This is a genomic window from Aquimarina sp. TRL1 (genome assembly GCF_013365535.1).
GTDB lineage: Bacteria > Bacteroidota > Bacteroidia > Flavobacteriales > Flavobacteriaceae > Aquimarina > Aquimarina hainanensis.
The window spans coordinates 4,536,487-4,594,157 of the sequence record NZ_CP053590.1 but is presented as its reverse complement, the minus strand read 5'-3'; the positions used below and the strand labels follow the sequence as shown (position 1 = coordinate 4,594,157).

Below are 57,671 nucleotides of genomic sequence, written 5' to 3'. Positions count from 1 at the left end.
GTAATGTAACCTTGACAGCTGCGGGAGTTTATCTCAAAAAGGAAATAGAATTTATTTTTAATCACATAGATTTCACAATTCGACAAACTTCATTGATTGACAAGGGAAGTGAAGGGGAGGTACGAATTGGTTTTCTTGGTTCGGCAATGCAGACAGTTATTCCCGATTTATTGGTGAAAGCAAATCATGCCTATCCAGATATACAGTTTAGCTTGGAGGAAACAACCAACCACGATCAGGTAGAAGGAATCCTAAAAGATCATCTGGATATAGGTTTTGTTCGGTTGGACAGGGTACCTGAAGGAATTGCTAAAAAAACGGTACATATGGACACTTTTTCTTTGGTGTTGCCTCAGGATCACGAATTAGATGTAGCTTCTTTTCAAAGTATTGATCAGGTAGCAGGAGAGAACTTTATTCTTTTTTCATCGGATTATAGTCCGTTGTATTACGATAAAATTATGAGTATCTGTGAGGATAAAGGATTTCATCCCAAAGTAACGCATAAATCAGTGCATGCGCAGACCATTTTTAGACTAGTAGAGAATAAATTGGGCGTGGCTATTATTCCTACTTCATTGCAACATGGTTTTGATATGAATATTAAATTCATAGAGATTCCTGCTATCAGACAACAGGCAATCCTTTCGGTAATTTGGAAAAAGGATAATAGAAATCCAGCATTAAAAATGATTCAGCCATTTTTGTAACAATGGATGTTTGTAAAGAGGAGATTTCCTTAGAGTAATGCTTTTTTGTAGGTTTCTAGACAGCGTTCTCTGGCAGTTTTATGATCTACTATTGGAGTAGGATAGCTCAGTTCTTGCAGATCTTTTACCCAGGTTTTGATGTAGCTATGTGATTTGTCAAATTTTGTGATTTGAGTAGTAGGGTTAAATATTCTGAAATACGGAGCTGCATCTACTCCCGATCCGGAAGCCCATTGCCAGTTCCCTACATTAGCTGCTAATTCATAATCGAGCAGGGTTTCTGCAAAATATGCTTCACCCCATCTCCAATCGATTAAGAGATGTTTGCAGAGAAAACTTGCTACTACCATACGCACCCGATTGTGCATATATCCCGTTTGCTGTAATTGCCTCATTCCTGCATCAACTAATGGGTATCCTGTAAGCCCTTTTTTCCATTTTTCAAATTCAATTTCATTATTTCTCCATGGTATCCGATCATATTTTGGTTTAAATGCGCTATGAGGAGTGTGTGGAAAATGCCAAAGGATTTGCATAAAAAATTCTCTCCAGATTAATTCGGACAAGAATGTTTTGTTAGGTTGTTCTATTGCTTTTTGAACTACTTCTCTTATACTGAGAACGCCAAAACGCAGATAAGGACCTAACCTGGATGTACCAGAGGCAATTGCAGGAAAATTTCTTGTCTCTTCATAATTGTTGATGCGTATCGATGAGAGGTCATACGGAGTAACGGTTTTGTCAGATACCTTGAATCCGATTTCTGTCAGTGTAGGGAACTTTTTTTTGATAGAAGCAAAATTGTTCCCTTTAATAGAAAATGGCACTAGTAACGAAGAATCGAATTTCTCTAACCATTTGTTCTTATAAGGGGTATAGACAATATAGGGAGAATTGTCTTTTTTTACGATATCCTCTTTCTCAAAAATAACCTGATCTTTATATGTATGCCAGGAAATATTTTTACTTTTCAGAAAGTTTCCTATGCAGGTATCTCTTTCTGTGGCATATGGTTCATAGTCATGATTAGTGTAGACTGCCTGAACGTCATAGTCGTTGCAAATTTGTATAAAAGCAGTTTCCGGATTAGTATGATAAAGATGTATTGATGAACTAAAGTTGTTTTCTAATGTATCCTGAATGTTTTTTAATAAGGAGTATATAAATGATATTCTTGCATCGTCTTCAGGAAGACCAGATATAATGCCAGTATCAAATATAAAGACAGGGATCACAGGAAGCCCACTTGATAATGCATGATGCAAAGCGGTATTGTCGTATAATCTCAGGTCTCTTCGAAACCAATGGATGACTACTTTTTGTTTCATTAAATTAAAGGTAATTTGTTTTTAGAAAATACTGTACAGGTATTAGTGGGTGTGTAAGGTCGACATTCCTCCGTCAACACCAATAACTTGACCTGTAATCCAACTGCTGTCATCACTTAATAAGAATTTGGAAATATTAGCGATGTCAGTAGTTTGACCAATACGTCCTAAAGGATGCCTGTCATTCATTTTTTGTTTTTTGAGGTCTGTGCTCAATAATTGATTGGCTAATGGGGTATTGGTTAGGGATGGGGCGATAACGTTTACTCTGAATTTAGGAGCGTATTCTGCGGCTAAGGCTCGTGCAAAACCTTCGATGGCTCCCTTGGCAGCAGCAACACTGGTGTGATAAGGCATTCCTAGTTTTACAGCTACCGTACTAAAAAAGATAAGACTGGCTTGCGTGGCATTTTTTAATCTGGGAAGAATAGTATGGATTACTTTAATTAAGAAGGTAAAATTAATCTGAAGGTCTTTTTCAAAAGCTTCATGTGATAACTGCTCGAAGGGTTTTAGTGTAATGCTTCCCGGGCAATACACAAATCCATCAATGGTTTCTGGTAGCAAAGAGATATCTATTTCATCTTTAGTCGCATCATAAGGGATGTGTGTTACTTCTAAATTTCCTAAATTCTCTGCTGTTCTGGAAGCGATAAAGATATTGTATTCTCTGTGTAGTTTTAATGCTATTTCAAAACCAATACCATAGCTTCCACCAATGAGGAGTATATTTTTCATTTGCTTATTTTTATCGTTTAAAAGGTTAGATAGCGGCTTTGATAGTTGTTTTAATCAAGCCGGTTTCATTATTGAATAATACGTTCACATATATGTTCGTAATGAAACGAAGTTAGTCAAATGTACCAAATAAATCAATTAGCTTTTTTCTTCGATACTTGAATATTTCTTCCAATTTTGGTTTGACAATAAAAGGATGTATACAACGCCCCAGAATTCCAAATGGTAGTTTATAATCTATGATATCCTCCATTTCTACACCTCCGGGAATTTCTTTGATAAAATGTTTGTGATGCCATAGTGCATATGGTCCGAATCGCTGCTCATCAACAAAATAATGCTGATCTACAACATGTGTGATTTCTGTTACCCAGGTGTTTTTTATTCCCAATACTGGAGTAACAATATATTGAATGATTTGTCCTGGGTACATTTTTCTATCAGCTCCGGATACAATAGTAAACCCCATATAATCAGGAGTTATTACGGATAGGTTTTTAGGATCGGATAAGAAGTTCCATGCAGCTTCTACAGAGAGGGGTAATCTCTGTTTTTGAGATAAACGATATAACTTCATCGTAGTGTATTTTTGATATGCTTTCTATTCTGGGAATAGAAATTTAGATGTTTAGATACGTTCAGGAGATACGTATTATCTCCTATGTAAAAAAATGCTTACAATCTTGAGATAAGACAGTCGGTCTTATTTAGACATGCATAAGTACATACAAATATACAACTAAATTGTTTAATTATTTTGTTTATTTGTTAAACAAACTATGAACAGTCAACGCAACAGTTGTCTGGTTTAGTCAGTTTGCACGTTCCGACAGCTAATAGTGCTCCAATACAAGGAGCGATAAAATATAACCATTGGTGTTCCCAATGTTCTGATAATAGAGCAGGGGCAAATGAACGAGCCGGATTCATAGAAGCATTGGTAACTGGTCCTGCAAAAATAGCTTCTAAGGCTACGGTTCCTCCGATAGCGATACCGGCCATAATTCCAATTTCCTTGGAACCGGTAGACACATTTATGATAACCAGCATTAGAAAATAAGTTAGTATTAATTCCATTATAAATGCTCTAAAAGGTGTAATACTCGGAATGGTACCTCCCAGAAATTCACTTTCGGGGAATAGTAATAAAAGGATTGTACTGGCCAGAATAGCACCTGTAGTTTGTGCTATGATAAAAATAGGGACTTCTCTCCATTCAAATTTTTTGGCAAAAGCGAATGCGATTGTTACAGCGGGATTGAGATGGGCTCCTGAAATCTCTCCAAATGCATAGATCATTGCCATTACAATTAATCCCCAGGTAATCCCGATACCGACATGGGTAACATCACCACCGGTAACTTCGTTGATAGTCATTGCGCCTGTACCACAGAATATTAATGCAAAGGTACCAATGAACTCGGATATGTATTTTCTTCTCATATCTAAAGATAAAATGTCAGCAAATATAACATTCCTTAATTTAAGGTTTTGTTAACTTTTAGTTCAGCCGAGACCAATTACTTACTTTTATAAAAATCATTTAATTTTAATATTTGACACGATGAAAAAAATTGTCTTATTTTTAAGCACATCACTATTTTGCTTAGGGGCTACTGCACAGGTTGAAACGCCACAACCTAGCCCGAATTCTAAGATAGAACAGGTAGTGGGATTAACAGATGTTACCGTTTCTTATTCTAGACCTAGTAAGAAAGGTCGTACTATATTCGGAGGATTGGTTCCTTATGATAAATTATGGAGAACTGGTGCTAATGCGAATACTAAAATATCGTTTAGCGATGATGTTAAAATAGGAGGGAAAGAACTAAAAAAAGGAGAGTATGCGGTTTTTACAAAACCTGGAAAAGAGAATTGGGAGGTTATATTCTATTCTGATGCTTCTAACTGGGGTACTCCTAGAAATTGGGATGATAGTAAGGTAGCACTGAAAACAACTGTTAAGGCTAGTGCATTACCAATGAGTGTGGAGACCTTCACGATTTTATTTAGTGATTTTACAATGGATAGCGCGAAACTTAATTTTGTATGGGATACTACAGAAGTAGCTTTTAAAATTGAGGTTCCTTCTAAGAAAAAAGCAATAGCAAGTATTGAGAAAGTATTAGCAGGACCTAGTGCTAATGATTACTATCAAGCAGCTGTTTTTTATAAGAATACAAAAGATTTTGCAAAAGCAAAACAATATATAGACAAAGCGGTTACTTTGAGAAAAGAGCCTGCTTTTTGGCACCTGAGACAACAATCTCTTATTTATGCTGCTAGCGGAGATAAAGCAGGAGCGATTAAAGCTGCAAAATCATCGCTAGAACTTGCTAAAAAAGCTGGAAATGATGATTATGTAAAACTAAATCAAGATTCCTTAAAAGAATGGGGGGCGAAGTAACAGATACCCTTATACATTCATAAATAGTAAACTACCTTAGGGATTATACCCTTTGGCAGTGCCAATAAAAAAAGCCGGTATGTATGCATACCGGCTTTTTTTAATAGATAAGGTTTATTTGTTGTCGTACCTGATCTAATAATTGTATCAATTGCAGACTTTTATCAAAAGACATTATTGGGCTTTCGGTTTTTCCTGCCAAAAGCATTTCTTGAGCATGTACTGCCTCAAAATTATAACCGAAGGTGGTTACAGGAAATTTTCTTGTTTCTTTTTTACCATTTTTTTCTATAGTAAAACTGGTTGGTTTGTGAAATTGTGAATGTATATGTATGGTTCCTTCTTCAAAAACAAGGATAGCTTCTGTCTTTGTTTTTTTAGTAATCGTACTATATAAACTGGCAGAAACTCCACTTTTGTATTGTAATTTAATGTGGCAATTCTCATCTACTCCGGTTGAAGTCATGTTCGCGGAAGCTTGTATGTCATCAGGGTAACCAATCATGCTTAGCGCAGCAAAAAGAGGATAAATACCAATATCGAGAAGACTACCACCTCCTAATGCTTTGTTGTAGACTCTGCTATCAGGATCAAAAGTACTGTAATATCCAAAATCAGCCGTTAAAGATCGGATTGCCCCTAATTCTTTATTGTTAATAATAGACAACAGCTCTTGATAGTGTGGTAAAAAATAGGTCCATAATGCTTCCATTAAGAACAATTTATTCTTTTGAGCAAGTGTAATCATCTCCTGAACTTGTTCTTTGTTCATCGCAAATGGTTTTTCACATAGCACTGCTTTTTTATGATGTAAACAAAGAAGTGTCTGCTCATGATGGAAAACATGAGGAGTAGCAATATAAATAATATCGATATTGTCATCCTTACACAATGCTTCGTAAGATGTGTAATAGGTTCGGGCATTGTATTGATTAGCAAAGTTTTGAGCATTTTCTGTACTCCTGCTTGCTACAGCAGTTAATTGAGCATTAGGAACTGTTTGCAAGTCTTGTGCAAATTTTCGCGCAATAGATCCACATCCTAATATGCCCCAATGTATTGTTTTATCCATTTATTCCAGCCTTTGATTTTGATGGAGTTATTGATTGAATTAGCAATGCCAGAATGAATACTAATATACAACCGAACAGATTTAACCATAAATATGGCATCCAATCATAATACCAGCCGACAATTACGATAATCTGCGTAATGATAGCAGCAGTAAATGTAGCATTGCTTTTTACATATTTGATAAAGAAAGCTAATAAGAAAATTCCAAGAACATTCCCATAAAAAATAGAACCTATAATATTGACTAATTGAATTAGATTATCAAATAAATTAGCAACACAAGCGACCAAAATTGCCAGAATACCCCATAACAAAGTAAAAAGCTTAGACATTTTTACATAATGAGCCTCCTCTCTGGGAGTTGTAACATTCCGTTTATACAGATCTATAGCTGTAGTAGAAGCCAGGGCGTTTAATTCCGAAGCTGTAGAAGACATGGCAGCAGATAATATAACCGCTAGTAATAAACCAATTAATCCCCGTGGAAGATTCGTAAGGATAAAGTGAATGAATACGTAATCTTTATCATTGGTTTCGATATCTTTATCTGCATTCTTAATGAATACTTTAGCTACTTCTCGGACAATTTTTTCTGAAGCATCTAAGTTAGCGATACGATATTTGGCAATATTTTTAGCAGAACTATTTTCCTCGGCATTATTGAAGGTGTGAATTGCTTCCTGTTTTAAAGTTTGAAAAGCAATTTGATTTTTTTCCAATTGTTGATATTCATCGCTATATGCTGATGATACAACGGCAGTTTTAGCAACAGGGTTAAAATTGAGAGGCGAAGTATTGAACTGGTAAAAAACAAATACCATCACTCCTACCAGAAGGATAAAAAATTGCATAGGGACTTTTAATAAGCCATTGAATATCAATCCCATTTGGCTTTCCCTGATTGATTTTCCAGAGAGGTATCGCTGTACCTGACTTTGATCAGTTCCAAAATAGGAGAGGGCTAAAAATGTACCTCCTATTATCCCACTCCAGAACGTATATCGATTATTAAAATCAAAAGAAAAATCCAATACTTCCATTTTGCCACTGGCTCCTGCAATTTTTAAGGCTTTGTTAAACGTGATATCTTCAGGTAAATAGCTTACAATAAGAAAAAAAGCAATAAACATTCCTGTGAATATAATTGCCATTTGTTGTTTTTGGGTGACACTAACGGCTTTTGTTCCGCCTGATACGGTATACATAATAACAAGTACTCCGATAACAATATTTAAGAGTGTTAGGTTCCATCCTAATACTGCAGATAAGATGATTGCCGGGGCAAAGATGGTAATTCCAGCTGCTAATCCTCTTTGAACAAGAAAAAGAATGGCTGTTAGTGTTCTTGTTTTTAAGTCAAATCTCCCTTCGAGAAATTCATAGGCTGTATAGACCTTCATTTTGTGATATAAAGGAATAAATATCATACAGATGACAACCATAGCTATGGGGAGTCCGAAATAAAATTGTACAAATCCCATCCCACTATGAAAGGCTTGTCCGGGTGTAGATAAGAAAGTAATCGCACTTGCCTGAGTAGCCATTACAGAAAGTCCAATAGTCCACCACTTGGCCTCACTACCTCCTTTGATATATTCTTGTACGGTAGTACTTCCTTTTGTTTTCCATGCCCCGTATAAAACGATAAATAATAATGTTCCTATAAGAACGATCCAGTCTATTGTATGCATAAATGTTTCTTTTTACTCAATAACATCGAGATGTAAATGCTTCAGGACTTGCTCCGAAACTAGCATTCATTTTCTAAATAGTGTTCGGTATGCTTGTACCGAACTGGTTTGCTAAACATTAATTTATGATAATCCCTGTGTGATCCAATAGAACAACAGGATGTATATCGCATTGGCTATCAGTACAAGTGTATAGTGTTTTTTCCAGATGAATTTTTGTTCCATATGTATATGTATTATTTTCCTAGAGAAAGTAAGTTGGCAAAAAGGCGATATGCTCCTGATACACCGGCAGGAAATTCTCTAAAGAAACTAAGTCCTGTGTATACGTAATATCCTTTCCCGTATTTAGCAACGAGCAGCGAGCCTTTTTTTTCTGTTTCTCCTTTGTCATGCATCGCAAAAATTGGCTGGTATTCTTTGGCCCATTGATTGGGGAAATACAGCCCTCGTTCCTGTACCCATCCTTCAAAGTCTTTTTGAGTGATTTTATTGGGTTGCATCAGTACCGGATGGTCTGTAGCCAAAAAAGAAACTGTGGCATTTTCATCGGTAACCCGATCCCGGGATAATGCTAATTTATAAGGACCTAATTTGTCTGTTACTTTTAATCGGTGACTCGTATTGTATTGTACGATCAGGTTTCCTCCATTTTCTACATAGCGTAATAAATGTTCTTGTTTTTGTACCAATGCTTCTATGGTATTATAAGCTCTGATTCCAATAACAATGGCATCGTATTGTGCTAGGTTATTTTTGGTAATGGTCTGTGGGTCTATTACCTGAACAGAATATCCTATTTGCTCTAAGCTTTCCGGGACAATATCTCCGGCACCTTCTATATATCCGATATGCTGCCCCTTTTTCTTAATGTCTAACCGAACAACTTTTGTCTCAGATGGGAGTACAACAGTTTGATAGGGGATATGATCGTAATCGATGGTAACGATTTCTTTATCAAATTTTTTAGTATTTATCTGTACTTCTGGGACTAAATACCCTTCGTGTTGTTCTGCAGGTGGAGTTACCGTAAAAGTGATGTTTTTTTCTTCTCCTTTTCGCTTAAAACTCAAAGGAACATTTTCAGGAGTGATCGTCCATCCTTGTGGGTGCGATAAGCGCAGTGTTCCAATAAGGTTGTTTTTACTAGCTGCAATTTTTACAGGAATTTGCTTAGAAGATCCATCTGCGAAGATGATGACTTTGTCTTTAATACTGACAGAAATTTCAGGGACAATCTCTAATGGTCGATAGACTTCACCTTTTACAGGGTCATTTCGTTTAAAGACCACTTCTTTTATAAACGGAATTTGATAAGTTCCTGTAGTTAGTATAAAGTTAGCTTGTATAATTCGTGATGTTCTTGGATTTCCGATATGATTCTGATCAGCAACTTGATACATTCCTAGTGTTCCTTTGTTTTCTAACCAGTAAGGGCTTGTATATTTTTCGGTATTGGATACAGTTCCGGTTTCTTTGTAGCTGTATTTATTATTGTCGATTAACTCTTTTTGAATAGGATGAGAAATTCCTAAAGCAGGAATGTCTATTTGCGCAAGTGTAAATGGAGCAGTACTTCTGTTAATTGCTTCGATATTAATTTCTAATTGACTTCCAGGAGTAGCGGTAGAGGTATTGGCAACTGCTTCCAGGTATATTCCTGCTGCTGCTGCGATAATATTTTTTATTTCGGTTGTTTTGACCTGTTTCCAATGCGTATCTTCTAATGACTGAATTAATTGATATGCCTTAAGTAATTGTGGAATTGATTTTTCTGGTTGTTTAAAATCGTATGTTTTTTCTACCTGATGAAGGATTGTACCAATGACTTTCCCTCCTTTAATGCGATTCCAGCTGGTATCGATTCCTTCGAATATATTTTTTGAATCCTTAGGGAATGTTCCTTTTATAAGTTCTATATATTCTAATTGGGTTCCTCTTGTTCCTGTACTACCAAACCCTTGAGATTTGTGTTGACTTCTGCTTAATGATGCAATTTCAGTATTAGATAATCCAGAGGTTGGGTAATAGATTCCTGTATCAAAGGAAATCAGGTTTGACTTATCAGCGTTTTTAAACTTTTCTCTACTTCCATAAAACCACCATGAAGTATTGAAAAACAACCGTTTAGGTTGCCAGGGTGTTACCTTGTCTAATTGTTCCGGATATTGGTCTTTTTTATTGACAATATCGAAAGCTTCTACACTTAGCATAGCAGAAGTAGTATGATGACCATGAGTAGTTCCAGGGGTTCTATGGTTAAACCGGTTAATAATTACATCGGGTTTGAATTTTCTAATTGCCCAAACAACATCTGCCAAAACTTCTTTCTTATCCCATATATCTAAGGTTTCATCAGGATGTTTGGAATAGCCAAAATCATTAGCTCTGGTGAATAACTGTTCCCCTCCATCAGTAGCTCTGGCAGCCATTAACTCTTCTGTTCTGATAACTCCTAATAATTCTCTGATTTCGGGACCAATTAAATTTTGTCCACCATCTCCTCGAGTAAGAGAGAGGTATGCGGTTCTGGCTTTTACTTTATTAGCCATATAAGAAATCAAACGGGTATTTTCATCATCAGGATGTGCTGCAACATATAATACAGAACCCAAAAAATTTAATTTTTTAATGGCTTCGTGAATTTCTACAGCATTGGGTTTTTTAGGTTGTTGGGCATATACTGATAAAGTACCTATAAGAATAGCTATAGGAAAAATAAATAATTTTCGCATCATTAGTAAGACAGATAAGTTATTGATATATCTCAAATATAAAAAGATATAATTCGTACGATTTATGTTTAAGGTTACTTTAACAAGATAGTTTTTCCTGTTTAAAGAAATTTTAAAGTAAGAGTACCTGCACAAAAGTGGTTTCAGCAGTGATCAGAATATTGATAGAATGAGATGGGTTTCTCTGCTGAAAAAAGATGTTTACTCGAGTTTAAGTAGGGAGACGATACTTCTGTCTTCCAGTAATGAATGATTAAGATTTTAGTAATGAATACTTGTTGTAAAAGATTCTATTTCGGCATGAACTTAGTATGGTCAGAAGGTTTGAATTCTTTTTTTACAGTACTTTCTTTTTTTAAGTCCGAAACAACTTCTGTGGTGGTCGTATTCTTTTTGGTAGAAGTGGTAGTTTCTTTTTTTTCAGTGTTTGTTTTCGGTTTTTTAAGATAGGTTATAACAACTAATGAAATAAGAATAAAGCTAGCGATCCCTGCATAAAGTACAGCAGCGTTCTGAATGAGAATAATAATTCCCAAAATAGAAAAAAGAGCACCCCAGTATTGCATGGGAATCCAAAATAAGGTGTGCTGATTTTTGATGGTAAATAGCTTCCCCGTTGTTTTATCTTTAATAATTTTTGCATTGTCGATATTCCATTTTTTTCCGAAATACCAACTAAAAAGAGCTGCTGAAAAAGCTGCAATGACAAATCCATAGTCATCATGCTCTTTAGGTAATATGTATAAACTTCCTACTAGTGTTAGTATAAATAATATTGCTGAAAAAATACCTCTTCCTGACCAAACAATCATATCAAATTAATTTTAAAAATTAGTATTTACTATCGCGTCTTTTAATCCGTACAAACGTTATCATGGTTGTTTGTCCTTCCAGATAGTTGTTATTAGTTCTAAACTATGCTAAAATCATGTGAGAGGTGATAAGAGTGCTATGCTAAAATAATTGATTTTATGGGGAGATCAAAATAAAAGTGTTTTTAATAATTTTTTGATTTGTGTATAGCTGTTTGCTATCTTAATTCATAAAACAATGAATGATACTTAATAGATATTATCAGGTCGTTGATTTTTTATTCCATAGGAGGGTGTAATAAAGCTGTTATTATGTATGATGTAATTATTGTTGTATTTACTGTGGTCATATAATTCATACTAATTACATACTGCATGATGTATTGAATAGTAACTTCATTAGCTTGCGGCAACTGGCGAATAAGGAATATGAGAGTCATGAAGAATAATTTTTAATTCTCCTTGACTATTTTTAGTATAGGCAAATGAGTATTCCACTTTTACATCATCTCCTCCTGCCACAGGAGTAAAATAATAATTTCCCATTGCAACAGCCATATTACCAATAATTTTGGTTCCAATATTTTCCCATCGAACAGCTGACCATGGTTTTATTGCGAATCCGTGATCTTCTGAAAAACTTTTATTTCCTCCGATAAAATAAGATAAAGCACCTTCAAAGTTTTTTCGGAATTGTTTAGCTGACACAAGAGTTGGTTTAAATAAAACTTCTCCTTCTTTATAGTTGTAAAACTCATTAATATGCTCGGTTGCAGCTGCTTGATAATCTCCATTTTCCTGAAAAACAGTACCAATTTTTACAATGCCTTCTCCCCATGCTTTTTGAGCGGCTAGAATTTCTTTTTCTGTAATAGTAGCTAGAGTCTCTGAGTTTGTCATAACATTTTTTTGATGTTCCATATTGATGTAATTAAAAATTTAATAGACTAATTGAGTTAATTGTGATTTTATATAGTGCTAATTATATTCGTTTTTGTGAGATAAAAACCACAAAACACTCTTGTTAATGCAACTAAGTTACAAAAAGACTTTGATTTCTGATAACAAAAATTACATAGCCTTTTATTTTTAATAACATGTGTATGTGCCAATATGGACTTAGTAAAGAGGGAATTTTATGAGGTCTATATTATATCTGAGCCGTTATTTTTTGAACTTCCGGCAATACCTCTTTTTCAAACCATTGATTTTTTTTAAGCCAGATATTATTGCGGGGTGAGGGGTGGGGAAGAGGTAGGTAGGTAGGTAAATACGTTCTGAAATTTTTTACGGTATCGGTGAGTGTACTTTTCTTGAGATCTTTGAGATAATAAGACTGTGCATATGTACCAATGAGTATGATTAGTTTTTTATCAGGGATAGCAGATAGTACTTTTTTATGCCATAGTGGGGCGCATTCTTTTCTTGGAGGAAGGTCTCCGGTTTTTCCTTTACCCGGGTAGCAAAACCCCATAGGGACAAGCGCAAATTTTTCTGGAGTGTAAAACGTCTCTTTATCAACAGCCAGCCATTGTCGCAATCGTTCACCACTTTTATCGTCCCACGGAATCCCTGTTTTATGTACAATACTGCCAGGAGCTTGTCCTATTATAATAATACTACTTTTAGGGTGAGCAGTAACAACCGGATTTACTCCATTTGGTAAATTAGATAAACAGTAGTTACATTTTTTTATTTCTTCTAATAGGGTATCCATACTTTTTTTAAAGAGAAATTAAGGTTTGTTGCAGGACTAACTATAATTCCTGACTGATCCTGTAATTGGTCTTTTAATATACTGATTCCTAACTAAAAAAATGATTTGATTACTGTAGATTTATTAAGAGATACTGCTATTGTCCAAACGTTTATTTTTTTCGTTGTACAAATTCGAGTGATTCCAGAGAAACATTCGTTGTAAATATACCAAACCAAATGATATAAAAACAAAGAAACATTATGACTTTTATATATGTGGGTGCTTGAGCTAACACTCAAGATTACTAGTTTTTTCCGTTCGAGGCAAGCCCAGGGGTATTAAACCCTCCTAGAATAAAAAAGCGCCTTAAAAAAAGGCGCTTTTTGGTTTTTTATATGGCTAGATTATTAATGTTTCACGAAACGTTTTACATAACTGTTCTTTCCGGATGAGATTTTTAAAATATACATTCCGTTCTCTATCGTTCCTACATCTATTTTCTTAGCTTTTTCTCCGCTCATAATAACTTTTCCTGTTACATCAAATATGCGATATGATGATGATTTAAGTAGTGCTTCTGGCAGAGAAATTGATAACGTACCAGAGAATGGTTCCTGATAAATCGCTAGTTCTGTGGTTAATGGAGGGGATGATGTCATAGAGGTTAGCATCTTACTTCCATTACATGAACCTAGGTTATCCCAACCTCCTGAAGCATTTTTTTGATACAAGGTATCATTATATACTACCTTATCCCCAGGTTGATATCTCACGCCTGACCTCCATGGTGCTACTCCATCACAAATTCCTCCTCCGGGAGTTTTCTTGGTTGTAAATGTTATTATATCTGAATACGGAGCATCTGTTCCTTGTGCATTTCCTGTAGTACCACATCTTCCTAAGTTTTCCCAACTATTACTGGTTTTTCGATATAAGGTGTTCAGATATACTACCTTGTCTCCAGGCTGATAATTTACTCCTGATCTCCATGGAGCAACCCCTTCACAGATATCTCCAGTAGTTCCTGTACAGGTATATTTTATACGTAACTGATAGGTTGTTTCCGGACTAAGATTTTTCAACCCTAAAGTGTTTGATGTAGCTTCAACTATTGTATAAGCATTAGCAGTAGTCTTTTTATATTCCACAATATAAGTAGTCGTTCCATCTGCAACATTCCAATTAATAGTAGCCGACACATCTTTTATATCAGTAGCTGTTACCCCTGTTACTTTCTGGCAATCGCCTCCTGTACCTTCTAATGTTTTAACAGAAATGATATTAGAAAATGCCGAATAGTTTCCTGCTGCATCTTTTGCTCTGACTTTAAAACGATATGTAGTATTTGCTGTGAGTCCATTAATTGTTTCGCTAGTTGCTGCTACTGTCGCAACTACAACATCATCTTGATAAATTTCATATCCAGTTACTCCTACATTGTCTGTTGAGGCTGTCCAACTTAAACTTACACTAGTTTTAGTTTTTCCAGTAGAGACCAGATTAGATGGTGCAGTTGGAGCTTGAGAATCAGAATTCCCTTGAGCTAATAAGACTGCTTGATGTGCATCAACCAAACCATACCCCATTTGGTTATTCCAAGTTCCATTTGGACGCCCTCCTGTAGTAGCATATCTATATGTTCCTACTTTCTGAGCAGATTGCTCGATAATTGTATTTACCTCACTAAATGTTAAGTTTGGATTAACGCTTAATATTAGTGCTGCAACTCCTGCTACTACTGGACATGCCGATGAAGTTCCGTTAAAAGTTTGCGTATAATCTGTTGAAGAATATCCATTTCTACCCTGATTGTCTGTAGTAGGCATTTTTACTCCAGGAGCTACAATATCCAATTGGGTTCCAAAACAACTCCCCCAATTACTCTCTCCATCACAAGAGTTTGGATTTTTACGCTCTGCACAAGGACTCATTGCTCCTACTATTAATAAATCTGGATTACTATTTCCTGGGTATCGAATATTTGTGTTATTCTCATTACCTGCAGCAAAAACAATGACACAACCTTTTCCTTCTCTACCTTTAGTTAATGTATTTTTGATAGCATTATCTATAATGCTTGATGGGGCATATCCTCCCCAAGAATTACTAATCACATCTGCTCCATTTTGCCATGCCCAATTAAAACCACTTGCTAATTGAGACGGAGTATCTGAACTTTTAAGATTTATACTAATAGACATTAATTTTGAAGTAGGTGCAACACCCGAAATTCCTAAATTATTGTCTTTAACAGCTCCTATAATACCAGCACAAGCAGTTCCATGACTTCCTCTTACTGTAGCTGGGGATGTTCCGTTATTAGCGTCAAACCCTGTTCCGTAAACATTAGCCTGTAAATCTGGATGATTCATTTCTAATCCATGATCATACACAGCTGTTTTGATACTTGGATTTCCAGTAGTTATGCTCCAAGCTTCCTCTATTTTGATATCAATTCCTGCGGTTCCTCCATTCTGCCCTGTATTATTTAAAGACCATTGGTTATTGAAATAAGTATCATTCGAAGTTTCTATATTGTGATACCTGAAAGCAGGTTCTGTACTCTCAAACAAACCTGTTTCGTAAAAAATGTTAGCAAGCTGTATTGAATTTAATTTATTTTTGGATGTTACAGAAAGCGTAAACCAAAGCGGCATGAACTTATCATGACCTAATACTTCTAGATCCATCTCTTTTGCTTTTTTATAGAGAATATCAATGTCGTTTTTATCTTTAAGTTTTACATAGAAATTATTTGACAACCCTAATTCTCCTCCACTCTTTGTTGTATATGTTGGAGAAACCATTAAAATATTAGGTAATTTCTTATAAGATTCGATCTCTTTATAATAATCTGCTATAGTTATATTTTTGCTTGTAGACACTTCCATATAATAGCTTTTTACAGCTTTCTTAGAATTTGCGTTAGCATCTAATGAAACTAAAGTAGCTCTCGAATTATCTTCAACTATTTCTTTTATTTTTATTGAATTACTACGCAAAGATTTAAAAGAGTTAATAGAATTTTCTCCCTCAAATGAAATAGAAATAGTTTTAGTATCTATATCTAAAAAGAATTTTTCTCCTTTGTAGTAATAGAAAGTATCTGATTGTTTTTGTCCAAAGACATTTACTGCAAAAAACAGTAACATCAATGGTGCTATTTTATATATTATGTTTTGCATGATGTTTGTTTGTAAAATTGTTATAGAAGTAGTTTAAACTTTTTTAATTCAATATAAAAAACGGTGCTTTTAACACTTCATAGCACTGCTATAAAGTAGGAAAAAGACAGAAATTAGATAAAAAAGATATTTTTTACAGCGAATAGAAAAACTCAAATCACTTCATTCAAAAATAGATGCCTATTTTTAAATAAATATGTTTTATTTTTTTGGCAAGATGGGAATTCAACGTACTGATAAGCTTATCTAAATTATCTATGAAGTTAATTCCACTATTTTTAAAAGTAGTTTTATACTTTTTTCAGCCAAATGTATATGGTGTTTATCGATTTCTTATTCACCACTATAAAAGAAGACAGAAAAGACTGTTCGTGTAGTTAAAATTTTCAGTTGAGTTTGCATTATTGTTTGATTTTTTGTGTTTAAAGTTAATTTGTTTATTTTAATGTTGAGCTCTTATTAAAATTTGTTAGTCAAAAGTAAAGATTAATTCAAATAAATAAATATGGTAAAAACGTAACAACAAGATGGTTATAGCTTAATTTTTGTTATAGGATCTGTTATGTTACCTCTTGATTTTCAATAATGCAACACTGTTGCGTTATTGAGAATAAAAGGATTTTACTAAAAATAAGAATGTCGAAATCGAAGAAAATTTTAGAAGAAAATACCAATATATGTTTAATTAAATTAAGCCCTAATTATCTATTAATTAACAGTTAATTAACAAAATATTAACATTTATTTAGTAAATTAATAAATATAATTTGGGATAAATCAGTACTATTTTTGGATATCCGTAATTACCTCTATATCAATTATACTGCTGTATCAAACAAAGACTTAGGTTTTATGACTATTTTCAGTTTTACGGCGGAGTTAGGTAGCAAAGAAGCTTGTAGATTACATTTTAAAGAAGAAATAGATAGGTAAGGTGTTATTTGCAAGAGGTGTCCATGTAAAAATTATTATTGGCTGAAAGGCAAATGGAGTTATGAATATAAATCTTACCGAGCTGTACTTCTTTGCGAAGAGGTACTATTATGGTACAATACTGCCTGGAGCTTGTCCTATTATAATAATACTACTTTTAGGGTGAGCAGTAATACCCGGATTTACTCCATTTGGTAAATTTAGATAAACAATAGTTGCATTTTTTTATTTCTTCTAATAGGGTATCCATATTTTTTTAAAGAGAAATTAAGGTTTGTTGCAGGACTAACTATAATTCCTGACTGATCCTGTAATTGGTCTTTTGATATACTGATTTCTAACTAAAAAAATGATTTGATTACTGTAGATTTATTAAGGAATACTGCTACTGTCTAAACGCTTATTTTTTTCGTTGCACAAATTCGAGTTGTTCCAGAGAAACATTCGTTGTAAATATACCATAGTTCACCACTGCTTTTTCTTTTTCAATACTATCGATGGTTCCTACAGATTTTCCATCTATCATTCGAACCCGGTCACCAATTTTAAGTACTACTTTTGGTTTTTGTTCCGCAATTTTTTCTTCTTTCTTCTTTTCTTCCTTTTTCTTTTCCCGAATAACGGCTACTTTCTTTTCAACTTCTTTGACAATTTTTTCTTTTTTGACCTTTTCAGCTTTTTTTTGTTTGGGATGTTGCTTCTTTCTTTTAGAGTTTTCTACTTGTATAATTTTAAAAAATTCAGCAAAGAGCTCTTTTTTCTTTTTATTATTAAAATAAGTCTCTCCCAGGTCATTTATTTTTTGTCCCAGATAGATCATCCGCTGGTTACTGTCATATAATTCTTGATAGCTTTCCAATTTCTCCTGTATACGTTGATTGGTTTTTTCTAACTGTTCTTTTTCAGTAATTGCTTCTAGCTCTTTTTTCTTTAGGTTATCTGTAGTTTTTTGTAGTTTGGAGCGTTCTTTTTGTAAATCAGCAATACTCTTATCAAAACGAATTTTTCCACGCTGAACCTTCTTTTTAGCCTTATTAATCAAATTGTATGGTATTCCATTTTTTTGTGCTACCTCAAACGTAAAAGAACTTCCGGCTTCTCCTAGGTGTAATTTAAAAAGAGGCTCTAATGTTTTGGCATTAAAAAGCATATTAGCATTGGTCATATGCGGTAATTCATTAGCCAACATTTTCAGGTTCGCATAATGTGTAGTGATAATTCCATAAGACTCTTTATCATAGAAATATTCTAAGAAAGCTTCTGCTAACGCTCCTCCTAATTCCGGATCACTTCCGGTACCAAATTCATCGATAAGGAATAAGGTACTGTCGTTACACTTTCTTAGAAAGTAATTCATGTTTTTTAATCGGTAACTGTATGTACTAAGATGATTTTCTATAGATTGATTATCTCCAATATCCGTTAATATCCGATCAAAAATACACATACGGCTATATTCATGGACAGGAATCAATATTCCACTTTGTAACATAAGCTGTAAGAGTCCCACTGTTTTTAGTGTAATACTTTTTCCTCCGGCATTTGGTCCTGAGATGACAATAATTCTATTCGTAGGATCCAAAGAAATGCTTTGAGGATACGTTTTTTCACCTTTTTCTTTATTCGTTAGGTATAGAAGTGGGTGGTAAGCATCTTTCAGAGTAACCTCCTTGGCTTCGGTTATTTTGGGAAGTACTCCATTAATCAGATATGCATATTTTGTTTTTGCAGCGATTAGATCAACATTGCTAAGGTATTCTTGATACTCCTGAAGTAAGTCGGTAAACGGTCGTAACTTATTGGTTAGCTCTTTAAGAATCTTAACAACCTCTTCACGCTCTTCATATTTGAGGTTTGCTAATTCCCGACTATATTGTAACGTAGCTTCAGGTTCGATATATACAATGCTACCAGTTTTGGAATTTCCCATGATAGCTCCTTTGACCTTTCGCCTATGCATAGCTTTTACGGCTAATACTCTGCGATTATCAACTACACTCTCTTTAATATCATCTAAATAACCAAAACTGTTATAACGAGCCAGATCTTTTCCAAAGCTGCCGTTGAGTTTCCCTTGTACACTGTTAATTTCTCTGCGAAGTCCTTGTAGAGTAGCAGAGGCATTATCTTTGATTTCTCCAAACTTATCAATAATTGCTTCTATTAATACGATAATTTCCTTTGTAAAAGGAAGTGCAGAAGATGTCCGATGCAGAATAGGGTAGAGTTCCTTGTATTTTCTAAAAAAATAAAGTAATTCATTCGCAGTAATACTAATGGAAACTATTTTTTTGAGATTAGAAGCCTCCAGAAAGGTATTTTCTATTTTGAGAAGCTGTATTTCTTTATTGATAGCATCAAACCCATGATTCGGTATTCTGGCATCTTGCAGACTGGAAGATTTATACTCAGCTACTTGCTGTAAAGAAATATGTAAACTCTCCTTATCAGGTAACGGAGTGATTTGTGCTACTTTTTGTTTTCCATAGTCAGTAGTACATAATTCTGTTATCTGAGAAAGAATTATATCAAATTCAAGATCTTTTAATGTTTTATCTGAAATACGAATCATACTTTTATTTACCCTTTTTTTGAGGTATCTTCCGGCTTATTTTTTTGAATCAAGCAAAAGTAAACAATTACAGAATTTTTTTATAAAGAATTATGGAGGTAAATATAGCCGATAGCTGGAAAAAACAATTGGGAGACGAATTTAAAAAGCCTTATTTCGGAGAACTTGTTTCTTTTGTTAAGAATGAATATTCATCGACAAACTGTTATCCAAAAGGGAAGGAGATTTTTGCAGCATTTGATCATTGTTCTTTTGAGAATGTCAAAGTAGTGATTATAGGGCAAGATCCATATCATGGAGTAGGACAGGCACATGGATTGTGTTTTTCTGTAAATGAAGGTATTGCTATGCCTCCTTCTTTAATTAATATTTTTAAAGAAATAGAAACAGATCTGCAGCGACCATTTCCATCGCATGGAAGCTTAATTCGTTGGGCAGAGCAAGGAGTGTTATTATTAAATGCTACCTTAACGGTTAGAGCGCATCAGGCTGGTTCCCATCAAGGAAAAGGGTGGGAAGTTTTTACAGATTCTGTTATTCAAACAATATCAAATCATAGAGAAGGCGTTGTTTTTATGCTATGGGGAGGGTATGCAAAGAAGAAAGGAGCAAAAATTAATAGTGCAAAACACAAAATTTTGACAAGTGGTCATCCATCTCCATTGAGTGCTAACAGAGGCTACTGGTTTGGAAATAAACACTTTAGTAAGGCAAATGAATATTTAGCTTCGATTGGAAAATCGAAAATAGATTGGTAAAATAAAAAAGTGGGGTAAAATTAATTATGCTGCTTCAGAGATAGATTCTTTATCACTGGCTGTAGATCTAACTTCTTTAAGGTTCTTTTTGTTTTTCTTACCAGCATCTACAGAGTGTACACTGAATTTTAATAAAACAAAATTTAGAACTACGAGTCCTGCTAATATTAATAGAAATGTTACCATAAATAGATTGTTAGTTACTTACTAGATACATTATTTCATAAATGGTTGCGTCATAGACGCACTTAAATCATATTCAGTGGGGTAATTCGGATCAAATGTACAAAATAAATAGGGGTTGTGTTTGTGGTTATACCATATAAATGTTACGTAACCCCTCATTTTTCACAATTAATTAAGATATTAACGGAATAGTGCTTCTTTTTTTTACTTTTAAGTGTATTTTGTTGTATTATTTAGTTTTTTGATAATGTTTTTTTGTGTTTTATTTAACACAATCACCGATTAAGGGGGCTTTTTTATCTATAAAAAGCAGATTTTTATGCATTTAGTCAATAATCAAACGATTACTATTCTTAAAAATATAGTTTACGTTACTATTCTGTAGTGTTTGTATCACAAAGTAGTTTCTTTAAAAGGAATGAACTAATGTATCATAGGAGATCTTTGTTTCAATGATTTGTAAAGATAATAGTTGCTCTTGTACTTTTTCTATCGTTTCAGGAGCGATATTTTTCTGACTCCATTCTGTTATTTGAAGCCATTTTTGAATGTCTTCTATTTGCTGTTCATATCGGATAGCCAATGTGTTATCTATACTAGGTATACTTTTGAAATCAGCTGTTGTTGTATTGATTATTTCTAATATATTGAGAAGTTCATCCGGATAAGTATCTATAATTTCCTGTCTGGCAGCAATTACAAAACAGGGCCATGGGGTTGGACAATCTGCAATTCTTCTAAAGATTCCTTTATCGACTAATGGTTTGGTAGTGAAGTGTTCCCACATAAAGTAGTCCGCCTGATGATCGGTTAAAGCTTCAATCGCTCCATCTAGATTTTTTATAACCTCAAAAGAAAGTCGATTGGTATCCCATCCGTTTTGCTGTGCATTGACGTATGCCATAAGATGTGATCCAGAACCATACCGGCTAATTGCTGCCTTTGTATTTTCTATTTGAGAAATTTGCGTGTACTCGGTATCAGCTGCTACATGAATACCCCATATGAGAGGGGTCTCTATATAGGTTTGTATTATTTTAGAGGGGTTTCCTTCTGTTATGTCTTTTACAATCCCCTCAGTAAGGATGATTGCAATGTCAATTTCTTTTTCTCGTAAGGCGTTACACATAGCTCCGGTACCTCCAGGAAAATCGGTCCACTCTAAGGAAATATTATTTTTTTCATATGAACCCTCTTCAATTGTTAGATGCCAGGGTAAATTAAAGTGCTCTGGAACACCGCCTATTTTGATTTTTTTCATTCTTTGTCTAGTTCTTTTTTTTGTAAAAACAAGATTTTTGTGTGTTTTATCGTGTTTTTATGCATTTAAACGATGTTTTTGAAAAATTAAAAGAAGTAGATTTCTTATTTACTTAACAAGTATCGTATCTTTATAATATCTTAAAAACCAAAAAAATACTTGCTATGAAAAAGAACTTTTTTAACTCGAAAAAAACATATGTTAAAGTTGCTAAAATAACAAATAATCAAGTAGATTACGAAAAAGCAATTTTAGTATTTGTAGCTGTATCGATTTTAGCCTTGATGTTAGCGGCTATTGCAGTGTAAATTCAACTCTCTTTTTTATTTTCTTATCTTATCTCTGTAATTTTTTCTAAGGTATATGCTATCAATTTGTTAACGGTCTCTAATGGGTTACTACTAAATTTTTTCGTGACTCTATTAGCCAAAATAGCATTCATGGAGATTGCTTTATGCCCTAATAATTTAGAAAGACCGTAAATTCCAGCAGTTTCCATTTCCAGATTAGTTATCCTTTTATTTTTAAAAGTGAAGCATTGTAGTAAATCGTTGATGCGATTGTTTGCTGTTGGTAGTCTCAATATTCGTCCTTGAGGACCATAAAAACCAGAATTAGTAATTGTAATACCGTTAATTATTTCATCATTTTTCAAAAGATTCCCTAAGCTTTTGTCGTAAGAAACAGCATATGGATCAGATTTTTTTGAACCCCATTGAAGATGTTCTTTTAATCGGTCTGTAATTTCAGTATTGGTTACATGTTCTGATTTATAGAATTGCAGTAAGTTATCAAATCCAATAGCCATTTCGGAGATCAAAAAGCTATCAATAGGTATATCTTCTTGTATAGCTCCAGAGGTTCCAATCCGAATAATGTTTAAAGACGTATGTTGTTTTTTAATGGTTCGGGTATTCAGATCAATATTTACTAAAGCATCTAACTCATTTAATACAATGTCAATATTATCTGTACCAATTCCAGTAGAAATTACCGTAATTTTCTTTCCTTTATATATTCCGGTCTGCGTATGGAATTCTCTTTTTTGAGCAGTGTATGTTATTGTATCAAAATACTTGGTAACCTGATGTACTCTTTCTGGGTCCCCTACAGTAATAATTGTTGGTGCGATATGTTCTGGTTTTATACCCAGGTGGTAAATGCTTCCATCTTCGTTTAAGATTAGTTCTGAAGCAGGTATAATCATATTATAATTTTAATAGTCGATTAGTTTCGTTATTGTACAGATATTGATATTTAAGAACTCCCCCGTAATACCATTGAGTAGTCATGGTATTATAAAAATTTTTGTTTTTTTCGATGGCTAATATACCTCTGTCAGATAATTGGAGTCGGTTAGGAGTCTGGTTCAGGAATTGAAAAAGTTTAGCAATAATCCGTTTTAATTGCATGTCTCCATATCCGTAATATCCCTGATATTCCAAACAATATCCCATTAATTGCTTGAGATTTTTGATTTGATGTGTATGAATTAATTCTAAAATATTATTTTCCAGAATATTTAAGCCTGTATCAATACTGGGGAATCTATGGAGATGAGCTCTTAGACAAATGGATAAGTATTCAAAAGAAGATTCCGTTTTTATGTAACCAGTAATTCGTTTGGGATTAGGTTCGCAATATAGGGTCCAGATATGAGAAGCGAATTCTAAATCATCTATAGAAAGTAATACTTTATTAGCGTAGTGTGCTTTTAATTGTGCTTCAGAAATTTCGCATAATCCCATTAGCTTTTTCTGCCCTTCAATTCGTCCACTACAAACTAAATAAATAGGGATTTCTTTCTTTTTTAATCGTAGAATAGTGCTAATAGCGGCAATCATATTAATATGGCAAAACAGGTCATATTCAAACCACAGTACGATTGTATCATACGTATTTATTTGTTCTAATTTTTGTAATTCCTGTATGAATTTACTATCGTATCCATTTGTCGGGATACGATAGTATTTGTTTAGGAATTGTTTTCTAAGCTGCAGTGATTCTTCTGTTTCAAGTTTAATTTGAGTAGGTCCCTCACAGAGCATTTCTCTCCAAACTAAGATGTCTCCATCTATTAGTTGTAGTTTTTCGAGACGTTCAGTAAGGCTGTCTCCATTGGTAATATGAAGTGTTTTTTCTTTCAAATTATTTTAGTTATCCACCAACTCTTTTTGTTTTGAAACCTTTGTCTTTCAGGATTTGCATAATTCGATCCCTATAGTCACCTTGAATAATAATGGCATCATTTTTAAAGCTTCCTCCAACTCCTAAGGTGGTTTTTAATTCTTTTGCCAGTTTTTTAAAATCACTATCAGCGCCGGTATATCCTTCGATAATTGTAATAGGTTTACCTTTTCTTTTCTCGTATTTGCATATCATGGGATCATCCTGCATCCATATCGTATCTTCTTCTTCATTAGTGTTTTCATCTTCTGATGATTGGTGGTCAGGAAATAAATTTTTTAACTGATCCTGTAAGTCCATAATCGTCTTTTATTTTTTAATTAATCCTATTTCGACCAGACGTTGGTGAAGAAATTCTCCTGCGGTAATATCATCGTATTGTTTAGGGGTTCCTTCGGTAATACATTCTTTAAGACAGTCAAGTTTCATGTCACTTCTTGGATGCATAAAGAAAGGAATCGAATATCTGGGTTCACTCCATTGTTCTTTGGGAGGGTTTACTACTCGGTGTATAGTAGATCGTAATTTATTATTGGTATGGCGTTCTAGCATATCTCCGACATTGATAACAAGTTCATCTTCTGCAGGAATTGCATCAATCCATGCTCCATCTTTTCTTTTTACCTGTAGTCCTCCTGTTGATGCTCCCATAAGCAAGGTGATCAGGTTGATGTCCCCATGTTCTCCAGCTCTAACAGCTCCTTTTGGCTCATCTGTAATAGGGGGATAGTGAATAGGGCGTAAGATACTATTTCCATTTGTCGCCCAATGATCAAAATAATTTTCTTCTAATCCTATGTATATGGCTAAGGCTCGTAAAACATAAATACCTGTTTTTTCCAGCATTTTATAAGCTTTCATTCCTGTGGTATTAAAGTCGTTGAGTTCTTCTACAAGTACATTAGGAGGATATTGTTCAATTAGGTTTGCATCAGGAGCAGCCTCCTGACCAAAGTGCCAAAATTCTTTCAAGTCTCCTTCTTTTTTTCCTTTGGCATGTTCTTTTCCAAAAGAAATGTATCCTCTCTGACCTCCTAAGCCTTCTATTTCATATTTTCTCTTGGTTGCTACAGGAAGGGCAAAGAAATCCTTTACTTCTTTATATAAACTAGCTACTAATGCATCATCTAAAAAATGATTCTTTAATGAAACAAATCCGATTTCTTCATATGCACTACCGATTTCGTTTACAAACTTTTGTTTTCTAGCTGGGTCGTCAGACAAAAAATCAGCTAAATCAACACTTGGGATATTGTTCATATGTAATTTAATTAAAATTAGGTTAGAAAAACGAAAATAACTTCTATTTTAAATAAACCAGCAAAATGGGAGTTTGATTTTTGTCTTTTCCTTACTAATTGATCAATTTGACTATTTTGTAGCTGGAAAAATAAGGATTTACAGTGAATTTAACTAATAATATATGCTCTTTTATGCGGGTAGATTTCTATTCTATGTATGGTAAAAAAGTAGAAGAAGGCTAGTTTAAAATTAAGTATATTTACTAGATAAATGTTTTTTATATGAGAGAAACACCACAGGATTTCGAACTACAGATTACTTTTGAAAAAAGAGAATATTCGAATGATACGTTGCTAGACATGTATCTCAAAATGCTAAAGCCTAGATTGATTGAAGAAAAAATGCTCCTGTTATTACGTCAGGGTAAAATCTCAAAATGGTTTAGTGGTATTGGGCAGGAGGCCGTATCTGTTGGTGTAACCGCTGCAATGGATATGTCAGAATACATTCTTCCTATGCATAGGAATCTGGGGGTGTTTACAACAAGAAATATTCCTTTATATCGGCTTTTTGCACAATGGCAGGGAAAAAAAAGTGGTTTCACTAAAGGAAGGGACCGCTCTTTTCATTTTGGGAGTCAGGAATATAAAATTGTTGGAATGATTTCTCATTTGGGACCTCAGATGGGAGTGGCGTGTGGGATTGCTCTAGGACATAAATTACAGAAAAAAAGAGATATTACGGCAGTGTTTACGGGAGATGGGGGAACCAGTGAAGGAGATTTTCATGAAGCAATGAATATCGCTTCTGTATGGAAACTTCCTGTTTTGTTTTGCGTAGAAAACAATGGGTATGGATTATCAACACCTACGGATCAGCAATATAACTGTAAGCACATTGCTGATAGAGGGATTGGGTATGGAATGGAGTCTCATATTATCGATGGAAATAATGTATTGGAAGTATATCATCAGGTGAAACGAATTGCGGATTCTGTGAGGTATAATCCGCGACCGGTATTGATAGAATTTAAAACCTTTAGAGTTCGGGGACACGAAGAAGCTAGTGGAACAAAATATGTACCGGAGGAATTGATTTTGCATTGGGAATCAAAAGATCCTTTAATGAATTATCGTCAGTTTTTGATTGATCAGGGAATACTGTCTATTGGAGAAGATGTAAAGAAAAAAGCGATTATTAAAACGGAAATCGATACGCATTGGAGGCGCGCTAATGAGGAAGAGGCAATAGTACCGGATATGGAAGGAGAATTGAATGATGTGTTTATGGGGTATAAAGAAACAATTGATCTTCCGGGGGTAACTTCAGGAAAAGAACTTCGGTTTATTGATGCTGTTTCTCAAGCCTTATTTCAGGGAATGGAGAAATTTGAAACCTTGGTATTGATGGGGCAGGATATAGCGGCTTATGGAGGGGTTTTTAAAATTACAGAAGGTTTTGTAGCAACATTTGGAGAAGATAGAGTTCGAAATACACCGATATGTGAATCCGCAGTTATTTCTGCTGCCTATGGGGTTGCTGTTACCGGAGGGAAATCAGTGGTAGAAATGCAGTTTGCAGACTTTGTATCTTCGGGATTTAATCCAATTGTTAATTTATTAGCCAAGTCTCACTACCGATGGGGACAATGTGCAGATGTTGTGATACGGATGCCTTGCGGAGCAGGAGTAGGAGCAGGACCATTTCATAGTCAGACGAATGAATCTTGGTTTGTAACAACTCCCGGTTTAAAAGTGGTTTATCCGGCATTTCCTGTAGATGCTAAAGGCTTGTTATTATCAGCTATAGAAGATCCTAATCCTGTATTGTATTTTGAGCATAAAGCATTATACAGGAATATTAGACAAGAAGTACCAGAAGAATATTATCTGACTCCCATAGGAAAAGCAGCCGTATTATCAGAAGGGAACGCTGTAACTATTATTAGTTATGGAGCAGGTGTTCACTGGGTATTAGAAGTGTTGGCATCAAATCCTGAAATTGCTGCTGATGTAATTGATTTGAGGACACTTCAGCCCTTAGATGAAGAAACGATATATGCTTCTGTCAGGAAAACAGCCAAAGTAATTATTCTACAAGAAGATTCTTTGTTTGGAGGAATTGCTTCTGAAATTTCAGCTAAGATTACAGAAAATTGTTTTCAGTATTTAGATGCCCCTGTAAAGAGAGTGGGTAGTTTAGATACGCCAATTCCATTCGATTTGGAGCTTGAAAAGCAATATTTGCCTCAAAAACGATTCGAAAAGGAATTATTTTCACTTCTTCAATTTTGATATTGACAAAAAAAGATGTGATTTCTGTACTATTTGTTAACAAACTGTGAATGTTTTATTGAAAAATCTTTAGGATATTGCGAATATGATATTCGCAAATAATAGGGATGTAAAATAGGGGGAAAATCCCCTGATTATTAGTTGGATGTTCTACTGTTATACCTTAATTTCGCACTGTCTAAAATTGGAAATTTGACCAATTAATTAAAAAATTAAGGGGCTAAAAAATTAAATTCATGAATACACATCAACTGAAACTACTCAGTTCGTCAAAAATATTAGTTACCGGTGCTGCCGGATTTATAGGATCTAATCTTTGTGAAAAATTACTAGAAGTAGGAAGTACTGTAGTAGGATTAGATAATTTTGCTACAGGTCATAAAAAGAATATCTCAGAACTACAGGAACATCCTAAATTCAGTTTTATAGAAGGAGATATTAGAAATCTGGAAGATTGTCATAAAGCTTGCGAAGGAGTAGATTATGTATTACACGAAGCAGCCCTAGGTTCTGTTCCCAGGTCGATTAATGATCCTATTACCAGTAATGATGTTAATGTAGGAGGGTTTCTGAATATGCTGGTAGCTTCCAGAGATGCAGGGGTAAAACGCTTTATTTACGCAGCCAGTTCTTCTACGTATGGAGATTCTGAATCTTTGCCAAAAGTAGAAGATAAAATAGGGAAACCATTATCACCTTATGCAATTACCAAATATGTGAATGAGTTATATGCGGACAATTTTAAGAAAACATATAATCTAGATACTGTTGGTCTTAGGTATTTCAATGTGTTCGGAAGAAGACAAGATCCTAATGGAGCATATGCAGCAGTTATTCCTAAATTTGTTCAGTTATTTATGAAATACGAATCTCCTGTAATCAATGGGGATGGAAGTTTTTCCAGAGATTTCACATATATAGATAATGTGGTGCAAATGAATCTAAAGGCGATTGTTTCTGAAAATGAAACAGCTCTTAATGAGGTTTATAATACGGCATTTGGAGAACGAACAACACTTAATGAGCTGGTGGTATTGCTCAAAGAATACTTATCTGATTACGATGCAAAAATAGGAGCGGTTGAAGTAGCATATGGACCAGAAAGAAAAGGAGATGTTCCTCATTCGTTAGCATCAATTAACAAAGCAAAAGATTTATTGGATTACCAGCCTGAATTCGATATGAAAAAAGGGTTAAAGGAAGCTGTAAAGTGGTACTGGGAAAACTTGAAATAAACACACTCATCTTAATTAACTAAAAAAACTCATGCAAAACATCAAAATAGCAGTCATTGGACTGGGATATGTAGGGCTGCCATTGGCACGATTATTCGCTACTAAATTTTCGGTAGTAGGATTTGATATCAATGCTAATAGAATTAAAGAGCTTCAATCGGGTGTTGATAGTACTTTAGAAGTTGATAATACGGTATTACAATCTGTGCTAAAGCAAGAAGCTTCTGACGCTCAAGGCTTATTTTGTTCTGATGATTTGAACGACATAGCAACATGTAATTATTACATAGTAACAGTGCCAACTCCTGTTGATAAAAATAACAGACCAGATCTTACTCCTTTATATAAATCAAGTGAAACCGTAGGAAAGGTATTGAGTAAGGATGATATCGTGATTTACGAATCAACTGTGTATCCTGGCGTTACAGAAGAAGAATGTGTACCTGTATTAGAAAAAATAAGCGGTCTTACGTTTAATAAAGATTTTTATGTAGGGTATTCTCCAGAACGAATCAATCCAGGAGATAAAGAACATACCGTAGAAAAAATATTAAAAGTTACTGCTGGTTCTACACCAGAGATAGGAGAGAAGGTAGATGCATTATATGCGTCTGTAATTACTGCGGGAACGCATTTAGCTCCTACAATTAAAGTAGCAGAAGCAGCAAAGGTTATAGAAAATTCTCAACGGGATATCAATATCGCTTTTGTGAATGAATTGGCTAAGATTTTTAATCTAATGGGGATTGATACCAATGATGTGTTAAAGGCAGCAGGAACAAAATGGAACTTTTTACCCTTTAAACCTGGATTGGTTGGAGGTCATTGTATCGGTGTTGATCCATATTATTTAGCACAAAGAGCTCAGGAATTTGGATATCATCCGGAAATTATACTGGCAGGAAGAAGACTTAATGATAGTATGGGGCAATATGTGGCTTCTGAGGTTATTAAGTTGATGGTACAAAAGGATATCAAAATTAAAAATGCTAAAGTTTTAGTACTAGGAATTACATTTAAAGAAAATTGCCCGGATGTAAGAAATACAAGAGCAGTTGATGTAATTAATAATTTAAAAAGCTTCGGAACAGATATTACTATTTATGATCCTTGGGCGAACCCTGAAGAAGTAGCACATGAATATGAACTGGAAACAGTAACAGAGTTACCGGAAGAAACGTTTGATGCTGTCGTATTAGCAGTAGCTCATAAAGAATTCCTTTCTTTGGATCTACAGAAATTATTAAATAAAAACGGAGTATTATACGATGTCAAAGGGATCTTGGATACATCTCTGGTGAATGGTAGATTGTAACCAAGAACCATATAACCTATATTATAATATTCACACAAAAATAGTATTACATTGAGTCAATTAAAAAAGGGGGCTTTTCTCAATTATCTGACTATTGTATTAACCAATGTCATTGGATTGGTTCTTACACCGTTTATCATTTCCAAAATTGGAGATGCTGAATATGGAGTGTATACAGCTATTGGTGCCTTAATAGGTTCTATTTCTGTTCTGGATTTTGGGCTTACGAATACCATTGTCAGGTTTGTAGCAAAATATCAAGCAGAAAAAGATAAAAAAGGAGAAGAAAATTTTTTAGCGACAGTATTGCTTATTTATGTTTTTATAGCACTGCTTATTGCCAGTGTTGGAACAGTCTTTTATTTTTATTTAGAAGACTATTTTACAAAAATGTCCGAAGAGGAAATAGCATTGTCTAAAAAGATGTTTTTGATTCTTATTTTTAATTTAACGATTTCATTACCAGGAGGGTCTTTTACAGGAATTTGTTCTGGATATGAAATGTTCGTTTTTCCCAAGACGTTAAATATTATCAGGTATTTAGTAAGGTCTGTCATGATTGTAGCCTTATTATATATGGGAGGAAATGCACTTTCAATTGTAATATTAGATACTGTTCTGAATGTATTTATTATTCTATCGTCTATATATTTTGTATTCAGAAAACTGAATGTCAAAATTAAACTGCATCGATGGAGTAATGATTTTGTCATAGAGATACTAGGTTACTCTGTATGGGTATTTGTATTTGCATTAGTAGGGATGTTTCAATGGAAAGCAGGACATATTGTTTTGGGAGGAATTAGTATTCCCGAAGTATTAGCCATATACGGAGTAGGAATTATGTTGGGGAGCTATTATGGAGCGTTTTCTACGGCTATTTCTGGAGTATTTTTACCCAGAGCGACCAAAATGTCTGTTGGAAATGCTTCTGGAGAAGAATTGACATCTATGATGATTAAGGTAGGACGTTTATCATTTATGGTATTATTATTCATATTAACTGCTTTTTCGTTGTTTGGTAAGCAATTCGTGTTTTTATGGGTAGGAGAAAATTACTATGATTCATGGGTAATTGCATTACTAATAATGGTTGCTTATACGGTTCCGTTGGTTCAGGCATTTGGAAATTCTATTTTAGAAGCAAAAAATAAACTTTCTTTCAAGGCTGTTTTATACTTAACTTTTATGCTTGTTGGAACAGGAATAGGAGCTCTTTTAGCAAAAGAAAAAGGAGCGTTAGGGATGATAACTGGTTCTCTAATAGGATGGATCGTTGTTCAAAATGTAATGAATATTTATTACCATAAAGTAATAAAATTAAATATTTTTCGATTCTTTAAAGAGTTGATAAATAAGATACTACCCGTAGCGATATTGGTTTTTATAATAGGATGGTTTATAAATTACCTGCCGGGAGAAGGATGGTTTAATTTTATCCTTAAAGGGGTATTATATAGCTTGTGTTATGCAAGTTTAATGTATCTGTTAGGAATGGTTTCCTATGAAAAAGATATTTTTAAAAACGCAATAGGTTCAATTCTATCAAAATTTTAAAAAATAAGAAATGAAAACATGTAAGCTAGATAGTATTAGCTTTGAAGAAAATGGACAGAAAATAGCATATCATTATACGGTAAGTAACGATATAAAAGAATATTTTCGTTTGGACAACTTATATTATGTCTTGTATGATAAGGATGTAAGTGCTGTGCCAAAAAGTTTGGCTGTAATCCCATTGCTATCTAATATAATGCCTATTTCTTGGTTTGTAGGATTTGATGTATATATCGATGAGCTGGATGAGACATTCTATAATTCATTAAAGATATTAAAAGAACAGTTCATTAAATTTCATCCGGAAAAAGAAATTAAGGGGACATTGCATGTTAATAATATCGTAAAGAATCAGATAGACGGAACGAATACATCTCTTCTATTCAGCGGAGGGTTAGATTCTTATGATTCATTGACTAGGAATTACCATAGAAATCCATATTTGATTTCTATTCATGGAGCAGATGTTGCTATTGATGATACTGTGCGATGGAAGGAATTCAAAAAGTTTAATGAAGAAGAAGAAATATTAGATTTGTCCAGGTTGTTTTATGTAGAGTCTAACCTTAGAGAGTTTTATACATATAAAGTAGAGCTACTGGCAGATTTAGGTTGGTGGGGAGCAGTACAACACGGAATGGCACTGCTGGGAGTATTGGCGCCTTTGAGTTACTTATACAAATTTACAGATATCAATATTGCGGCTTCTGCTACTAATGAAATTAGTTATAGTTGGGGGTCTTCACCATTGATTGATGAAAATATGAAGTGGGCGAATACAAAAGTCACACATGATGGATACCATTTAAAAAGAACTGATAAAGTAGATGGGGTTGTTGATTTTATTCAAAATTCTGATTTTGAAATAAAATTACGGGTGTGTTATGCAGATGAACGAAAAGGATACAATTGTAATGTATGTCATAAATGTCAGCGCACTATTTTGAGTTTGATTTTATCCGGTGCAGATCCTAAGCCTTATGGTTTTGATGTTCCTGATAATTTTTATGAATTGATTTTTAAGAATTTTGGAGAGGATTGCGTGATGACTAAAGGACTTAAATATCAATGGACCTGTATACAGGATAAAGCAGCTGCTGTTGATACCTTTTTTGTACTGAAGGACAAGGATAAAGAACAAGCATATCTCGATAAGTTTATCTCATTAGACCTGGACGAGATTGTCAATAAAAATGAGAAAAAAGTAAAGAGAAACCAGAGAAGAAAATATATACTAAGACAGAAATTCCCTGGATTATATAAAGTTTACAGATATTTGAGAAACTGATTATACACAATAAAAATAAAAATTAATACTCTGAAATTATTACAAAGATGAAATACGGGCTTTTAACGTATCCGGAAGGACCAAAAACATATAATGTAGGTGATTATGTCCAAAGTTTGGCAGCAAGACAATTCTTGCCAAATGTAGATACTTTTATGAACAGAGAGAAATTAGGTGAATATAATGATGAAACCATTAAGTTGATTATGAACGGTTGGTTTACGCATAACATTCATCACTGGGTGCCAACGGATAAAATTGATCCATTATTGGTTTCTTTTCATATGAATTCTACAGCGGCACCATACATGCTAACAGAAAAAGGAATCGCATACCTGAAAAAACATGAACCTATTGGGTGTAGAGATAAGTTTACAGTTCAGATTCTAAAAGAAAAAGGGATTGATGCGTATTTTACAGGGTGTTTAACATTAACATTGGATAATTACAAAGTGGATGATGCTGAGAGAGGAGATGATATCTATATAGTAGATCCTTTTTATAACTATCCAACTTCTGAAAAGTTATTTTTGACATCTAAGCATTTTGTAAAAGGAGTATTGAATGGAGATGCTTTTAAGCTGAGTAAAATCCAAAATCACCTGAAAAAAATAGTCGATCAGGAATTGTTAGAAAGTGCCCATTATGTAACTCAGGTTCTTCCATCCGGAAAACAAACCGAAGAAGAAAAATTTGCATATGCAGAAGAATGCCTGAAAAAATATGCTAAGGCAAAATTTGTGGTGACATCCAGAATACACTGTGCATTACCGTGTCTGGCAATGGGAACTCCTGTAATTTTTGTGAATGGGTTTAATACCTTCGTAGATACCTGTAGATTTGATGGGATTTTAGAATTGTTTAACCGAGTAGACGTAAAAGATGATGGAAGTTTTACCTCTAATTTTGGTCTGGAAGGACAAATTACAAAAGATACAAAAGTAACCAACCTGGGATTACATCATAAATTAGCAGAACCTTTGAAGGAAAAATGTAAGACCTTCATCGGTAATGCAGTATCAATCTAATTTATGAAACTATTATACATTACAAATCAGGTTTGTGGTTCAGGAGGATTGGAAAGGGTATTGGCTATAAAAGCCAATTACCTGATTCAGCATTATGATTATGAAATTCATATGATTACCCTGAATCAGGGCAAGGAAAAACTTTTTTATGATTTTTCGGATCAAATAGTTTTTCATGATTTGAATGTATCGGGTAATCCTGTTGCTTATTTTAAGCAATATAAACGTCAAATAAATGAAGTAGTAGATCTAGTGTCACCGGATGTTATTTCTGTTTGTGATGATGGGTTAAAAGGTTTCTTTGTTCCTAAAATTCTGAAAAAGAAAATCCCAATACTGTATGAGCGTCATGCTTCTAAAAACATTTTTAAAAATGTAGATCATCCCGGACTACTTACGAGATGTAAGTATGCTATCATGAGCAGTTTGATGGATATAGGTGCACGTTCATATGATGCGTTTATAGTACTCACTAATTATAACCTCACTGAATGGACGAATGAAAATATTCATGTGATTCCAAATCCATTATCATTTGAGGTTAATAAAGAGCTAAATCCCAATGCACAAAATAAACTCATTTTTGTAGGAAGTCATGTATTTCAGAAAGGAATTGATCGTTTGCTGAAGATCTGGGAGACAATACATACTGATTTTCCGGATTGGTCCCTGGAGATATATGGAAAAATGGATGAAGCCAAAACGTATAGCAGTATGGCAGCTTCTATGGAACTGGGAGAAAGTGTACGTTTTTTTAATCCGGTTAGAGATATAAAACAAAAATACGAAGAAGCATCAATCTATGTTATGACTTCCAGATCCGAAGGTTTTGGAATGGTGTTAATAGAGGCAATGTCAGTAGGAGTACCGTGTGTTGCTTTTGATTGCCCATGTGGACCGACTGATATTATTACACATGGCGAGGATGGGTTTTTAATTGAAAATGGAGCCATTGAAACCTTTGCAGAAACTCTTTCGGGTTTAATGAAGAATAAAACACAAAGATTGCAAATGGGAGAGAAGGCTTTGCAACATGTAAAGCGATATGAAGTAGCACATGTAATGCCAATTTGGGATCATCTATTTAACACATTAATCAAAAAATAATGAAAAAGGTTTTATTGATAATGCCATATGGTAGTGTGGGAGGAATGGAACGCTTGGCACTGTATTTCTATAATTATTTTAAAGCACATGATATCTATGTAAAAGGTCTGAAAATAATACGATTGGAGAATGATATTATTAATTTTAATGAAGATGAGCTGTTTCTGTCTGATAAGGATTTTTCTGAGATGTCAGCTAAAAACCGAATGCTTTTTTATTTAAAATGCCCTTTTGCAATTCGAAAAATAATTAAAAATCACCAAATTACTCATAGTATTTCCTTTGGGGATATGTCCAATGTTTTTAATAGCCTGACCTTTACTAAAAACTATAAAATTGGAAGTATTCACTCCTATAAAAGCAAGGAATTAATCAGTAAAAACTTGTGGAATACGATTAGTAAGGTTGCTTATAAAACCTCTTATAAGTACCTGGATAAATGTGTATGTATCAGTCAGGCAGTAAAAGATGATCTGATCGAAAATTGCGGATATCGATTTAAGCATAACTTATCAGTTATTTACAATCCTCACAATATTGATAAAATTCGAAGCATGGGGAAAGAGCCCATTGATGAAATATCAGAAGAGGTAAAGGAACGTTTTATTGTTTTTGTAGGGAGAATTTCACTGGTTAAAGCACCATGGCATCTTATTAAAGCTTTTAAGTTACATCTGGAAAAATTTCCTCAGACTAAATTGGTGTTTTTGGGCGATGGAGCAGGAGAGTGTCAGGAGTATATTCAGGAGCTAATTACGACTTTGGGAATTGAGGACAGTATTCTTTTTTTAGGAAGACATAACAACCCTTTTAAGTTTATCAAAGCAGCAAAGTTGTTAGCATTATCTTCGTACTATGAAGGAACGCCTAATGTCATCATAGAAGCGTTGGCATTGGGGACACCGGTTGTGACGTCGAATTGTACTAAAGGACTGCTGGAAATTATGGATGTAGGTAAAACAGATGGGGAAATCAATCATAATCTTATGACTGCTTATGGAATTATTACGCCAACTTTTTTCAAAGGTTCGTTGAGTTTTCCTGATATGACGAAAGATTTCATAACAGAAGAAGTGCAGTTTTCAGAAGCATTAAACACTGTTTTTGAAACGGATCAATTCTATAAAGATGCTGATAGACTTAAAAAACATCTGGAACTTTTCGAAGTATCTCATACGATAAGCAATTATTTAGATACCAAAGCCGTTTAATCTATTTTGAGAAAGAAATTACATGATTGATTTTATCCCATTAGAGTATTATTATGAAGTGTATTTATACTATTGTATGATTACAGTACTATTTATCTTGCTTCATAGTGTTGTACTACAGATAAATGATATTAAAAATATTTTTTTCTTAAAAGGAATCGGTATTATTACACTTCTGTTATTGACGGTTTATATAGGATATAGACCAGTAAGTGGGAAGTATTTTATCGATATGAGTACCTATGCCTTGCATTTTGACCATTATGCAAATGGAGGTAGTGTCTATGTTACAGAAGATGTTTTCTTTCATAATTTTATGAGATTGTGTGCATTAGTAGTCGATGTTAATACGTTCTTTTTTATCTGTGCTATCATTTATATTATTCCGATGTATATCGTGTCCAAAAAGTACTTTAAAGAATATTGGTTCTATTCTTTCTTTATGTTTATCATTGCTTTTTCTTTTTGGACATATGGTACCAATGGAATTAGAAATGGTTTGGCTACCTCTATATTCCTCTTAGCAGTTTCTTTTTACAATAAAAAAATCATAATGTATACATTGTTATTTATGTCTACATTGTTTCATAAATCCTTGGTACTGCCGGTTTCTGCATTTCTGATCACCGTGTTTTATAATAACCCGAAACACTTTTTATACGCCTGGCTTTTGGCAACTCCTATTTCGATAGCTACAGGAAGTTTTTGGGTAGGATTGTTTACAAGTATTGGATTTGGAGATGATCGTTTATCAGGATATCTGACGAGTGAACTGGATGAGTCTATAAAAAGTTCGGGATTCCGATTTGATTTCTTGTTTTATAGTAGTTTTCCGGTGTTGGCAGGATGGTATTTTATATTTAAAAGAAAGTTTGAAGATAAGATATACAATCAATTATTTAACACCTATTTAATAGCCAATACATTTTGGGTACTGGTGATTACCGCGAATTTCTCCAATCGATTTGCGTATCTATCCTGGTTTTTAATGTCATTAATCATTATTTATCCTTTCTTAAAAAAACAGTTTTTTAAAAATCAACAGTTAAACATCGCTTTGGTAACTGTAGCCTATTTCGGTTTTACTTATTTAATGTTTACAATATATTATGGTTAAAGATATTATTGATTCGAAAAAATTAAGCATTATCATTCCGATGTATAATGTAGCACAATATTTAGAAACCTGCGTAGCTTCTGTACAGCGACAAGGCTTAGATGAAGCGGATTATGAAATTTTGATGATCAATGATGGTTCTCCTGATAATTGTGAGCAAAAGGCAAAACAGCTATCGTCCCGATACTCGGTAATTAAAGTGATTTCTCAGGAAAATAAAGGTTTGGGAGGAGCTAGGAATACTGGAATAGAACATGCTATCGGGACCTATTTGCTTTTTCTTGATGCGGATGATATTTACATAGATGGAGTGATTCCTTCTTTAATAAATATAGCTACAGCAAATCAATTAGATATTCTAGAGTATGGAGCACAAGGAATTGATGAACAGGGAAATGTGATTTATGAAGTAGCTTATGATGGAGGAGGAGAAGTAAAATCTGGAGTTCTGTATTACCGTGATATGAAATATATGAACTCTGCCTGTAATAAATTGTATCGCAGAAGTTTTCTTGTAGACAATAAACTGGTTTTTTTAGAGAAAATCTATGGAGAAGATTTTGAATTCAATACACGTGCCTTGTATTTTGCAGAACGATGCATGGCTATTGATACGATTGTTGCAAAATTCCTACAGACAGCAGGCTCTATAACGAGATCTACCGATATTAATAAGAAAAGAAAATATGTAGAGGATCTTATATTGATATTGCAAAATATCAAAAACTTTAGAGAAAAAAATGAAATAAAAAATAAGGAGAATACTGCTTTTTTTGATGAGAGAATGACAATGACCAATATTGATCTGTTCTTTCAGATGTTTAAGTATAATTTCCCTTTTAAAGAAGTTACATCAGTTAAACAACGATTAGAAAAAGAAAACCTCTTGTATATAAATCATAAGGTAACTGATAGAAATAAAAATTTATTTAGAAAATATTTACTTGGGTATAACCTCTTCTTTTTTAAACAAGCATCAATGCTCAAGAAGATGTTAGGAAAGTAGTAATAAACCAAATTAAGAAATTTAACTATATGTGTGGTATAAACGGCTTTATCAATTTTTCTTCAAAAGATGATTTAGAACTGAAAAGAGATATTTCATTGATGAATGATTGTATTATTCACAGAGGACCGGATAGTGATGGAGTTTTTCATGATTCGAATGATTCCTACGCAATTGCTATGGGAATGAGAAGGTTGTCGATTATTGATTTAGATACAGGGAATCAACCGATATTTTCAGAGGATAAGCAGATTTGTATTGTTTTTAACGGAGAAATCTATAACTATAGAACGCTTAGAAAAGAGCTGGAATCAAATGGAGTTCATTTTACCACTAAAGGAGATACAGAAGTAATCTTAAAGTTGTATGAAACAGAAGGGGTGGCAGGATTCAAAAAACTTGATGGAATGTTTGGTTTTAGTATTTATGACAAAAGCATTCATAAAGTTTTTATCGGAAGAGATTATTTTGGAGAAAAACCCATGTATTATACGCAGCAACAGAATAAATTTATCTGGGCTTCGGAATTAAAATCAATTATTTCTACACTACCGACCATACCTCCCATTAATAAGCAAGGGCTTAATTTATTTTTTAGACTTACCTACATTCCATCACCTTATACAATATACGAAGGTGTATATAAGTTAAAACCTAATCATTATTTGGTATATGACCTGACCAAAAATGAGTTTGAAATAGAAGAAATCGAAAAAGATACACCGGCAACTACTTCGTCTGTCTCTTTCGAAAATGCAAGAGAAGAAGTCAAAAAATTAGTAGAAGAGAGTGTAGAAAGCCGATCAGTATCAGATGTATCTTTGGGGACATTTTTATCCGGAGGAGTTGACTCTTCGATTGTTTCCTTGTGTTTATCGCAGATCAGCTCAAAAAAAATCAACACTTTTTCTATTGGTTTTGAAAAGAAATCATACGACGAAACTGATAAGTCCAGAGTTGTTGCCAAAATGATCAATAGTGATCATCATGAGTTTATTATTAATGAAAAAGACCTGGAGAATAATGTTAGTGAAATTCTTTTGAATTTTGATGAACCATTTTCTGATTCTTCCTCTCTGCCGAGTTATCTCGTGGCTAATAAAACAAGTGAACATGTAAAAGTAGCATTAACAGGGGATGGAGGAGATGAAGTATTTGGAGGGTATAACAAGTATTATATGGGAAGTATAAATCAACGATATACAAAGTTGGTACCACAAGCTGCGCATAAATTGCTTCTAAACACATCAGAATCCCTGTTTAAGACTAAAGATGATAAAAGAGGAAAACGATTTAAAATAAAGAGGTTGTTGAATGCGATAGACTATACAGATAATTATTATTGGGACATTATTTCGTTAGGATATGCATCAGATAGTCTATCAGAATATCTATCTCCAGAGTATTTAGAAAATAGTGTGTTTGATTATTATAAGAATGCCACAGGAATATCTTCTCCAAAAAACCTTACTGAATATCGTACCATAGATAAACATATGAGTTTAGAGGGGGATATGCTGGTCAAGGTGGATAGAACCAGTATGTTGACTTCTTTGGAATGTAGAGCTCCATTTTTAAACAAAAAAATATGGAAGTATACGAATTCTTTGCCTGCAGAATATTTAATGAAAGGGTGGGATAAAAAATTTATTCTCAAAGAAGCGTTTAAAGATCAGTTTCCAGATGGTTTTTTAGATAAATCAAAAGCAGGTTTTGGAGTTCCTGTCGGAGATTGGTTACGCTCGTCATTAAAGAAAGAGTTAGAGAGCTTTATAGCTCCTTCTTTTCTTAAAGAGCAGCATATCTTCAAGGAAGATAAAATAACTAAATTGGTAAAAGATCATATAAACGGAAGGGATAATACCTTTAAGGTATGGACTTTTTTCTGTTTTCAGAAATGGTATAAAAACATATACATGAATCATTAAAAAAAGCCCTCGTTTCGAGGGCTTTTTAGTTTAATAATTTTTTAAGTCTTCAATGTACTAACATAAATTGAAGCTTGTTATATAGAGGGGTCCGATTATTGTACGCAGGTATTGTTAGAGATAAGTACTTCTCCATCATTAGTCGTTGATTGTACGATAATACATTCTTTAGTAGGATCTACATTGATATGATTGTCCTTGATGCCTATACTGAGATTGGTGTTTTTTAAATGAATTCCATCTCTGTTAGTATCGATTCTATTCTTGGATAATTCAATACTCTTAGAGTCGTATATTTCAAAACTCTGAAAGAAGTGATTATCAATCACATCGATATTGTGCGACATAGTGATAAGGTTATGAACAGGAGATCGGGTAGTGTTTTTAGTCACTGTTACTTTCCAGTTCTGTGCTTCTGGCTCAAGATTGACACTGGCAAATTTTATAGGATTGGACGTAACGGTAATATCATTGTCCCTAAGTGTAATATTATTTACACTCGTCATAAAAACAAATATCCCTCGACTGTCCTTTCTGGAACTGTTTAGTGTATTAGAATAGATCTCAGAATTTTCTAGTTGACTAGGGAAGATAGCCGTAGTAAAATCAGTAATTACATTTTTATATACTTTGGTATCTCTGTTTTTGACATTAATACCTACATTATATCCGATAATTTCATTCTCAGAGATATCGTTATTATAGATTGTCTCACTATTGGCAGTTCTTCCTGCAAGAATTGCTGTCCCTTCAGTTTTATCAGACCCAACAGCTGTAATTTTATTTTTTCTGATTTTTATTCCATTTCCAAAAGAATACCCTATCGAATTTTCAGTTTGGTTTCCTTCAATAAGAATATCGTATCCGATAAAAACAAGAAACGCTCCTTTTCTTCCTCCTCTTTCTATGTTATTGACAATCTGGATGTCTCTAGCCATTTCATCATAAATTAGTTCTCCATCATCTCCTCTTTCCCGTTCTGCTTCAATATCAATTCCAAATCCGGGAGCTATTCCTGTAGAATGTGCTGTATTAATACTGGCATTTAGAAATTGATTGTTTTCAATTCTGATATCCCTACCATCACTGACGGTTAGGTTGTTTCTTCTGTTACTATCGAGAATACAGTTTTTAATAATAATATTATTAGAAGGTTTGTAACCTTCTGGTGTGTGGGTAAAACCGATACTATTAATATCGATTCCATCTCCCGCACCATTTACAGCGCGTACTCCATCAATAACAACATTAACAGCAGATCTCAATGCCAGTACATGTCCCCATTCATGAGTTCCTCCACCGGCATAATTATGTTCATCTCTATCTCCGTATAGATTTCCTCCTTTAATAGTAATATTCTCAGCATCGTGTACTGCTAATAAACTGTATTTAGAACTGCTATTAGGAAAAGTACGTATATGCGTATCATTACTCATAATCAAAGTAAAGTTGGAAGGCACATTAATTGCTTCCAAAGTCGGATAATAATTTCCTTCTACATACTCCTCCGCAATATAAAAATAGGCATCCATAGCACCTATAGAAAAACTTTCAGCTTTAAGTGCCTGTGCCATTTCAAAATTATCTTCCAGGATTTTTTTATTTCTCAGTGCGTTTTCTTGAGTAGTTTTTCCTTGCACAATCTCCCATCTCGAAGGAAGAAATTGATAAGCTGGATTTTTTAGTTTGGTAGAGCCTTCTATTTTCAATTTAGAATTTAGAAGTCTTCCGTCAATATAACCGCCGTTAAATTTTAAGGTTCCGTTAGTAATAATACCTCCATCAAAATCAAATTTAAAATTCTCAGGAAGTTCAATTGTTTTTCCGTCTAGGTCTAAAATACAATCAATAACCATCACTCCATTAACAGGTAGGTCTCCATTTAAGTTAAACTTACATGGAGCATCAGAGATAGGTTCTTCGACACCTGGAGGGGGAACAACAACAGGATCTTCTATGACTTCATTGTCGCTGCTGCACGCAAGAAAGAAAAAACAGCAACATAGAATCAGGGAATAGGTTTTGGTAGTTTTCATTAGTAATATATTTAATAGATTTAAGGTGCTAATAAATAACGTGATTATTTGGTATATATTATATTATTACGTGTTAAAATTAAGTTAAAATTAACATTTAACTAATTGTAAATCAGTAAGTTAATTATTGTTAATTTATATAAATTTTATGGTTTTTCCTTAATAGGTAATAATACCTGTTTGAAAATCAAATATTTAATAATATAGGAGAAGGAGCTTTTTTGATTACGGTTTTGTAATAAAAATTAACAAGAAAATACAAAAGGTAAAAATCAAAATAGCAAAGAAAATAAAATCATCTTTTTTTTATGCATTTTTATAAGAAAAATGGTTTTTGTTTTTCAGAATTATCTTTGGAGAATATCAACAGGATTTCCATATAAATATGAAAATTAAGATATATCTTTGTCGTATCACAAAAACATCATATTTCACACAATAACGATTTAAAACACAGTGAAAAAAATTATAAGGGTAACAACTGTTCCTTTGTCTTTAGGGGGATTACTAAAAGGGCAGTTAAAATTCATGTCTCAGTATTTTGATATAAAAGGAATATCGAGTTCAGGTGGGGATAAGCTTCAAAAGGTTTCAGAAGAAGAACAAATACCAGTCATTGGGGTAGAAATGACCAGAAAAATTACCCCATTACAGGATTTAAAGGCGGTTTATCAATTATATAAAATTTTCAGGAAAGAAAAACCTGATATTGTACATAGCCATACTCCAAAAGCAGGGACTTTGTCAATGATCGCTGCAAAATTAGCAGGAGTACCGATACGGTTACACACCATTGCAGGACTCCCTTTATTGGTAGCTACTGGAAGTAAAAGAAAATTACTGGATAGAGTAGAGAAAATTACGTATCGCTGTGCAAGCAAAATATACCCAAACTCTTATGGCTTAAAAGATATTATAGAACAGAATAAGTATACAAAACCAAACAAGTTAAAAGTAATTGGAAAAGGTAGTTCTAATGGGATTGATACTGCTCATTTTGATCCTGCTATATATACTGAAAACGAGAAAGATGCTTTTAGAAAAGATTTAGGAATTACTCCTTCGGATTTTGTTTTTCTGTTTGTAGGACGTTTAGTAACAGATAAAGGAATTAATGAATTAATTCATGCATTCCGAAAAATAAATGAAGAGAATGATTCAGTGAAACTTCTGTTGGTAGGTCCTTTTGAAAAAGAGTTGGATCCGGTAACAAAAGAAACCGAAGACGAGATTGAGACCAATAAGAATATTATATCTCTAGGGTGGCAGGATGATGTCAGACCTTATTTCGCAATAGCTAATGTACTTACATTTCCTAGTTATAGAGAAGGATTTCCTAATGTGGTGATGCAATCAGGGGCTATGGGACTACCGAGTATTGTTACTGATATTAATGGGTGTAATGAGATCGTAAAAGAAGGGGTAAATGGTATGATTATTCCTGTAAAAGACGCCAATTCTCTATACGATAAAATGAAAGAAATATTGACAAATGGTATTTTGTATACCCGTCTGGCTAAAAATGCCAGAGCAGTAATCGTCAAAGATTATGAAAGACAATTTATATGGGATTCATTACTGGAAGAGTATACGAAGCTTTTGGAACAACAACATTAATTTTTTTAAGTAGCGCTTCGTAATGAAACAGCGAATTTCAGTTTTTTTAAATGATAAGGAAAGAAAACCTATCTTAAAAATAATAAAGGAAGCTATTGTCTTTTGGTTTGTAAAAAAAGAACTTCCTTTTTTCTATTTCGGAAAATTTTTATATCGAAAAAATGTAACAAACTATACCGATTATCTCAGTAGCAAAGAGGTGGATGAAATAACTTTATCTAAGAAGATGCATCAATATCAGTATGCTTCGATTCTTAGAAATAAATTGTCATTTGCTGTGTATATGGAATATAATGGATTACCAGTTCCAAAACTCATAGGATATAATCTAAACAATACATTTTTTTATAAAAAAAAGGGAGTGTCTGTTACTGATACAAAAGAGTTGCATTCTTTTTTTAGTACCTTGTTTGAAACAGAAATGAAGGATGAGATTTTTATAAAATCTATCAAAGACATGGGAGGGAATGGTTGTTTTTTGGTTCGGAAAGATACCTTGAAAAAACAGCTGGAAAAGTATGGAGATTATCTATTGTCTAATGATTGTATTTATCAGGAAGTAGTCATACAGCATGACGATATAAATAAAATTTATCCGCATAGTATCAATACACTTCGATTTGATTCGTATATTGATAAAAAAGGAACCATTCATATTTTATCCGCTTTTATGCGATTTGGAGCAGGAGGTAGTGTAATCGATAATGGAAGTTCGGGAGGGTATTATCTTTCGGTAAATATGGAAAAAGGAGTACTGTCAGGAGAAACCCATCAATTGATGAAATATGGAGGGAATAAGCTAAAAGCCCATCCGGATACAGAAGTGGTATTTGACGAATATAAAATACCTTTTTTTGAAGAAGCATGCGAATTGATAAAAAAAGCAGTTATTTATATTCCAGACCGGATTATAGGATGGGATATAGCAATTAGTAACAAAGGTCCTGTTATTATAGAAGGAAATGATAACAATTCTTTTATTACACCGGATATTGCTTATGGAGGATACTTAAAACATCCTTTGTTTAAGGAAATTATGAACGAGGTAAAATAGTGATATAGAATTACGCCCTAATGAGAAATGCAGAACTATTAAGACGGAACTTTTTTTGGTTTATGGATAAAGTAAAAAAAGGTAAGGTCAAAAATCATTATCAAGATATAAAATACATTATAGAGAACCCGTTACACCCTAAAGTAATGGCAAAAAAAGATGATAGCTTGATCAATATTCTAGACCATGCAGTTCATAGTACTGATTTTTACAAAAAATACAGGGAATACTCATCTATACACGATTTTCCGATTATCGATAAAAATATAATCAGAGACCAATTTAATGGTTTTCAAGCAGCATCCTATATAGATGAACCCAAGCAGGAGGTGTTTACCAGTGGATCAACAGGGACTCCATTTAGGTTGTTCCATGATATGTCTAAAAGAGATAGAAATACAGCTGATAATATTTACTTTTCTGAAAGAGGTGGTTATACCCTGGGAAATGAATTGACCTATTTTAGGTTATGGAAGACATATGGTAAAAAGTCATTTCTAACCAATAAAATTAAAAATATCATTCCGGTTGATGTTTTTAGTTTAAAAGAAAATCATGTTATAGAAGACATTCTGGACAAACTGAGAAAAAATAAATCAACGATGAGTTGGTTAGGGTATGTGTCTGCTATAGAAAAGATTTGTAGGTATATGGATGAAAAAAACAGTAGTCCGTTACCTGGTAAGCTGGTTTCTGTTATTACGATCTCAGAAAAGTTAAATGATTATACCAGAGATGCTATGAAGAAATATTTCGGGATTAATCCGATATCGAGATATTCTAATACAGAAAATGGAATCATAGCGCAGGAAATTCATACTGAAGAAGATGGTTTTATCATCAATACAGCCAGTTATTACGTAGAAATACTCGATATAGAAACTAATACTCCTGTAGAAAATGGAGCTATAGGAAAAATTGTGGTGACAGACCTTTATAATTACTGCATGCCGGTTATACGATATGATACAGGAGATATAGGAGCTAAACATATGATTGATGGAAAAGAAATCTTATGTCGTATAGAAGGTAGAAAGATGGACGTACTTACGGATACAAAAGGAGAAGCTATATACTCTAATATTATGTATGTAGCGAATCATTACCAGGAGCTGAAACAATGTCAGTTGATTCAAAAAGATCATGGCGTTTATCTTTTTAAAATTAATATTGAAGGAGTTTTTCAGAGAGAAGCAGAATTTATCAAAAAATACAGAGACTTTTTAGGAGCTGATGCGACCATATCTGTAGAGTATGTAGATGAAATTCCTCTTCTGGATTCTGGTAAGCGGCGTTTTATGGTTAATGAGATGAAAAACTAATAGTTTTTTCTGCACTGTAGGAAAAAACATAGAAATATCTTACTTTAAAAAAGTAAAAAAAGGGTATTTTTCCCCTTACAAGGAATATTTCAATGTCTTATTTTTGATGTATCTTAAAGGAGTGAAATAAGACATTATTTTTATCAAATGGAATACTTTTTAATAACAGATTAGTGTATAAATTTTATGTAAAAAGGGGGATTGATTTTGTTTTTGCATTCGTACTTATCCTGTTGTTATTTCCTGTTTTTTTAGTTGTATTTATATTATTGTCTATAGCTAATAAAGGCTATCCTTTTTTTGTTCAGAGACGACCGGGAAAAGGAGAGAAGATCTTTAGTATTATAAAGTTCAGGACAATGAATAATAAAAAAGATGCGGAAGGCAATCTGCTTCCGGATAAAGACAGGCTGACAACTATAGGTAAGTTCGTAAGAAAAACCTCATTAGACGAAATCCCACAACTATTTAATGTGTTAAAAGGCGATATGAGTTTTATAGGACCAAGACCCCTGTTGATTCGGTATTTGCCTTATTATCACGAAAACGAAAGAAAAAGGCATACAGTATTACCGGGAATAACAGGTCTGGCACAAGTTTCAGGAAGAAATGTGTTAGCCTGGGATAAAAGACTGGCGTTAGATGTAACCTATGTAGAGAACATCTCTTTTTTATTGGATGTAAAAATAATAATAAGTACCGTGGTTAAGGTAATTGCATCAAAAGATGTAGTAGTAGACCCTAATTCGGTAATAGTAGATTTAGATGAGTACAGAAAAGAAAATTAATTGGGCGATTTTAGTGACAGGTTGGGGTAGAAATGCCAAAGATACATTAGAAGCTTTTGATAATAAGAAATTCGATAAAAGTAAAATAAGACTTGTTGTTTATCAGGAAGAACCATGTGGAGCTGCTGAAAAAGCCAGAGAGATGGGGGTGGAAACACTACAGTTGGTTAGAAAAGAATTTGACAGTGCAGTAGCCTACCAAGAGAAGCTGATTCAGGTGTTAAAGGAGCGGGAAATTGATTTTATTTTTATGCTTAATTATAAGTATATTATTAGAGAGGCAATGCTAAAAGCATTTCCGGATAGAATACTCAATATCCACCCGTCTCTTTTTCCTAGCTTTTTGGGGACTAAAACAGCCATTCAGGATGCGTTGGCATATGGAGTAAAAATAACAGGAATTACTACTCATATAATTGATGATAAGGTAGATGAAGGGAAAATATTATGTCAGAAAGCCATTAAGGTAAAAGAAGGAGACACTTTTGATACCTTATACCCAAAGTTTGCCAAGCAGGGAAGAAAAATTATTATTAAAACAATTCAAGAAATCGAACGATCACATATTTTGTAAATTAAACCAATGGGGGAAGATCTGGAAATAATTCCAATAACAAAATCAACGTTAAGAGAAGCTGTAAAATCAAATAAATTCTGGAAGGATGAAGTAGCACCTTTACCGAAAAGTAAAGCGACTTGGTTGCTACAGAACAATCGAATTGAAGAAGATGATTATTGCGGTATTATAGCTGTAGAAAAAGGAAAAATAATGGCTTACATCCTATTATTTCCTGATTTGATTAATACAGTAGAAAAAACAGTAGAGAAAGTATATTGGATGCTATTGTGGTGGGTGCATAAAAAATATAAGGATACAGTATTAGGAACGTATTTTTATAGAGAAGCTTTAGGGTTGACTAAAAGCAGGGTCATTATCAAATCATTTGCAGAAGAAGTCAATGAGTTTTATAAAAAACAACCTTTTGATGTTTTGTTAGCCAGAGAGCGATTTACACTTTTTTTTAGTGTAGAACCCTCTATTCTCGTTGGGAGATTTCCGAAGTTAACACCGTTTAAACCGGTGTTAAAAGTGCTTGATAAAACAGTCGCTTTCTTAGTAAGGAATAAAAATAACTGGGGAATTAAAAAAAGAACTGCTGTATTATCTTATGAATACCCTCAATCCATTGACGATAAACTCTGGGCGTTTATAGCGCCTTTGTGCAAGGATGATCTGATTCTGAAGACGCAAGAGTATGTTAATTGGCAATTAGATTATAAACAATATACACAGGTAAACCCAGGAGATACGTTTCCTTATAAGTCATTACTCGCAGGATTGAGTAGTAAGGTGTATATAACCAATGTTGCGGTGAAGGAAGGTGAAAAAATTATTGGTTTTTTCTCTTATGTGGTTAATAATAAAGAGTTTAATATAAAATACTTTTTGGTAGAAGAAGAAAAGAAATTAGCAGTTATTGTAGATGCACTAATGGAGCATTTTATAAAAGAAAAAACCAGTTTTATATTTACAGATGATGCCATCCTGGCTAAAAAAATCACTGAAAAGTACTCAGCAATATTTGTTTACAAAAAAATTAAGAAAGCTTTAGCACATAAAACGCTTTCTTTGACGTTAGGGCATTTGAGTTTTCATAACAGAGATGGACATTTCTTTTAAAAAGAGAGAGTTTAGAGGTAAAGTTTATAATTAATAGAATTGATGAATTACATAACCAACTTATATAAAGTTATTACATCCAGTCGGGAGGATACGGCATTTTGTATTAAGGATACTTTTTATAGCTATAAGCAATTAGGGAAAGAGATAGCCAGGATTCGAAATGTAATTAATGATACCATTCCTGAAAATGATAAACTTGTAGGGTTGGTTACGAATGATGATATATATACATATGCCAGTATATTGGCACTTTGGTTTGAAGGGAAAGCCTATGTTCCGGTAAACCCTTTGACGCCGAAGGAGCGAAATGTTCACGTTTTTGAATTGACGAATTCTGTATATGTGTTAGATTCTTCAGAAAAAAGTATCTATGAAGATTCTTTTACTGTAATTACTACAGCTACTCTTCAGAATAACGGAAGTGCATCCAAGCCAAAACCAGTAAATAAAGAGGATATTGCGTATATCCTTTTTACATCAGGGACTACAGGAGTGCCAAAAGGAGTGCCTATAACATTTCATAATGTCGAGAGTTTGGTGAATGCAGTTGATGCAGATTCAGAGTTTAATTTAGTTTCTTCAGATCGATGTCTTCAAATGTTTGAATTGACATTTGATTTCTCGGTAGTGACCTACCTGTTTCCTTTGCTTAAAGGAGCAAGTATATATACGATACCTTCTAATGCGATTAAATATTTACAGGTTTTCAGGTTGATGGAGACATATAAATTAACAGTACTGACAATGGTTCCCTCTATCATTAATTATTTGCGACCATATTATAGTGAGATCATAGCTCCCGAAGTACGATATTGTAGTTTTGGAGGAGGAGCATTGCATGCAGATATTGCAGCAGAATGGAGTGAGTGTATTTCCAATGCGCGGATATTTAATTATTATGGTCCGACAGAATTTACTGTGTATAGTGGGTATTACCCTTATGATGCGGTATCAGCTACCAAAGCCCATAATGGAATTATTTCCATTGGTAGAGAATTAGCAGGAGTACGATATATGATTGTCGATGCAGATAATAATGAGGTAGCTGTAGGAGAAACAGGAGAACTCTGTTTAATAGGAGATCAATTAACTGCAGGATATTGGAAAAATAAAGAACGAAATGAAGTTTCTTTTTTTAATTTTGATGAAAAAGGAAAGCAGTTACGTGCTTATAAGACAGGAGATTTGTGTTTTGTGGATGAAGAAGGAGATTTTATGTATGTAGGGCGTGCTGATTTTCAGGTAAAAATACGAGGATATCGTGTAGAACTGGCAGAAATAGAATATCATGCTAAAACGGTGGTTGAGAAAAAAGTCAATATAGTAGCATTGGACATTACCAATTCATTGGGAAATGCAGAATTAGGGCTGGCAATCGAGTCAGAAGTGTTTGAACTCGATGCAATGATAGCTTATATGAAGAAAAAAATGCCCCCGTATATGATTCCGACGCATTATAAGTTTGTAGACGAATTTCCGCATAGTATTAATGGCAAAATAAATAGAAAAGAACTTAGAACATTTTTTACACAATAAAATACACAAAAAATATAGATTCATGACAGTAGAAAATATATTAACCGGCATTAAAGAATCGTTTGTTATTATTTTGGAACACGATGATTTCGAATTGACAACAGAGACCGTTGCGGATGATGTAGAAGGATGGGAGTCGATTACCCATATGATGTTAATAGGAGAAGTAGAGAAAAAATTCAACGTTAAGTTTAAATTAATGGACTTGATGAAAATGGAAAATGTAGGAGATCTCGTAGCAGCTATAAAAAAAGAATTAAACTAATAATATTATATATCTGTACATAAAATGTATCGTTTAGTTTTTAAGAGATTACTTGATTTTTTAGCCGCATTTTTTGGGCTGTTGATTTTGTCACCGGTTTTGATAATAGTCATCATCGTTTTATTGTTCTCGAATAAAGGAAAACCTTTTTTCTTTCAAACCAGACCTGGTAAAGATGGAAAGCTCTTTAGGATTATCAAGTTAAAATCCATGAATGATAAAAAAGATGCCAATGGGGAATTATTACCATATAAAGATCGAATTACTAAAACAGGAGCATTTGTTCGTAAGTATTCGTTGGATGAAATTCCGCAGCTGATTAATGTATTGAAGGGCGATATGAGTTTAATAGGTCCGAGGCCTTTATTAGAGCAATACCTTCCGTTATACAATGAACGGCAGAAAAAAAGACATTTGGTGCGCCCAGGGATAACAGGATGGGCACAGGTAAATGGGCGAAATGCAATCAGCTGGTCTCAAAAATTTGAATACGATGTCTGGTATGTAGAAAACCTAAGCCTCTTATTAGATATTAGAATAATATTCAAAACCATTAAGAAGGTTTTGATAAAGGAAGGAGTGAATAATCAAGAAAATCTAAACATGCCGGTATTTACAGGTAATGATAACGAATAATCGAGATGGAAAAAGTTTTAATTATTGGAGCCTCCGGACATGGTAAAGTGATAGCAGAAGCTATAGAACTGGAAGATAAGTATGAAATATACGGGTTTATAGATTCATATAAACCAAAGGGACAGAAGATTATGGGATATGATATTCTTGGTTCGGAGAATATCATACCAGCTCTAATGAAAAAAGGAATTACCAAGGGAATTATTTCTATTGGCGATAACTGGATTCGGTATAAGTTGTATAAAAAAGTCTTGGAAGTCGCTCCAGATTTTGAATTTATAACAGTGATTCATCCATCGGCAATTGTAAGCGAAAAAACCAATATTGGTAGAGGAACCGTAATTCTGGCTTCAGGTACAGTCAATGCCGATGCCGTAGTCGGAGAGTTTTGTATCATTAATACGAATGCCAATTTCGGTCATGATGGGATTATGGAAGATTTCTCGAGCCTGGCTCCTGGGGTAACCACGGGAGGAACTGTTATTATAGGTGAGTTTACAGCAATTTCTATTGCAGTGACGATTCTACAGAACACAACTATAGGGGCTCATACTGTAATAGGAGCAGGAGCTGTTGTAACAAAAGATATACGAAGAAACGTGGTAGCATATGGAATTCCTGCAAAAAAAGTTAGAGAAAGAGAAAACGGAGATGGATATCTCGGAAAATCTACTCAAAAGTTAACCTTCAGTTGTTATACAATTGATTCAGAAAAAGCATTAAAAAAGTATAAAAAGATATTAAATTCAGTAGGAAACGAAAACCCCTTTTATACCTTAGAATATATAGGGATTACCGGGATGCGGGAGCATCGCCTGAGTTATTTTGTACTGGAGCGAAATTCGAGACCTATTGTCGTTATGCCATTTTACCTGAGAGATATAAAAGAAACAGACGGGAAATATAAAGATGTTGTTTCTCCTTATGGTTATGGAGGTCCTTTGCTGGATATTGAACATGTAGAATGTAAAGATCTGGAATATTTCTGGAGAGAGGTAGATGCATGGTATAAAAAAGAAAATATTGTAAGTGAGTTTATTCGGTTTAGTCTCAATAATAACCACTGTCGTTATAATGGCGAATTAATCCCTACATTAACCAATGTAAAAGGAGAAATCGTAGATGAAGAAACTCAATGGAGCCAGTTCAAAGCCAAAGTCAGAAACAATTATAGAAAAGCAACTCAGCAATCCCTGACATTAAAAGTATATAGCAACCCGATCTCACCAGCTATAATCAAAGACTTTTATGATATCTATATCAGTACAATGCAGCGAAATAATGCCGACTCATTGTATTATCACAAAATAGATTACTTTATCGATTTCATAAAAAACAATCCTAAGAATGCTATTATAGGAATGGTATATAAAGATGATAAACCAATTTCTACAGAATTGATTTTGGTGAATGATAATACATTGTACTCATACCTGGGAGGAACTTTATCAGATTACTTTTATACACGCCCTAATGATTTTCTAAAAATAGAGGTTATGAACTGGGCGAGAAAACACCATTATAAATATTATATTCTGGGAGGAGGAAGGTCTGATGGGGATAGTTTGTATAAGTATAAAAAATCATTCTTTCCTAATGATCAGGACGTTACTTACTATACAGGAAGAAAGATTATTAATCCGGAGCAGTATATGAAACTTGTGTTACAGAAGTGTAATATGACAGAGAATATGACCTGTGAGACAGATATTAAGAAAGGTTTTTTTCCATTGTATAGATTAGAGAGTTAAGTTAGGGCTTCTTTTTTATATAATCAACGATGACTTTTGCGATAAGATCTCTTCCGTGATTGTTCCAATGTTTGTCATAAATAAGTGTTTTAGGTTTCTCGGAACGGGAGAATTCTGACGAAAAATCGAGATACTTATATTCGTTTTTTTCAAGATGTTCTATAAACAATGGACTTGTGTTTTCTTTATCAAGAAGAAAAGTAAAACGCTTTTTATCAAAACCATAACGTTTGATTAATTTTTCAAAGTTAGCGAGGTAAATTACTTCAGTATCTTTCTGAGTACGTTTTTTAGAAGTCGTTTGCTGCGAAGGGAAAACAAAAGCTTTGAGGGAATTGATAAGCCTTTTTGGGGCATCCAATATCCCGATGTTTTGAGCGTAAACCAATAATTTACTTTTCTTAAATAAACGATTGGTCGGAGAGTCAAGATTCAATCGGTATTGTACAACCTTGTACCGATCCCGGGTCAGGTCATTTGAAAATTTAACTCCTAAAAATACCTGATCGATTTTATCAAAATCTTTCTTATATGCATGAATAAGGTGCAGTTGATCTGCCAGATCATATCCTGCATAACCATATTCGTATACTTCGGTATCAGTTAACTGTTGTTCTATTTTTTTTCCTATAGAGTTTTGGTAGTGTTGATGAAAACCTTCGATAAAAGAGTCTCCTACAAGAGCTATTTCTTTTTGAGAATATGAAGGAGAGAATTCTCTGTAGGAATTAAAACCGGAATTGTTGATACGGTATTCGGAAAAATTTTGTCTTCTGTTACCGGTTACTGCATACCCTTTCTGATTTGGTTTCCACTTTTCTACCTTATTATGATCCAGATATCGGAGTGGGGTATCTTTCCCCAGATGAAATACTCTAACCATTAGTTCTAAAGAAATCAAGATTAAAAAACTATAGATTGTAATTGTGTATAAAAGCTTTTTCATAGGATTAGAATTGAAAGTAAATAAAAGATCGATCTACGTGATCATCATAGAATAACAGTATGAAAAATATCAGTAACAGATAGGTGATAAAACGGAGGGTTTTGGAATTAAAAGGGATTGGAGATCTTTCATTTCTGCGAATGATGTACTCATAGCAGATGAAGAGTAATAATACGATGAAGTAGTCAATCATCCTGTACCCCAGTGGATGTTGATAGTGTTCATAATAAAAGTGAGTACAAAATTGTTTTATAAAAGCAAAAGCATCTGTCACAGAAGCAGACCTGAAAAATATACGGGAAAAAGTGACGAGAGAAAAGGTAAGCAAAAGCTGTAAAACCTCTATAAACGAAGGGAATACTTTGTTTTCGGCAATAACAGTATTCATATAAATCCGGTTTCTTCCCATTAAGAATACAGGAATGTATAAGATTGCATGAATGGCTCCCCATACTATAAAAGTCCAATTAGCGCCATGCCAGAATCCGCTAACCAGAAAAATAATGATGATATTTCGGACCGATTTTGATTTGGTTACACGGCTGCCTCCTAAGGGTATATAAACATAATGTCTAAACCATGTCGATAGAGAAACATGCCATCGCTGCCAGTATTCTGCTACATTTCGTGAAAAATTAGGGAATTTAAAATTAGACCTTAGTTCGATTCCAAATAATTTGGAGGTTCCAATAGCGATATCAGAGTAGCCGCTAAAATCACCATAAACCTGAAAACTGAATAGACAAACACCTAGTAGCAATGTAGAAGCACTATGTGTACTGTAATGAGCAAATATGTCGTCAACAATAGGTGCAACCCCATCGGCAATGACTATTTTTTTGAACAATCCCCATAGAATTAGTTTTAGCCCATCAGTACATTGAGTGTAATTAAAACTTCTTTTATCAGTTATTTGGTGAAGCAGGTTGGAAGCTCGTTCTATAGGACCAGCAACTAGCTGAGGAAAAAAACCGACGAAGGTTGCAAATGAAATAAAATCCCGGGTAGGGCGTAGCCTTTTGTAATAAATATCCAGAGAATAGGACATTGTCTGGAAAGTGTAAAAGGAAATACCGACCGGAAGAATGACTTGCAAGGTCCAGGAACTTTGAGTACTAAATCCCAATAAAGAGGTGAGATCACTCCACGATTCAATAAAAAAATTGTAATACTTGAAGAATCCCAATAAACTCATATTAAAAAATACACTGGTTAGTAACCAGTACTTTCTAAAATGAGGATGTGTAGCAGTAGCAATCTTAATACCCACTACGTAATCTACAGCAGTACTGGCAAGGATTAAAAATAAAAAGCGCCAATCCCACAATCCGTAAAAGAAGTAACTGGCAGCTAATAAGAAAATGTTTTGTTTTGTATAACTTCTCCTAAGAAACCAATACACAACAAATACAATGGGTAAAAAAATAAAATAGGGTAGCGAGTTAAATAACATAAATTATCAACTAAATGACTAAAGTTTATTAGTATGCCTAGTCAATAAGGAAGGTCGAAAAAAGGGTAGATTTATTAGGTCCGGTAAAAATTGTTCTTTTAAATAAAATAATCAAGAAATACTTACTTTTTTTTATATATCTAAAAAATAATGTTAAAAAAGTTGTATTTCTTATGTGCTTAAAAATTAATGATTCCATAGTGATAAGATAACCTGTATCTAAAAGATATCATCGTACTTGCTTATAATAAAACGAAGTATTATAAATAATGATTATATATCTGATATTCAATGCGTATTCCCCTTATATTATAGGGGATATACCCCTAATTTTTTTCGTACATAACCTGTATGAATTGTAAGAGGGTTTTAACATTTTGCGTTGTTGGACGAGATTTTGAGTATTCTGTCCAATATATTGATGTAAGCGCTATTTTTTAAGATTACTGAGCTATTTTTACAATGGAAAAACAACTAGAGTTACATCATATTAGAAAAGTCTACCCCCTTTTCTTTCAGTTAATTTAGATTGTTATTAAAGAACTAAAAACGATTATATATATAATTCGTTGTTACTGTTTTGTTTCATTTTTAATGGGAAAACTATGAAAGCAATTGATTCTAAGAAAATATGGTTATCGTCTCCACACATGGGAGGAAACGAACAAACGTACGTTAAACAAGCATTTGATTCTAACTGGGTTGCCCCCTTAGGACCTAATGTAAATGGGTTTGAAGAAGATATCGCTACCTATTTAGAAAATGAATCGTATGTCGCTGCACTTAGTTCAGGAACAGCGGCCTTGCATTTGGGATTACAGCTTTTGGGAGTAACCCATGGAGATGAAGTACTCTGTCAGAGTTTTACATTTGCAGCTTCTGCGAATCCAATTACTTACTTAGGAGCGAAACCTGTTTTTATAGATAGTGAAGAATCAACGTGGAATATATGTCCTGAACAATTGGAAGTTGCTATTAAAGACCGATTGAAAAATGGTGTAAAACCTAAGGCGATTATAGCAGTACACCTATATGGAATGCCATATAAGGTTCAGGAAATTCACGATATAGCCGCAGCTTATGAAATTCCGGTATTAGAAGATAGTGCAGAAGCATTAGGAAGTAGTTTCTTTGATGTGAAATGTGGTACGTTTGGGGATTTAGCAATCCTCTCTTTTAACGGAAACAAAATTATTACCACTTCGGGAGGAGGCGCCTTAGTAGCTAAAAAACAAGAAATAAAAGACAAAGCAATATTTCTTTCTACACAAGCCAGAGATAATGCTCCGCATTATCAGCATTCTGAGATCGGTTATAATTACCGTATGAGTAATATCGTAGCGGGAATAGGAAGAGGACAGATGGAGGTATTGGACAAGCATATAGGTTTGAGAAGAAGAAATTACGAATTTTATTATACACATTTAAATCAGTTAGCAGGAATATCTTTTGTCGAAGAGCCTAACGGATATTATTCAAACAGATGGTTAACTACGATTAAGACCTCGTCTTATGAAGTAAGAGAAGAAATCAGACTTGCGCTGGCAGCGCAAAATATCGAATCAAGACCCCTTTGGAAACCAATGCATAAACAGCCTGTTTTTTCGGATTGTAAGTCATATGTAAATGGCGTATCAGAATCTCTTTTTGAGAAAGGACTTTGCTTACCAAGTGGATCGAATTTAGAAGAAGAAGATTTACAAAAAATTGTTTTTGTAATAAAAAATATAGTACAATGAAACTCAAAGAACTTATCCTGAATTATTCAAATAGACATGCCTCCAAGTGGCTTGTTTTGGGAATTGATCTTTTTATCATAGTAGTGAATTTCTTTTTGGCGTACATCGTGCGTTTTGGAATTGTATTAAACTTTGATATTGCTGAACTTGGCTATCGATTACCGATCATCGTATTAATGGCTGCTATAAGTTTTTTATTAGTAGGTTCTTATAAAGGGGTGGTCAGACATACCGGGATGA

48 protein-coding genes and 1 pseudogene (2 of these 49 only partly in view) are annotated in these 57,671 nt (G+C 33.8%); 28 read left to right on the top strand and 21 right to left on the bottom strand.

What is annotated here, in order from left to right:
- Window positions 1-710: the 3' portion of a LysR family transcriptional regulator gene (locus HN014_RS18885; RefSeq protein ID WP_176030401.1), read on the top strand. Its footprint begins 169 nt before the window's first position; only the last 710 of its 879 coding nucleotides appear in the window; the start codon falls outside the window, past its left edge; the stop codon is at window positions 708-710.
- Between the two features lie 29 nt (window positions 711-739).
- Here the strand turns inward: HN014_RS18885 and HN014_RS18880 are convergent, their stop codons facing one another.
- The 4 genes from HN014_RS18880 to HN014_RS18865 form a co-directional block, all read right to left on the bottom strand.
- Entirely contained in the window at window positions 740-2,038 is a 1,299-nt protein-coding gene (locus HN014_RS18880; RefSeq protein ID WP_176030400.1) for a deoxyribodipyrimidine photo-lyase, read from the bottom strand.
- Window positions 2,039-2,080: 42 nt separating this feature from the next.
- On the bottom strand, window positions 2,081-2,776 hold the full coding sequence (locus HN014_RS18875; RefSeq protein WP_176030399.1) for an SDR family NAD(P)-dependent oxidoreductase: 696 nt from the start codon (window positions 2,774-2,776) through the stop codon (window positions 2,081-2,083).
- A gap of 112 nt (window positions 2,777-2,888) precedes the next feature.
- The gene (locus HN014_RS18870; RefSeq protein ID WP_176030398.1) at window positions 2,889-3,353 is read right to left on the bottom strand and encodes an SRPBCC family protein; all 465 of its coding nucleotides are present in this window, start codon (window positions 3,351-3,353) and stop codon (window positions 2,889-2,891) included.
- Between the two features lie 200 nt (window positions 3,354-3,553).
- Window positions 3,554-4,219, bottom strand: coding sequence for an MIP/aquaporin family protein (locus HN014_RS18865; RefSeq protein WP_176030397.1), 666 nt, complete (start codon window positions 4,217-4,219; stop codon window positions 3,554-3,556).
- Window positions 4,220-4,340: 121 nt separating this feature from the next.
- On the opposite strand from HN014_RS18865, the gene HN014_RS18860 reads away from it, so the two are divergent.
- Complete coding sequence (locus HN014_RS18860) at window positions 4,341-5,183, top strand: DUF2911 domain-containing protein (RefSeq protein ID WP_176030396.1); 843 nt, start codon at window positions 4,341-4,343, stop codon at window positions 5,181-5,183.
- Between the two features lie 100 nt (window positions 5,184-5,283).
- Here HN014_RS18860 and HN014_RS18855 read toward each other — a convergent pair whose 3' ends face one another.
- The 7 genes from HN014_RS18855 to HN014_RS18825 form a co-directional block, all read right to left on the bottom strand.
- Entirely contained in the window at window positions 5,284-6,255 is a 972-nt protein-coding gene (locus tag HN014_RS18855) for a Gfo/Idh/MocA family protein (protein WP_176030395.1), read from the bottom strand.
- Entirely contained in the window at window positions 6,248-7,948 is a 1,701-nt protein-coding gene (locus tag HN014_RS18850) for a sodium:solute symporter (protein ID WP_176030394.1), read from the bottom strand. Before HN014_RS18850 ends, HN014_RS18855 begins: the two co-directional genes overlap by 8 nt.
- 236 nt (window positions 7,949-8,184) lie before the next feature.
- Window positions 8,185-10,683 carry a PIG-L family deacetylase gene (locus HN014_RS18845; RefSeq protein ID WP_176031165.1) on the bottom strand — a complete coding sequence of 833 codons (2,499 nt, stop codon included), beginning with the start codon at window positions 10,681-10,683 and terminating at the stop codon, window positions 8,185-8,187.
- A gap of 290 nt (window positions 10,684-10,973) precedes the next feature.
- The gene (locus HN014_RS18840; RefSeq protein ID WP_176030393.1) at window positions 10,974-11,495 is read right to left on the bottom strand and encodes a hypothetical protein; all 522 of its coding nucleotides are present in this window, start codon (window positions 11,493-11,495) and stop codon (window positions 10,974-10,976) included.
- A gap of 399 nt (window positions 11,496-11,894) precedes the next feature.
- The gene (locus HN014_RS18835) at window positions 11,895-12,416 is read right to left on the bottom strand and encodes a phosphoribosyl-AMP cyclohydrolase (protein ID WP_176030392.1); all 522 of its coding nucleotides are present in this window, start codon (window positions 12,414-12,416) and stop codon (window positions 11,895-11,897) included.
- Between the two features lie 229 nt (window positions 12,417-12,645).
- On the bottom strand, window positions 12,646-13,212 hold the full coding sequence (locus tag HN014_RS18830) for a uracil-DNA glycosylase family protein (protein ID WP_176030391.1): 567 nt from the start codon (window positions 13,210-13,212) through the stop codon (window positions 12,646-12,648).
- Window positions 13,213-13,601: 389 nt separating this feature from the next.
- Entirely contained in the window at window positions 13,602-16,379 is a 2,778-nt protein-coding gene (locus tag HN014_RS18825) for a S8 family serine peptidase (RefSeq protein WP_176030390.1), read from the bottom strand.
- Between the two features lie 852 nt (window positions 16,380-17,231).
- Between HN014_RS18825 and HN014_RS22665 the strand changes: the two are divergent.
- Window positions 17,232-17,384, top strand: a pseudogene (locus HN014_RS22665) (IS1595 family transposase); the annotation flags it as partial.
- A gap of 328 nt (window positions 17,385-17,712) precedes the next feature.
- Here the strand turns inward: HN014_RS22665 and HN014_RS18820 are convergent.
- Window positions 17,713-19,884, bottom strand: coding sequence for a DNA mismatch repair protein MutS (locus HN014_RS18820; protein ID WP_176030389.1), 2,172 nt, complete (start codon window positions 19,882-19,884; stop codon window positions 17,713-17,715).
- Window positions 19,885-19,976: 92 nt separating this feature from the next.
- On the opposite strand from HN014_RS18820, the gene ung reads away from it, so the two are divergent.
- Window positions 19,977-20,642 carry a uracil-DNA glycosylase gene (gene ung / locus HN014_RS18815; RefSeq protein ID WP_176030388.1) on the top strand — a complete coding sequence of 222 codons (666 nt, stop codon included), beginning with the start codon at window positions 19,977-19,979 and terminating at the stop codon, window positions 20,640-20,642.
- A gap of 24 nt (window positions 20,643-20,666) precedes the next feature.
- Here ung and HN014_RS18810 read toward each other — a convergent pair whose 3' ends face one another.
- Entirely contained in the window at window positions 20,667-20,828 is a 162-nt protein-coding gene (locus HN014_RS18810) for a hypothetical protein (RefSeq protein ID WP_176030387.1), read from the bottom strand.
- A 409-nt stretch (window positions 20,829-21,237) separates the two neighbouring features.
- The gene (locus HN014_RS18805; protein ID WP_176030386.1) at window positions 21,238-22,089 is read right to left on the bottom strand and encodes a substrate-binding domain-containing protein; all 852 of its coding nucleotides are present in this window, start codon (window positions 22,087-22,089) and stop codon (window positions 21,238-21,240) included.
- Between the two features lie 164 nt (window positions 22,090-22,253).
- On the opposite strand from HN014_RS18805, the gene HN014_RS18800 reads away from it, so the two are divergent.
- Window positions 22,254-22,397 carry a hypothetical protein gene (locus tag HN014_RS18800; protein WP_176030385.1) on the top strand — a complete coding sequence of 48 codons (144 nt, stop codon included), beginning with the start codon at window positions 22,254-22,256 and terminating at the stop codon, window positions 22,395-22,397.
- Between the two features lie 23 nt (window positions 22,398-22,420).
- Here HN014_RS18800 and HN014_RS18795 read toward each other — a convergent pair whose 3' ends face one another.
- From HN014_RS18795 to HN014_RS18780, 4 genes are read right to left on the bottom strand one after another with little or no spacing between them, the layout of a single operon-like run.
- On the bottom strand, window positions 22,421-23,296 hold the full coding sequence (locus HN014_RS18795; RefSeq protein WP_176030384.1) for a nucleoside phosphorylase: 876 nt from the start codon (window positions 23,294-23,296) through the stop codon (window positions 22,421-22,423).
- Window position 23,297: 1 nt separating this feature from the next.
- A complete protein-coding gene (locus HN014_RS18790) occupies window positions 23,298-24,236 on the bottom strand; it encodes a DUF1835 domain-containing protein (protein ID WP_176030383.1) in 939 nt (312 codons plus the stop codon).
- Window positions 24,237-24,246: 10 nt separating this feature from the next.
- Window positions 24,247-24,576, bottom strand: coding sequence for a translation initiation factor (locus HN014_RS18785; protein ID WP_176030382.1), 330 nt, complete (start codon window positions 24,574-24,576; stop codon window positions 24,247-24,249).
- Window positions 24,577-24,585: 9 nt separating this feature from the next.
- Complete coding sequence (locus tag HN014_RS18780; RefSeq protein WP_176030381.1) at window positions 24,586-25,536, bottom strand: isopenicillin N synthase family oxygenase; 951 nt, start codon at window positions 25,534-25,536, stop codon at window positions 24,586-24,588.
- A gap of 341 nt (window positions 25,537-25,877) precedes the next feature.
- Between HN014_RS18780 and HN014_RS18775 the strand changes: the two genes are divergently transcribed.
- The 11 genes from HN014_RS18775 (at window position 25,878) to asnB (ending at window position 40,604) form a co-directional block, all read left to right on the top strand.
- Window positions 25,878-27,812 carry a thiamine pyrophosphate-dependent enzyme gene (locus HN014_RS18775; RefSeq protein WP_254884148.1) on the top strand — a complete coding sequence of 645 codons (1,935 nt, stop codon included), beginning with the start codon at window positions 25,878-25,880 and terminating at the stop codon, window positions 27,810-27,812.
- Between the two features lie 236 nt (window positions 27,813-28,048).
- A complete protein-coding gene (locus HN014_RS18770) occupies window positions 28,049-29,047 on the top strand; it encodes an SDR family oxidoreductase (protein ID WP_176030379.1) in 999 nt (332 codons plus the stop codon).
- Between the two features lie 31 nt (window positions 29,048-29,078).
- Window positions 29,079-30,362: a nucleotide sugar dehydrogenase gene (locus HN014_RS18765; protein ID WP_176030378.1), complete on the top strand. Its 1,284-nt coding sequence runs from the start codon at window positions 29,079-29,081 to the stop codon at window positions 30,360-30,362.
- Between the two features lie 51 nt (window positions 30,363-30,413).
- Window positions 30,414-31,919: a lipopolysaccharide biosynthesis protein gene (locus tag HN014_RS18760; protein WP_176030377.1), complete on the top strand. Its 1,506-nt coding sequence runs from the start codon at window positions 30,414-30,416 to the stop codon at window positions 31,917-31,919.
- Window positions 31,920-31,929: 10 nt separating this feature from the next.
- Window positions 31,930-33,207 carry a hypothetical protein gene (locus tag HN014_RS18755; protein WP_176030376.1) on the top strand — a complete coding sequence of 426 codons (1,278 nt, stop codon included), beginning with the start codon at window positions 31,930-31,932 and terminating at the stop codon, window positions 33,205-33,207.
- 47 nt (window positions 33,208-33,254) lie between these two features.
- Window positions 33,255-34,235 carry a polysaccharide pyruvyl transferase family protein gene (locus HN014_RS18750; protein ID WP_176030375.1) on the top strand — a complete coding sequence of 327 codons (981 nt, stop codon included), beginning with the start codon at window positions 33,255-33,257 and terminating at the stop codon, window positions 34,233-34,235.
- A 3-nt stretch (window positions 34,236-34,238) separates the two neighbouring features.
- Window positions 34,239-35,342, top strand: coding sequence for a glycosyltransferase family 4 protein (locus tag HN014_RS18745; RefSeq protein ID WP_176030374.1), 1,104 nt, complete (start codon window positions 34,239-34,241; stop codon window positions 35,340-35,342).
- Window positions 35,342-36,553, top strand: a complete 1,212-nt coding sequence (locus tag HN014_RS18740; RefSeq protein ID WP_176030373.1) for a glycosyltransferase — start codon at window positions 35,342-35,344, stop codon at window positions 36,551-36,553. The genes HN014_RS18745 and HN014_RS18740 overlap by 1 nt, the downstream gene beginning before the upstream one ends.
- 22 nt (window positions 36,554-36,575) lie before the next feature.
- Window positions 36,576-37,670 (top strand): EpsG family protein, encoded by a 1,095-nt coding sequence (locus HN014_RS18735; RefSeq protein ID WP_176030372.1) that lies wholly within the window; start codon window positions 36,576-36,578, stop codon window positions 37,668-37,670.
- Window positions 37,663-38,676: a glycosyltransferase gene (locus HN014_RS18730; RefSeq protein WP_176030371.1), complete on the top strand. Its 1,014-nt coding sequence runs from the start codon at window positions 37,663-37,665 to the stop codon at window positions 38,674-38,676. The genes HN014_RS18735 and HN014_RS18730 overlap by 8 nt, the downstream gene beginning before the upstream one ends.
- Before the next feature lie 29 nt (window positions 38,677-38,705).
- Complete coding sequence (gene asnB, locus HN014_RS18725) at window positions 38,706-40,604, top strand: asparagine synthase (glutamine-hydrolyzing) (RefSeq protein WP_176030370.1); 1,899 nt, start codon at window positions 38,706-38,708, stop codon at window positions 40,602-40,604.
- Between the two features lie 95 nt (window positions 40,605-40,699).
- On the opposite strand, the gene HN014_RS18720 is transcribed toward asnB, so the two are convergent.
- Window positions 40,700-42,640, bottom strand: coding sequence for a hypothetical protein (locus HN014_RS18720; RefSeq protein ID WP_176030369.1), 1,941 nt, complete (start codon window positions 42,638-42,640; stop codon window positions 40,700-40,702).
- A gap of 456 nt (window positions 42,641-43,096) precedes the next feature.
- Between HN014_RS18720 and HN014_RS18715 the strand changes: the two genes are divergently transcribed.
- The 10 genes from HN014_RS18715 (at window position 43,097) to HN014_RS18670 (ending at window position 53,293) form a co-directional block, all read left to right on the top strand.
- On the top strand, window positions 43,097-44,257 hold the full coding sequence (locus tag HN014_RS18715; RefSeq protein WP_254884041.1) for a glycosyltransferase family 4 protein: 1,161 nt from the start codon (window positions 43,097-43,099) through the stop codon (window positions 44,255-44,257).
- Window positions 44,258-44,279: 22 nt separating this feature from the next.
- Window positions 44,280-45,311: a sugar-transfer associated ATP-grasp domain-containing protein gene (locus HN014_RS18710; RefSeq protein ID WP_176030368.1), complete on the top strand. Its 1,032-nt coding sequence runs from the start codon at window positions 44,280-44,282 to the stop codon at window positions 45,309-45,311.
- A gap of 62 nt (window positions 45,312-45,373) precedes the next feature.
- Window positions 45,374-46,633 carry a CoF synthetase gene (locus HN014_RS18705; protein WP_254884040.1) on the top strand — a complete coding sequence of 420 codons (1,260 nt, stop codon included), beginning with the start codon at window positions 45,374-45,376 and terminating at the stop codon, window positions 46,631-46,633.
- A 173-nt stretch (window positions 46,634-46,806) separates the two neighbouring features.
- A complete protein-coding gene (locus HN014_RS18700) occupies window positions 46,807-47,421 on the top strand; it encodes a sugar transferase (RefSeq protein WP_176030366.1) in 615 nt (204 codons plus the stop codon).
- Complete coding sequence (locus HN014_RS18695) at window positions 47,399-47,995, top strand: formyltransferase family protein (protein ID WP_176030365.1); 597 nt, start codon at window positions 47,399-47,401, stop codon at window positions 47,993-47,995. Before HN014_RS18700 ends, HN014_RS18695 begins: the two co-directional genes overlap by 23 nt.
- A gap of 9 nt (window positions 47,996-48,004) precedes the next feature.
- A complete protein-coding gene (locus tag HN014_RS18690; RefSeq protein WP_176030364.1) occupies window positions 48,005-49,102 on the top strand; it encodes a hypothetical protein in 1,098 nt (365 codons plus the stop codon).
- 42 nt (window positions 49,103-49,144) lie between these two features.
- Entirely contained in the window at window positions 49,145-50,641 is a 1,497-nt protein-coding gene (locus tag HN014_RS18685) for an AMP-binding protein (protein WP_176030363.1), read from the top strand.
- Window positions 50,642-50,663: 22 nt separating this feature from the next.
- Complete coding sequence (locus tag HN014_RS18680) at window positions 50,664-50,906, top strand: acyl carrier protein (RefSeq protein ID WP_176030362.1); 243 nt, start codon at window positions 50,664-50,666, stop codon at window positions 50,904-50,906.
- 24 nt (window positions 50,907-50,930) lie between these two features.
- Window positions 50,931-51,542, top strand: coding sequence for a sugar transferase (locus HN014_RS18675; RefSeq protein ID WP_176030361.1), 612 nt, complete (start codon window positions 50,931-50,933; stop codon window positions 51,540-51,542).
- Between the two features lie 5 nt (window positions 51,543-51,547).
- Window positions 51,548-53,293, top strand: coding sequence for a NeuD/PglB/VioB family sugar acetyltransferase (locus HN014_RS18670; protein ID WP_176030360.1), 1,746 nt, complete (start codon window positions 51,548-51,550; stop codon window positions 53,291-53,293).
- A 1-nt stretch (window position 53,294) separates the two neighbouring features.
- On the opposite strand, the gene HN014_RS18665 is transcribed toward HN014_RS18670, so the two are convergent.
- Both HN014_RS18665 and HN014_RS18660 read right to left on the bottom strand, forming a co-directional pair.
- Window positions 53,295-54,239 carry a hypothetical protein gene (locus HN014_RS18665; protein WP_176030359.1) on the bottom strand — a complete coding sequence of 315 codons (945 nt, stop codon included), beginning with the start codon at window positions 54,237-54,239 and terminating at the stop codon, window positions 53,295-53,297.
- A gap of 4 nt (window positions 54,240-54,243) precedes the next feature.
- Window positions 54,244-55,641 (bottom strand): MBOAT family protein, encoded by a 1,398-nt coding sequence (locus tag HN014_RS18660; RefSeq protein WP_368660061.1) that lies wholly within the window; start codon window positions 55,639-55,641, stop codon window positions 54,244-54,246.
- A 656-nt stretch (window positions 55,642-56,297) separates the two neighbouring features.
- On the opposite strand from HN014_RS18660, the gene HN014_RS18655 reads away from it, so the two are divergent.
- Both HN014_RS18655 and HN014_RS18650 read left to right on the top strand, forming a co-directional pair.
- Window positions 56,298-57,431, top strand: coding sequence for a DegT/DnrJ/EryC1/StrS aminotransferase family protein (locus HN014_RS18655; RefSeq protein WP_176030357.1), 1,134 nt, complete (start codon window positions 56,298-56,300; stop codon window positions 57,429-57,431).
- A protein-coding gene (locus HN014_RS18650; RefSeq protein ID WP_176030356.1) for a nucleoside-diphosphate sugar epimerase/dehydratase crosses the window boundary here: on the top strand, window positions 57,428-57,671 show its 5' portion. Its footprint extends 1,682 nt past the window's final position; 244 of the gene's 1,926 nt are visible here — the first part of the coding sequence; the start codon lies at window positions 57,428-57,430; the stop codon falls past the right edge of the window. The genes HN014_RS18655 and HN014_RS18650 overlap by 4 nt, the downstream gene beginning before the upstream one ends.

What these genes read in the sequence shown, in the direction of transcription:
- HN014_RS18795 (WP_176030384.1), bottom strand. Translation starts at nt 23,296, where the DNA reads ATGATTATACCTGCTTCAGAACTAATCTTAAACGAAGATGGAAGCATT.
- HN014_RS18680 (WP_176030362.1), top strand. Translation starts at nt 50,664, where the DNA reads ATGACAGTAGAAAATATATTAACCGGCATTAAAGAATCGTTTGTTATT.
- HN014_RS18840 (WP_176030393.1), bottom strand. Translation starts at nt 11,495, where the DNA reads ATGATTGTTTGGTCAGGAAGAGGTATTTTTTCAGCAATATTATTTATA.
- HN014_RS18870 (WP_176030398.1), bottom strand. Translation starts at nt 3,353, where the DNA reads ATGAAGTTATATCGTTTATCTCAAAAACAGAGATTACCCCTCTCTGTA.
- HN014_RS18755 (WP_176030376.1), top strand. Translation starts at nt 31,930, where the DNA reads ATGAAAACATGTAAGCTAGATAGTATTAGCTTTGAAGAAAATGGACAG.
- HN014_RS18805 (WP_176030386.1), bottom strand. Translation starts at nt 22,089, where the DNA reads ATGAAAAAAATCAAAATAGGCGGTGTTCCAGAGCACTTTAATTTACCC.
- HN014_RS18880 (WP_176030400.1), bottom strand. Translation starts at nt 2,038, where the DNA reads ATGAAACAAAAAGTAGTCATCCATTGGTTTCGAAGAGACCTGAGATTA.
- HN014_RS18860 (WP_176030396.1), top strand. Translation starts at nt 4,341, where the DNA reads ATGAAAAAAATTGTCTTATTTTTAAGCACATCACTATTTTGCTTAGGG.
- HN014_RS18735 (WP_176030372.1), top strand. Translation starts at nt 36,576, where the DNA reads ATGATTGATTTTATCCCATTAGAGTATTATTATGAAGTGTATTTATAC.
- HN014_RS18670 (WP_176030360.1), top strand. Translation starts at nt 51,548, where the DNA reads ATGGAAAAAGTTTTAATTATTGGAGCCTCCGGACATGGTAAAGTGATA.
- HN014_RS18820 (WP_176030389.1), bottom strand. Translation starts at nt 19,884, where the DNA reads ATGATTCGTATTTCAGATAAAACATTAAAAGATCTTGAATTTGATATA.
- HN014_RS18665 (WP_176030359.1), bottom strand. Translation starts at nt 54,239, where the DNA reads ATGAAAAAGCTTTTATACACAATTACAATCTATAGTTTTTTAATCTTG.
- HN014_RS18720 (WP_176030369.1), bottom strand. Translation starts at nt 42,640, where the DNA reads ATGAAAACTACCAAAACCTATTCCCTGATTCTATGTTGCTGTTTTTTC.
- HN014_RS18675 (WP_176030361.1), top strand. Translation starts at nt 50,931, where the DNA reads ATGTATCGTTTAGTTTTTAAGAGATTACTTGATTTTTTAGCCGCATTT.
- HN014_RS18875 (WP_176030399.1), bottom strand. Translation starts at nt 2,776, where the DNA reads ATGAAAAATATACTCCTCATTGGTGGAAGCTATGGTATTGGTTTTGAA.
- HN014_RS18800 (WP_176030385.1), top strand. Translation starts at nt 22,254, where the DNA reads ATGAAAAAGAACTTTTTTAACTCGAAAAAAACATATGTTAAAGTTGCT.
- HN014_RS18825 (WP_176030390.1), bottom strand. Translation starts at nt 16,379, where the DNA reads ATGCAAAACATAATATATAAAATAGCACCATTGATGTTACTGTTTTTT.
- HN014_RS18810 (WP_176030387.1), bottom strand. Translation starts at nt 20,828, where the DNA reads ATGGTAACATTTCTATTAATATTAGCAGGACTCGTAGTTCTAAATTTT.
- HN014_RS18695 (WP_176030365.1), top strand. Translation starts at nt 47,399, where the DNA reads ATGAGTACAGAAAAGAAAATTAATTGGGCGATTTTAGTGACAGGTTGG.
- HN014_RS18830 (WP_176030391.1), bottom strand. Translation starts at nt 13,212, where the DNA reads ATGGATACCCTATTAGAAGAAATAAAAAAATGTAACTACTGTTTATCT.
- HN014_RS18855 (WP_176030395.1), bottom strand. Translation starts at nt 6,255, where the DNA reads ATGGATAAAACAATACATTGGGGCATATTAGGATGTGGATCTATTGCG.
- HN014_RS18690 (WP_176030364.1), top strand. Translation starts at nt 48,005, where the DNA reads ATGGGGGAAGATCTGGAAATAATTCCAATAACAAAATCAACGTTAAGA.
- HN014_RS18710 (WP_176030368.1), top strand. Translation starts at nt 44,280, where the DNA reads ATGAAACAGCGAATTTCAGTTTTTTTAAATGATAAGGAAAGAAAACCT.
- HN014_RS18685 (WP_176030363.1), top strand. Translation starts at nt 49,145, where the DNA reads ATGAATTACATAACCAACTTATATAAAGTTATTACATCCAGTCGGGAG.
- HN014_RS18775 (WP_254884148.1), top strand. Translation starts at nt 25,878, where the DNA reads ATGTATCTCAAAATGCTAAAGCCTAGATTGATTGAAGAAAAAATGCTC.
- asnB (WP_176030370.1), top strand. Translation starts at nt 38,706, where the DNA reads ATGTGTGGTATAAACGGCTTTATCAATTTTTCTTCAAAAGATGATTTA.
- HN014_RS18865 (WP_176030397.1), bottom strand. Translation starts at nt 4,219, where the DNA reads ATGAGAAGAAAATACATATCCGAGTTCATTGGTACCTTTGCATTAATA.
- HN014_RS18785 (WP_176030382.1), bottom strand. Translation starts at nt 24,576, where the DNA reads ATGGACTTACAGGATCAGTTAAAAAATTTATTTCCTGACCACCAATCA.
- HN014_RS18740 (WP_176030373.1), top strand. Translation starts at nt 35,342, where the DNA reads ATGAAAAAGGTTTTATTGATAATGCCATATGGTAGTGTGGGAGGAATG.
- HN014_RS18835 (WP_176030392.1), bottom strand. Translation starts at nt 12,416, where the DNA reads ATGGAACATCAAAAAAATGTTATGACAAACTCAGAGACTCTAGCTACT.
- HN014_RS18770 (WP_176030379.1), top strand. Translation starts at nt 28,049, where the DNA reads ATGAATACACATCAACTGAAACTACTCAGTTCGTCAAAAATATTAGTT.
- HN014_RS18730 (WP_176030371.1), top strand. Translation starts at nt 37,663, where the DNA reads ATGGTTAAAGATATTATTGATTCGAAAAAATTAAGCATTATCATTCCG.
- HN014_RS18850 (WP_176030394.1), bottom strand. Translation starts at nt 7,948, where the DNA reads ATGCATACAATAGACTGGATCGTTCTTATAGGAACATTATTATTTATC.
- HN014_RS18750 (WP_176030375.1), top strand. Translation starts at nt 33,255, where the DNA reads ATGAAATACGGGCTTTTAACGTATCCGGAAGGACCAAAAACATATAAT.
- HN014_RS18655 (WP_176030357.1), top strand. Translation starts at nt 56,298, where the DNA reads ATGAAAGCAATTGATTCTAAGAAAATATGGTTATCGTCTCCACACATG.
- HN014_RS18845 (WP_176031165.1), bottom strand. Translation starts at nt 10,683, where the DNA reads ATGCGAAAATTATTTATTTTTCCTATAGCTATTCTTATAGGTACTTTA.
- HN014_RS18745 (WP_176030374.1), top strand. Translation starts at nt 34,239, where the DNA reads ATGAAACTATTATACATTACAAATCAGGTTTGTGGTTCAGGAGGATTG.
- HN014_RS18705 (WP_254884040.1), top strand. Translation starts at nt 45,374, where the DNA reads ATGGATAAAGTAAAAAAAGGTAAGGTCAAAAATCATTATCAAGATATA.
- HN014_RS18765 (WP_176030378.1), top strand. Translation starts at nt 29,079, where the DNA reads ATGCAAAACATCAAAATAGCAGTCATTGGACTGGGATATGTAGGGCTG.
- ung (WP_176030388.1), top strand. Translation starts at nt 19,977, where the DNA reads ATGGAGGTAAATATAGCCGATAGCTGGAAAAAACAATTGGGAGACGAA.
- HN014_RS18780 (WP_176030381.1), bottom strand. Translation starts at nt 25,536, where the DNA reads ATGAACAATATCCCAAGTGTTGATTTAGCTGATTTTTTGTCTGACGAC.